The sequence below is a fragment of the Sinorhizobium sp. 6-70 genome, assembly GCF_030124375.1.
Taxonomy (GTDB): domain Bacteria; phylum Pseudomonadota; class Alphaproteobacteria; order Rhizobiales; family Rhizobiaceae; genus Sinorhizobium.
Map to the genome: position 1 here is coordinate 57,672 of NZ_JASKLS010000009.1, position 40,970 is coordinate 98,641.

Here is a 40,970-nt window from a genome sequence, read left to right on the forward strand (position 1 = left end):
TCACAAAGACGAGTCCGGCGATGCAGGCGGCGGCCGCGATCAGTCCTGTTCTGTGCATGAAAAATCCCTTGCCCTTAAAGCTGTGCCGTCCAGTCGAAATCCCGGACATAAAGACCGATCGGATTGAGGCGGATCGTCGCCTCGTCCTGCGGCGCCGTCAGCGTGACTGTTGCGATACCCCGAAATCGGCGCGTGCCGGTTTCCTTGCCCTTGCGGTCGCGCTCGTATTCAGTCCAGTCGATCTGATAGGTCTGCTTGGAGAGTGCCACGATATTGTTGACCTCTATGGCTACCGTCGAGGTTTTCGCCTTCTCGAACGGCGAGTTGCCGCGGAACCAAGCGTTGATCTTCTCCGTGGACGGGTCAGACGTGCGCAGCAGCGCGTAGGTCCGGTCGATATACTGCTTTTGCACCACGGCATCCGGCGTGGTCGAGCGGAAGCTACTAACGAAGTTTCCAAGTGTGGCGCGCACCACGCGGGCGTCGGCATATTCGATCTGCTCCGGGAAACCGGCTGCCACCGACGTTCCGAGTTTGTCGACCTCGATGATGTAGGGCACGAGCTTGACCTGCGTGGTGAGGTACATGGCGTAACTGAAGCCAATTACGGCCATGGATAGGCCGAGAACCCCGACAAGACGCCAGGCTGCCGCGGCTTTGACGTAGGAGCCGTATCGCTCCGACCATTCCTGACGGGCGGCAAGATACGGATTCTCGGGCGCGCTGTTCGCTGCCATCGATCCATGCCTTTCTTTATGCTGTTAGTCGTTGCGTTCAGGAGATCGCTTTGGAGCACTGTGCCCGCTGCGGCCCTCGTCGAGCTTGGCGTTCGCGAGTCCGAGGAGCGAGCCGGCATAGGCGCCGGGAGAGCCGATGGCCTTCTCCTTCGCCGCGGATCCGGCGGCTTTGCCGGCTGAGCCGAGACCGGCGCCGACGCCAATGAAGGCAGATCCCATGACCGAGGCGCCGGCGGCTCGGGCGGCTTGCCCCGTCGCAAACCCCGCCCCAGCGGCACTCGCTGCGAGGAACCCGCCGCCAGCGGCAAAGGAGGCCGCTTGACCGCCATGGCGGACTGCTTCCATTCCTCCGGAGACCGACGCGCCTTGCACCACGCCCTGCATTATGTTCGGCACGTAGACCGCGATAATGAATACGGCGACGGCAATGCCGGCGATGGCAAGGGCGGTCTGAAACTGGTTGCCGATATCAGGTTGGTTCGCGAGTCCGATCAGGACCTCCGACCCGATCCGCGAGATCATGACAAGCGCCATGAGCTTCATACCGACCGAGAACGCGTAGACTAGGTAGCGGATGGCGAAGTCCTTGGTGTAGGACGAGCCGCCAAGCCCGAGCATGATCATCCCAGCAAGCAGTCCGATATACATCTCGACCATCACGCTCACGAAAATCGCTGCGACGAGCGAGAACGAGATGACCACGACCACCATGGCGAACGCAGCCGAGATCGCGAGCGCGTTGTCCTCGAAGAGGCCAAACTGGATCTTTTCCGACATTTTGGTTGCCACTGCGAGGCCCGCGTTGAAGACATCGGCAGGCGATGCTGTCCCACCTCCGGCGCTAATCTGGAAGAGGCTGTCGACGACTCCCTTGGCAAAGGTCGGGCCTTGCGCCAGTACGAAGGCAAAGAAGCCGACGAACATGATCCGCCTGACCAATTCTGCAAACCAGCTGTCGAGAGAAGCAGCCTGGAGCGCAAGCCAGACGCCGGCGATGCCGATCTCGATTGTAGCAAGAACCCAGAACAACGATTTTGCGGCATCCATGACGGTGGTTTCCCATCCCTTGGCAGCCATCGTGATCTGGTTCTGAAGCGAGGTCAGCACCGAGCCCTCCTGGGCAAGTGCGGGCTGCGCCGTGAATGCCGCGAAAGCAGTAATAATCAGTGCCATCCGGAGCGGAGGAAGTTCGTTTGGCCTCATAGGGTTCACCACTCGACTTTCATCCTTTCGCCACCGGACGTGGAAGGAGCCGTCGCGCTGAAGAACTTTTCCCGGCGCGCCTGCGCGAGGTCCTTGTCTGTCTGCTCGGTCTGAAGCCAGGTCCCCATCATGGTCATCTGCTGTGAAACGAGACCGCGCAATTTCTGCATCTGCGCGACTTGCTGTGCAGCGATTTCATGACCAACCTGAAGCGCCTTCATCTGGCCGTCGGCGGTCTCGGACATCGACCGCAGCGAGGACATCGTGCTTTCCTCGCTGTCGAATTGATCAGCCGTAAGACTTGCGGCCTTCAATGTGCCGGCGATCGTGTGGCGATTGGTGTCCGACCAGGTTTGGTACGTGGATGAGAAGCTCGCTGCGTTCGGCAGGTTGGTCTTGAGATTGGCATAGCTCTGGAAGCGTTGCTGTAAGACATCGTCGGCATTCCCCATCGAAAAGGAAATGCTTTGCCCCTCGTCAACGATGCTGCGAAGCCGATTGAGATCGCTTTCGACCTGCCCCCACATGTGAGATGGCAGAGTCGCCGTGTTCTGGAGCAGGTTTTGATACATGTTCAGCTGCGTCTCGATCTGCTGCGCAAGCTGGCTGATCTGCGTCAGTTGGTTCTGGATCTGCTCGCCGGATTGACCGACGAGTGACACCAGTTCGCCGTTATTGAGAACCTGCGTCCATTCGGTTGCCGCGCCGGTGGCGGTGCCAGCCTTCGACGGCGCCACTGTAGCGATCCCAATGGCGACGACCGTCAGGCCCGTAAGCCATCTATTCGAAATTGAGCAGCGATGCGGCATCATGAACTCCTCTCGTGTTCAGCCAGTGGATCGGCCAGTCGCGGCCATGTTCGGATTTAAGCGCCCGAATGCGCTTCAAGTCGTCCTTGCCGGAGGCCCCGACAAAGCTCAGCGCGACGGGACCGAGCGCCATGTCGAACAGGCGCCGGCCCTCTGGTGTAGCAACATAGTATTCGCGTTTCGGGATCGCACCCGCGACGATGTCGATCTGGCGCTCGTTAAAGCCGATGCGCTCATAGAATTCCCGCGTTCCCGGCTCTCGCGCAGCGCCATTTGGAAGGCAGATTTTCGTCGGGCAGGATTCCTTCAGCACATCGATGATCCCGGAGCGCTCCGCGTCCGAGATCGATTGTGTTGCGAGTACGACAGCGCAGTTCGCCTTGCGCAGCACTTTCAGCCATTCGCGGATCTTGGCCCGAAAAACGGGGTGACCTAGCATCAGCCAGGCTTCATCCAGCACAATCAGGCTTGGCGACCCGTCGAGGCGCCTTTCGATGCGGCGGAACAGATAGGTCAGCACAGGCACGAGATTGCGCTCACCCATGTTCATGAGGTGCTCGATCTCGAAGGTCTGCAAGGCTCCGAGCGAAAGGCCATCCTGCTCTGCGTCGAGCAACTCGCCCATCGGTCCGTCGACTGTGTAATGGTGCAGCGCGTCCTTGATCTCGCGCAACTGGACGCCAGACACGAAATCAGAGAGCGATCGGCCTGGAGCGTTTGCCATCAGCCCGAGCTGTCGGGAAATGGCGTTGCGATGATCGGGGGTGATGGTGACTCCTTGCAGCGCGACCAGCATCTCGATCCATTCCGTCGCCCAGGCCCGGTCAGCGTCATTTCCAAGTGCGGAGAGCGGGCAGAAAGCGAGCGCCCTCCTCTCCCCTTCATTGTCTGCGCCAATCTCGTAGTGGTCGCCGCCGCCAGCCAGCGTCAACGGCAGCAGCGAGTTGCCTTTGTCGAACGCGAAGATCTGGGCGTTTTCGTAACGCCGAAACTGCGCGGCGATCAGCGCCAAAAGAGTCGACTTGCCGGAGCCTGTCGGACCGAAAACGAGTGTATGTCCAACGTCGTCGACATGCAGGTTGAGGCGAAACGGCGTCGAGCCGCTCGCCACCTGCATGAGCGGCGGCGAATTCGGCGGAAAGAACGGGCACGGCGCGGACGGGTTCCCGCACCAGACGGCATTGAGAGGGATAAGGTCGGCAAGATTGCTGGTATTGATCAGCGGCTCGCGGATATTGCAGTACCAATTGCCCGGCAGGCTGCCGAGATACGCGTCGGTGGCGTTCAGCGTTTCGATCCGAGCGCCAAAGCCTTCCGCCTGGATCCGTCGGCGGATTGCCTCGGCCTTTTCCTGGAGCGCCTCGCGATCGTCGTCAAAGAGGACGATGACCGGAGTATAGTAGCCGTAGGCGACCAATTGCGACGAGGCCTGTGCAATTGCGTCCTCGGTCTCGGCCACCATGGTAATGGCGTCCTGGTCAACCGACCGGCTCTGCGTCTGGAACAACTGATCGAAGAACGGCCGGACCTTCTGTTGCCACTTCTTGCGTGTGCGCTCGATCTTATGGCGCGCATCTTCGGCATCGAGAAATATGAATCTCGAAGACCACCGATAGGTGAGCGGCATCAGGTCGAGGCTGTTGAGGATCCCAGGCCAGCTTTCGGCTGGCAAACCGTCGATGGCGACGACGCCGAGAGCGCGGTTCTCGATTTTCGGCGTCAGACCATGTTCGAGCTCGGCGGTCGCCATCCAATCGAGATACATGGGGACATCCGGAAGCCGGATCGGATGGTTGTCCCCGGTGATGCAGAAGCGAACGAACTGCAGCAGTTCATCGTACCTTGCAACTCGTGTCCCTTCCCTTTCGCTGACTTCGCGCGTTTTCATGCGACGGATCGAGAGCGAATTCGCCAAATACTGCTCGATCTCACGGACAGCGTTCTTGAACATGAAGAGCACCGTGTCCGCATAGGATTTCTTCCGGCTTTCCTCGTCCGAATAGATGTATTTGCTGAGCGCTGTCCTCTTGGACTCGAGCGGCCGGTAGGTGAGGATCAGCGCGTGCTTGCTCTCGAAATGCCCCTGCTCGCGTTCAAAATGCACGCGACGCTCGGCGTCGATCGCACGTGTGATCGGATCGGGGAAATGGCATCGATCCTCGCTGGGATAATCGATTGTCGGAATACGGATGGCCTCGACCTGAATCATCCAGCCGCTCCCAAACCGCGACAGGATCGCATTGATCTGCCGCGACAGCTCGTTGCGTTCGAGGGCGGTCGCACTTTCGGAGTCCGGGCCGGCAAAGTACCAGCCTGCCATGAGGCTTCCGTCCTTCAAGAGCAGCACCCCATTGTCGACAAGACCGGCGTAAGGGACGAGATCGGCGAAGGACGGGCCTGTGGCCCGAAAGCGTCGCAAAGCTACCACGACCGCCTCCTCAATACCGCCGCCAAGGTGAACTGGTCGCCTTGTAGTATGGCTTATAGGCAATGTGCCTGATATAGACCTGCCGCATCAGCGGGTCGGACTTCGCCATCATCCGAAGCAACCCGATGATAACGATCCAAATGGAGATACCGGAGAGCGCCGAATAGATCGTCAGGACGACGAAGATCAGGATGACGGCGGCAAAGCCGGTGAGCAGCATCAACTCCCGATCCGCCCCCATCAGAAGGTTTGGGCGGGACAAAGCGCGATGAATGCGATTGCACCGCAGGCCGGACAAGGACTCAGACATAGACCCCCTCCCCTTCTCCGTTGGAGCCGATTGAGTGTGTCTGCTCGTCCGTTAGGCCGATCGACGCGCCGGTCGCCCCGAACAGGGCGACGATTTGGGTCGCACCGAGCAGGATGCCGGCGACGAGGACGACATAGACGAGCCGTCGCGCAAAATCGTTGAGTTCTCCGCCGAAGATAAGCATGCCACCGGCAATCGCCATCGCCGCAAGCGCAATGGCGCCCGCCACTGGACCGGTGATCGATTGCTGAATTTGCTGCAGCGGCCCTTCCCAGGGCAGACCTCCACCTCCGGAGCTGGCGAGTGCGGGAGCAAACGACGCGAGCACCATGGGAGCGGCAAGGAGTGCGACAACTGTGACTTTGGCTCTACGCGACACGACGTGCCTCCTGCCCCTCGGTTAGTTGGTCGGACCAGATGTCGTATTGGCCGCCCGCGAACCCCTCGACCTGAATGACGTCGCGAACGCGTCGTCCGCGCGGCGTTCGTTCGATGGATACGATGAGGTCGACCGCTTCGCCGATGACCTCTTGCATCGGCTGCTGGCTTGCCTCTGCAGTTAGTTGCTCGAGGCGTCGGAGCGTCGACATGGCGGTGTTCGAGTGAATGGTCGCCACTCCTCCAGGATGGCCGGTATTCCACGCCTTGAGCAATGTCAGCGCAGCGCCGTCACGAACCTCGCCGACGACGATCCTGTCGGGACGAAGCCGCATCGTGCTCTTCAAGAGCCGCGCCATGTCCATAGTATCGCTGGTGCGCAGAACGACTGCATTGTCGGCCGCACATTGGATTTCCGCCGTATCTTCGAGGATGACCAGACGGTCTTCGGGCGCGGACCTGACGATCTCGCCGATCACTGCGTTCGCAAGCGTCGTTTTGCCCGAAGCAGTCCCGCCGGAAATTACAATGTTCAGGCGCGATGAGATTGCACTGCGGATCGTCGACGCCTGATACTCCGTCATAACTCCGGAGTACACATACTCGCCGAGCGGTATCAGCCGCGATGCGCGGCGGCGAATGGTGAATGCTGGTTTGCCAACGACAGGAGGCAAGAGGCCTTCAAACCGGTGGCCGCCGATCGGCAGCTCGCCGGAAATGATCGGCCGTGCTGTGTCGACCTCCGACTGCAACGCGTGGGCGACCGTTCCGATCACCATTTCTGCGGCTGCGCAAGACATTTCGCCGGCCGGCGCAACGCCATGACCGAGCCGTTCAATGAACAGTTTCCCGTCCGGATTGAGCATGATCTCGATGACATTCGCGTCGTCCAGCGCCACACAGAGCTGATCGCCGAGCGCCTCCTGAAGTTTGCGAACAAGTCTGGGGTGAGAGAGAAGCTGGCTCACGGATTTCTCCTTACGCTGCCTGGCCGAGAGGGGTGAGTTCAGAACGGTAATTGGAAGGACGCAGCTTCTGAAATATGCTTGCATCGGCGGGCAATATGCCCGCTACGGCCATCGTCACGCCTATCTTCCTGGGTTCTGCCAAGCGCTTCAGCGACCATCCAACGCGCGCAAGGATCCGTTCGAATCGTAGATCGGTTACCGTGACAATCTCCGTGTAGCCATTCGCCATGCACCATTCGGTGATGCCCGCGAACATGGTCAGGGTTGCCTCATGGATCGAGCCGGCCCCCCTTCCCTCCGCGAGGGTCGTGTCGACGCAAAAGCGGGAGCTCTCGATTAGGAAAGGGTGTGCGTTCAGTCCGTCGCCCGGGAGAAGCGAGGGAAAGACATCCGTCACCATCGTCGGGCCCAGGGCCGGCAGAAGCCTGGCGCATCCTGCCAACTGGCCGCTCTCCGAAACGGCGAGGATGTAGGTCGGTTGAAGACCATCAAAAGCGTCGCATTCCTGGCCGTCGCGAACGCTGACCTCCCAGCCTAGCCGATCTGAAAAGACTCGCGCACGGAGCCTGTGGTGCTGCGCGAGCAGTTGCTTTTCCCGAAAATCCGGGCGCGCAGAAATCGCTATCACCTGCATGCTTCTCTCCATCGTTAAAATTCGTCGCGGAGTTGAGCACGGATCAGAATCGCTGGGCAGTTGTAGAGTTCGACAAGTTTTGCTTGAGGTGAGTCGGCACCAACTTGCGCGAAGAACCTCCAGGTGCCGTTCCCAGTGCTAGGTTTGGTTTGTAGGATTCACAGGAGAACAATACGGGATCAGGAAGTTCGGATTGTCAGCCTAACCCTTAGAACGGGAAGACAAAAAGCCGAAAAACCCTCACTGGTTCGCTAGGAAACTTCGGCCCCGTTAACCTTTTGTTAACCCTAAACTTCTGGACGCGTTCGGGAGAATCGTGCTCTACCTTTGGCGGGCAAACGCGGGAAAACCGGCGGAAAGCCGCCAAGAGGAAAAGATGGCGATAGCAAACCGAGTGGAATCACTTGTTGGCTCGAAAGAAGATGCTGCCAGCAAGATCATGCGGCATGCGGGGGTTCTATCGGGGCAGTTGCAGCAGCTGAGAACTCGCATGTACCCGCCAAAGTCCGAAAAGAGTCTGCGTTCGTTTTCGACCAACGAAGTGTCGAAGCTGACGTCCATACCCGATTCCACCTTGAAGCTCATGTCCACTGAAGGACGTGGACCGGTTCCCAGCAGGCTAGAGAATAACCATCGCCTCTACACGCTTGCCCAGATCAACGAGCTGCGTGAATTGTTCGCAAAGCAGAAACCTGCAGACGCCTTGCGGTTCCTCCCTCGCCGTCGCGCTGGCGAGCACCTTCAGGTTATTGCAATAGCCAACTTCAAGGGCGGTAGCGCGAAGACTACGACATGCGTCCACCTATCCCACCACTTAGCCCTTCACGGCTATCGCGTCCTCGCTCTGGACTTGGACCCTCAAGCGTCATTGTCCGCTATGTTCGGTTCGCAGCCAGAGTTTGACGTCGGGTCTAATGAAACGATTTATGCCGCTTTGCGTTACGACGAGGCTGAACGGCGTCCGATCCGCGATATTATCCGCAAGACATACTTCGAGGGCATCGACCTAATTCCAGGCAACCTGGAAGTGATGGAATATGAGCACGAAACGCCACGTGTTTTGGCAAACAAGTCGAGCTCGGGCGCTATCTTCTTCGAGCGATTGAAACTGGCCCTTTCGGAAGTCGAGGCAGACTACGACGTAGTGATCCTAGACACCCCACCGTCGCTCGGCTTTTTGACGTTGAGCGCGATATACGCGGCGACCAGCATGATCATAACGGTGCATCCGGCCATGTTGGACGTTGCGTCGATGAGCCAGTTCCTTCTGATGATGGGCGATCTGATCAGCGTTCTGAATGAGAGCGGCGCTCAGCTAGACCAAGACTTCATTCGATATCTGGTCACACGGCACGACCCCAATGACGCGCCGCAATCGCAGGTCGTTGCAATGCTTCGTCATTTGTTCGGTTCTGATGTCCTATTACCGACCGCAATCGAGAGCACTGCCGTGGAGGCGGCGGGCCTCGCGAAGAGCTCAATATACGAGCTCGAAATTGGGCAGATCGGACGCGAGACGCATAAGCGCGCCCGGGAGGCGGTAGATGCCGTGAACGAGGCGATCGTCCGCCTTATCAACGACAGCTGGGGGCGGACATGAGCAAATCCTCTCGTAAGTCGATTGTCGCCAGCTTCGGATTGCTTTCCGCGCAATTGGAAAACAAGCTGGCGAGCGATCAGCAGCCAATGCCTCCGGCTCCGTCCCCGGGCAATCGGGTCGGGGCAGGTGTCATCGGAGCTACGCACAGGGCGATTGACGAGCTCCGATCAGAGCGGGATCAATTGAAGGCTCTCGTAGAGTCTGGCGGAGGTGCGGTTCGCGAGCTGGATCCGTCTCTCATCGACCCCTCCCCTTACCCGGACCGACTGCCGGACGACGACGAGACAAGCTTCGAGGCGTTCAAGCGTTCAATTGAGACCGACGGGCAAAAGGTCCCCGTCCAGGTCCGGAGACACCCCTCGTCGCCTGGTCGCCATCAGATCGTCTACGGTCACCGGCGCTGGCTTGCTGCCAAGCAACTCGGCAGACCCGTTCGGGCCATTGAGGTTGAGATTTCCGACATCGATCTTGTCCTTGCGCAAGGGATCGAGAATGCAAGCCGTCAAGATCTAACCTGGATCGAGCGCGCGCTGTTCGCGTCTCGGATGGATGATGCGGGTATCAAGCCACGCTATATCTACTCAGCGCTCTCCATCGAGGACGCTGAGCTGGCGCGTATGCGGAATGTCTACCGCATAGTCCCGGCGGATATCATTGAAGCCATTGGGCGGGCACCAAAGGTCGGCAGGCCGCGTTGGCTTGACCTAGCTAAGGCAGTTGCAAGCGACCCAGGCACTCTCGATTCTATTCGAGCCGCTTTGGACAGGAAAGGTAACCGTCACGAAACTTCCGACCAAAGATTTCAGCGTGTCCTGAATGTCGTGAAGCCAGCCGCCAAAAAGAGCGTCGAATCAACACCGATTTCCGACGGTAGCGGCACAACGCTCGGCGTCTTGGTGATGTCTCCGAAGGAGGTCCGAATCTCAGCCGAGGGCTCGCTCGGCATCGAGTTCTTGAAGTTTGTTGAGGCGGAGCTGCCAAACCTTGCTGAGCAGTTCGCCCGTCAGCGAGAACAGGAAAAACCCTGACAGTTGTCAGAGTTTCGAACTGATTGAGGAAAGGAATCGCTGCAAAAGAAAAAGGCCCCCAAACGTTGCCGTCGTGGAAGCCTCTCTCTGTGTGTGACAACTAGAGAATCGCATTTCCCCGAATCCCAGTCAAGAGTCTTTGGCACCGTTTTTTGGTGAGCGGATTTCTTTTGCCTCTTAGAAGGTGAAGGAAAATGCAAAGTGAATATGTGACGACGCCTTTTGGGCGGCGGCCGATAACGCTCGCCCTGGTGAAACGGCAGATTGACACGAAACAGATTAAGTCTGGCAAGTCGGCAGACAAGTGGAAAATCTTCCGCGACGTCTCCCAAGCGCGCGAACTGCTCGGCCTCCAAGATCGGAGCTTGGCGATTTTGGATGCTCTTTTGAGCTTCTATCCCGAAAATGAGCTACGTCAGGACGCCCAGCTTGTCGTGTTCCCGTCGAATGCCCAACTGGCACTTCGCGCTCACGGCATCGCCGGTGCCACCCTTCGCCGGCACCTGGCGTTGCTCGTAGAGGCTGGCTTGATCCTTCGCAGGGACAGCGCGAACGGCAAACGCTACGCGCGAAAGAGTAAGACCGGCGAGATCGAGAGCGCATTCGGTTTCGATCTCTCGCCATTACTGATGCGGGCCGAGGAGCTCGTTCAAATGGCGCAGCAGGTTGCTGCAGACCGGAATGCCCTCAGAAGGGCGAAGGAAAATCTTACAATATGCCGGCGCGACGTGCGGAAGCTCATCACAGCTGCGATCGAAGAAGGCGCCGACGGGGATTGGGCGAAAATTGAGGCTCTCTACGTCGACCTAGTCCGCCGGATCCCACGAACCCCAAGCATGTCTGATCTGGACCAACTGCTTGATGAAATCACATTGCTGCAGGACGAGATCCTCAACACATTGGATTTGCAGGAGAATGCGAAAATATTGAGCACCAATGACGCTCACAATGAGCGCCACATACAGAATTCACATACCGAATCCATTAGTGAACTTGAACCTAGCTCTCGAAATGAGCAGGAGGCGAAGTGGAGCCCGGTCAGGGAGATGACGAGCGAGCGGATAAAGACATTTCCTTTGGGAATGGTGTTAAAGGCTTGCCCTCAAATCGCCGATTATGCTCCAGGGGGCGCCGTTGCGAATTGGCGGGACCTGATGTCGGCGGCGATTGTCGTCCGGTCTGTGTTGAAAGTCAGCCCTTCAGCCTATGAAGACGCCTGCCACGTGATGGGACGGGAAAATGCGTCCGTGATCGTGGCCTGCATTCTCGAGCGAGCAGAGCACATAAACTCAGCAGGCGGATATCTGCGAGATCTCACATCGAAGGCGAAACGAGGCGAATTTTCACTGGGGCCGGTGCTCATGGCGCTGCTCAGAGCTAATGGGCAAGGTGGAAAAAAAGCTGGGTGATTGGGAATCGTACTGTGAAAACCCTGCCAGCTGTAAGGATTTCGGATTGTGCCTAGTCAACAAAGATGGAAAGGCTTGGCTTCGCTACAGCAGGGCGGAACGAGGATACGCGGTGATGATCACGGATGGCGATCATGTTGGCACGAGGACACGGACTTGAGCCTCTGTGAAGCAGCACTTGCGGCGTTGGCTATGGTACCGAGACGGATCCTACGGCAGATGGGGCGCAGCCTGGCGGGGAGACCGTCCTGGCGAGGGTAAGATGGACTCGCCCATCGTTTCTACCCATTATCCCTATAGCTTTTAACTGCATCGATGATCTAGGGGCCGGGTTTATGCACAGCGGGGTGTGCCATCGAAGTGTGGGAACGATCTTCTGAAAAATAGCAGCACCCAGTGGACGCAAGCGCCGCCAGTTTTCCCCGCTAATGCTTTTCATAGGATCGAGGCACCTAGGGCGCCGTTTGGATGAGGAGATGAAACCTGCATCGAAGCACGAGACCTTAGCACCGCGGAAGCGCATCCTGGTGAAGAACCTCGCCGGGCGGCTAAACAACATCGCGAAAAGACGTCCTGTTCGCGATAGCTCAACCGCAAACAACAAGTTCAGAGAGACGATCACCGATTTTCTAGCCCGATTCATCGTCTTTAAAGCAACAACCGAAGGGTTGATGCAGCTTTACACGACCGAGCAACACATAAGCCCCGAGAGCTCTTCCGCCCCTTGGTCACATCCTTACTAGGGATAGACCGAAGCCGGAAGCCTTCACCGAGACGCAAGCTGTAAGCCATTATTTTCTCGACGATCTCCAAGAGGCTTCGTCTACGGTGCTACGGCACCTACCCGCCCTGGTGGGGATGTATAGGTATGGCCTAGGCCCTCTATCAGAAGAGTTTGTCGGCACAGGCAGCAGAGAAGGGGCGGCCGAGGCGAAAACCCTGACAGCTGTCAGGGTTTTGTTCGTCCATCGCGAGAGATCACCGGTGCAGGAGGTAAAGGAAAAAGAGGTAAACGCGTTAGTTGTTTAGGCCAGCCTTAGAGAATACCGCGTGTGCCGTCGCTCGCCGGTGCGTCTCAGCACCCCCTTTTCCACTAAGTCATGCAGATCGCGTGTGGCCGTCGCGCGCGACGTGCGGGTGATCGAAATATAGTTCTCGGCACTCAGCCCGCCCTTGAATCCGGCAGGACCTTCCCGGAACATGCGCGCAATGGCTTTCTCTTGTCGTTCGTTAAATTTCCCGCGGAATCGATCGTAGAACTTTGCCTTGTTGAGGTGGAAGGCGACGCGGCGCAAGGTCGTCTGCTGCGCCGCTAGTATGGTCTCGGCAAAGTAGACAAGCCATTCGGTGATATCCAACATGCGCTGGTTTCGCTCGAGTTGGCTGTAGTAGGTCTTTCGAGCCTCCTCGATCGTGAAGGCGAGTGCGACTAGACTTGGTTGTCCGATGTTCTGTGCTAGTGACTTTTCGGCAAGCGCTCGGCCGATCCTGCCATTACCATCCTCGAAGGGATGGATACTCTCGAAATAGAGGTGACCAATGCCGGCGCGCGTCAAAGCGGGCAGAGGAGATTCATCGTGAGGTGCAGATTTGTTGAACCAGTCCACGTAGCTGGCCATCTCCTCAGGCACCCGCGTTGACGGTGGAGCTTCAAAATGGATGGTAGGCTTGTCGTGGCGGCCAGACACGATCTGCATGGCATCCTCGTGTGTCCGATATCCGCCAATCGTGCCAATATGACGACTTCCGGTCATCAACATTCCATGCCAGCGAAACAGCGTTTCATGGTCCAGGCGCTTGGACCAAGTACCATAGACATCGACCATCATTTCTGCGATGCCACGTTCCTGCGGCTTTACTGGACGGCTGTCCGCTTCCAGGCCGAACTGCCTTCGCAACGAGGATTGCACGCTCAAGCGATCGAGCATTTGTCCCTCGATCTCGGAAGTCTTTACTGCCTCCTCGCTTAGCACTTCGATGCGCAGTTGATCGCGTTCATCGTCACTGACATGCCGGATTGCGCCAACGACCTCGCCTGATGACAGAAGGAATTGCTGTTCGAGCGGCTCCAGCCGCACAGGGTCATATGTGAATTCAGGCCAGCCTTGCTGTGTCCAATTCCATTGCATGAGTTATAGAATTCCTTTCTATAACTCTATTTTGCCCGAAAAGTGAGTTATAGCAACTGCGCCTATAGCTCATACGGCCTATGCGGATCCCTTGGCGATCTGGCGCGTGCGTCGACGGCATCCAATCATCCCTGGATTTGTGGGGTCCCGCTCCAGAATTGCTGGGTAACTCAACCTCCCAGAAACTCTACCTCGACTTTGCCATTCCTATCGATCAATGCCGGCAAGAGGAATTCCAAGGAGAAGCGAACGTGGAAATCAGCGCCAGTGACCGCGAGCTCATCTCGGTGATGAGACAGTATTTTGCGGCGACAGCCGATCTGGAGACCTTGAAAGAACATTTGGAGGCGGCACGGCAGGCAGCCGGCGAGGCGATCGGCGTGTTCTACGATCCGCGCCAGAACGCCGGGCACGCCACCGACCTGCAGCGCACCCATCGCTTGCGGGCAGAGATGGTGTCGCTGATGCAGCGTGCTGAAACCTGGGGCAGGGCAGCATTGGCGGCTGACCGGCAAGATGGGTCGGAGGCGGAAGCGGAACCGGAAGAATAGTAGTCCTTTGAGAGGCGAACCGATGCACTCTTCGGCGTGCAGCCAACCCTTAGACGATCAGCCATGCCGCTTGTCCATTCTTGTGGCGCGCAATCCGGTCTCGACCTCCACCGGCATCCCGTGGGTCGGGTCCTCGGCGCGCTTGACCGGATCCCAAAGGTGATGCGCGACGACAGTAGCGCTTCCGGTGCCGGCCAGGGGAGGGGGGCGCCGGTGGCGAGGCGACACCAGGTCTCGAGGTAGCCGAGATCCGACGCGAGCGCCCGCAGCGTGTTCTCGCCCATGCCTTCCCTGGCGAGGTGTTTTAGTGTCGCGATGTCATCGGCGGTCAAGAGTTCGGCAAGCTGGTCGCGCCGGTCGAAAGGCAGGATCGCGTCGAGGGCGCTGCAGATCCTCAAAAGCCAGGCCTGGAAGTCTATGCCGTCGAACAGCGGCAAGAAAAAGCACCGTGTCATCGGTCGCCTGATGAACCGTGCCCTCAGCGGCGAATGAGGCCAAACCGGTGGGCTTCGTCCAGCAGATCTCGGACGGAGGAGGGTTGCCACTTCTTGCCGCCGCGCACAGGCCGTTCTCCCATCTGGTCCAGTTGAGCAGCGATGTCACGAAGCGATAGGTCGGGATCGGCAATGGCGATCGCCGCCACCAGCTTCATCAGATGGTCCTCGGGGGCACGGCGCGGGGACCGGGCCAAGAGTTGTTTTTCCGCGAGCTTTTCGCGGACCAAGCGATGAACGGCGCGACGAAGGCGTTCGACGGTCCAGTCGTGGCCGCGGCGATTGAGCACCCGCGCGACATTGTCCCAACTGTGCTGAGGCCGGAGTTGCCGCACCATCGGCAGCCACGTCTGCGCCGACGCAAGGAGCTCATCGAGATAGAGTTTCTCCCGCGCCTGCGAGACTGTCTTGATCGCCTCCGGTCGTCGTTCTCGCAGGCCCGGGTTCCCAGGAAGCTTGCCGCGCGCCTTCGCCGCCTTGATGCCGGCTTTGGTGCGCTCGGCGATCAGCGCCCGCTCTAGCTGCGCGACCGCGCCGAGGACCTGAAGGGAAAACATGCCCTGCGGGGTCGAGGTATCGATCGGATCGCGGATCGACCGGAAATGCACGCCGCGCTCCTCGAGGTCTTCGATCACGGACAAGAGATGGCTCACGGATCGGGCCAGTCGATCGAGACGCACGACAACGAGGACGTCGCCGGCGCTGAGCTCCCCGAGTAATCGCGTCAACACCGGTCGAGCCCGCGATGCCCCGGAACCGTGCTCCTGATAGATCCGATCGCAGCCGGCGGCACACAGCTCGTCCAGCTGGGCATCGTGGACCTGGTCATCCGTCGACACCCGGGCATAACCGATTAGCCGCTTGGGAGATTGTTGGACGTTAACTGTTTGTCGCTTCGCCATCACGCTTTTAACGGCCTTGTTTCAAGGTGCTTTGTACAGATAAGGAATGCGTGAGAAACTGTTCAGTTGCAAGCGTGTTTTACGCATTGAATAGCGGCCCGCCAGACTCGAAATTCTATTGCAGACGAGCAACGGAGCGTCCGCATGAAGAAACGCGCGTCAGCGGGCTTCTGTGGCGGAAATGGCGGAAAAACAGCGGTTTCGGAGATGGCTGCGAGAGCAGGGGGCCCGCTGAAAGCCGCCGGCGCTCAATTGCCGAAGCGAGGAGGAGCCCTGGACGCCGCCGACGGCCGTTGGCTGCATTGTTGGGGAGTCCGGTCATTCCGGGCGAAATCGCCCTAGAAGCCCGGAAAACCGGCCATTTCCGCTGATCCAGGACGACCGATATACGCCGATTTGCGACTCGAAATCGATCACTATCGATACTTGAAACCTATCGATAGTGATCGGGCGCAGAAAGCAGCGTCCGGCTGACGGAAGCAGAGCGCGATTTAACTTCCGAATGCGAGATTTCAGAAGCCAATTCATATGGTTAATTTTGTCTAAATGATGCCCAGTAGTTGCCGCAACCGGGGCGGGTCGGATGCCCTTGGACGAACTGCGCGGTCGCCCCTACGGGATCGTGTCGGTCGCCCGGGGGCTGGCAACATGGAACGCGGTCTCACAATGTTAAAGCGATCCGGGCTTCGGTTGCGCCAACGCCTGGGCCGGCGGCAGCGCTGTCGGAGTTCGAGGCGATGGTGATGATGGCGATTGCCTATTTTCAGCAGATCACCCGCGGAAACCTGTCGAAAATCTTCGGCGAGGAGGTCAGCCGTGACACAGTAGCCTCGCTCCGCGACGCCGGCTTCCTCGCATCGGGCCGTCGAGGCTCTGGAGGTTGCAGGACTTCTCAGCCGGCAAGGCGGACGGAGAAGCAGCTTTTCCGCACTGTGGCCAGAAACGCTCGGGATCGACCTCGACGCTAGGAACGGCCTCGAAGGCGGGAGATCATTCAACATTTCCTTCCAGTGGCGATTGAACCGCGGCGGCCTTCATCAAATTCGAGGGCCCACTTTCGTCCAAAGCAAGCTAGGTCGCGATCCCCTGCCTGCGTTTCGAGATATGCTTAAAAAACAGGATTAGATCAATAGAGGCGGAAACTTTAATCGGAGGGAGACCCACCTCAAGCGAAATTGTGATCGCGCTGGATTCGAGCAAAGACCGCCAGAGAATGGAAAGCCACGGCGGTTTGCCTGATTTTTTTGACTCGGCGAGCCGCTCTTCGAGTATCCCTTTGACGTCCTGCCGCGGCTCTTCGCTCTCGCCGATGATAATCAGTGTCTCGTCGATTTTGACGATCGTGGGAACCGCTGCGTCTTGAATGGCGGTGACGGCTTCCTTAATAACGTGGTCGCGTTGGGGATTTTTTGCGAGTTGCTTCAGTGCCGCCGCGACGAGTTCTTCTTCTTCCATGCGCCGCTTTTCGCGTTCATGGCGAAGGCGAACCGCTGCCCATTCGCTCTCGGAATACATTGAGGAAGGTTTGCCAGTCGGCGGAGGCGCGGGCTCCCCCCTCGCCACAGCTTTCTTTATGTCATGCCAATCAAGTTGGCTCACGTCATCGAATGGATGAAAAATGCCCTTCATGAGGTTTCTCCCATTTCCGTAGAGAAAGACATTATCATGGACATGGAAGGGCGCGGCGCACTTCCACTTGGGACCGGCAGAAAACCCCATATATGGACGAGGCGAACTCGTTTCGATGGCCACTATGCTGGAAACAGCATTCGGCGTCGCCCCGCGCGGTTCTATGGAAAAGCGCTGAGCGCTTTTTCAACGTCGCTGATAGGCGCTTCTTGCAAACAGATAATCGGGAAGGGAGCGAACGCTCTCAATTAGGCGTTGATCATTGACGGGTGCGTGATACGTCTGCGCGGCCTGATTGCGAGGCGATAGCTGCCGAGTATCGATAAGAATGGATTTCGAGTCCTGGAGCGGGTAACGTCGCGGCAAATCACGTTTCGCCGGCGCTGCCCTGGCCGGGCGCCGGCAACGTGGCTCCCGAAATTCCTCGCTCATCACTGGGAGCCGGTGATGACGCGCGTTGCCTATCACGATCTCGTTGACGAGGAGCCCGTGCGCGCTAACCCGGCTGACAAAAACTCTCCGCTTCTGCCTTGCCTGTCGATTCGGCTCGGCCGTACCAAGACAAACACCAGGGATGCGCATGTGCTGTTGATCGGTCGGCCAAGTCACTGCCTTGAAACGCGTCTGGCCAACCGCGGCATACATGCCCGAGGCCATGCAGCACTCGCTGCACAAGTCGGTGACCCAGGCCACCAGCTACTATAACGACGCCGAGCGCAAGCGGGCAGGGCGGCACGGTTGGTCATTTGAACCGACAAGTGAGAGCTTTCTTCACCTCGATTGCTCTTCAATCATGCTTAGAAGAACTGTACGATGATAATCGTTCAGGCCGTCGAGCCAGTCGATATCTGCGTGATCAGTTCATCTACAAACTTTCAGCCGAAGATGTCGAACAGGTCAAAAAGATCGCGGCCCTCGCAATCGTTGAAATACCCGCCTCGCTGAAATGCCTGGCCAATCGTGTCCCACAGTCAGCTCTTGGTCTTGGCTTCGTCCGCCAGCGGACGACTTCGAAAACCCAACGGTTTGAGCTGGCCCATCACGAACTGGGAAAGCTGATCACATCCTTCAACGACCCGGGCATCAAACTTCGGCTACGGGAGGTGATGTCCGCAGATCCGTTTCAAGCAACCTATATCGGGCAGAAGCTCATCGCGGCCGGCGAGAACGAGCTGGCGAAGGAATTGCTGCCGGACATTCTTGTTGAAGCACTTACGCTTTCTCAGGACTTCTCCATGGGGAACTCCGGCGCGGTCTTCGGAATATTTGTCCAATCCAACATCATCACGTATGCGGAGATAGAACGTATCCTTCTTCCCGACATAGCGACATTCTTTGAGACGAAATCGGACATCGTCACCGGGCTCAGCTCGTTCCTCGGCGTCGCCTCGGAGCACATGGAGAAGGTGTATTGCACGACGCTGGAGAAGCTCGCTGAAGGCCTTGCTAACCGTTCTGAGGAGAGCGTCGATCTCCGCCAAAGCTGACATCCTGAAGATTATGATGCGGCTCGTGTCTGAGGGAAAAATGCGGGCAATATTGCGCAGACTGAGACCCGACACTCTCGCCAAGTTCATGTTTACGATCTGGGATCGGCATGAGGATCTTGTTCCATTCATCTCGACCGCAGATCTTGAAGAGATCACAAGTCGCCGTTTCAGGGCGCGAGCCGCGGAATTTGTTGAAGAGAGAATAGCGTCTATCTACGTCGCAGGAGTTTATTCTCTGGTCGGGCTGGAGATACCGCGGGATGACTGGAGCAGGGTGGAGATCCCAAGCGGGGATTTCAGGGGGAACCGAAACAATCCTGTGTTCTGGATAGGTCTCAAGGCGTTGGAAGCACATGGGATGATCTGTCTTGCTCACCAGGAAGACCTCCCCGCGCCTGTCGAGGCAACGATCACCAATTCGGCGAGGACTACTCGAATAATGGCTGATTTGAAGAATTGGGCGAAGAGCGTCAAACCAGATGTTCCCATTACGGCTTGACGGAATCTCGCTCTAAAAGCTGCGTCTCCTTCGCGCACGAGATGCAACGCAAGACCAAATCCGGATGGAGATGCCAGATCTCATGGTCGACCTGCTCGATGAATTGCGCGATGACCAGCACACATAGCTCCGGTACCACTGTTTGCAGAGGCAATCCGTCACTACGGAACCACAACGCGAATTTTGGAAAGCGTAAATGAAAAAGCTTGTTAAGCTGCTCTGCAGGGACAAACTAGAGGTATGCCTCATCTCCTTCGATCTCAGCCTTAACGGATGCGACACGTTCGATACTTAACGACGCTTCCTTTTCATTAACGGCTAGCCTGACAGGCACGCCCTGAACGTGCCGCTGATCGATGAAGTTGAAGTTTGTCGAAAGACGGCCAGCAATTCGTCCTAAATTGATAGCGATGTTCGCTGGCATTTGGTCGGGTAACAAGAGCGAGAAAGTCGTTCGGGGGTCCGAGCGTTTGATTTTTCTGAGAATGGGGATCGTGCGTTCAATTTCTCGCAGTGTGTCATCATTCCAAAGATGCTCCTCCCCGAACCGAACATTCACTGTTTCCGCATCCGACTTGCTTTGCGCAAGAGCTTCATTCGCCCAGATCCAATATGTGGTGTCCGTTGGTACGCAGTAACGTACAATCATGGCCGGTACTTCGAACGACGTTAGATAGCGCAGACGATCGACCTTGATCTGAACGGATTGGGCGCTCGCCTTCACGTCGGTTGCCTTGGACTGAACATAGAAGACATCTCCCGTGCCGCTGTCACTCTCACCTAATCGCTCCGCTTCCCAATCTACGCCATAATCCTTGTCTTTTGACCGGAGTATCCACGTCGGTTGAACTGCAAGGGTGAACTTCGCTTGAGCGAGATCTTCAATAATGTGGCTTCTGGGACGATTTGGCATGGAAGGTATTCGATCGACAGCGTTTCTGAATGATTGTTGGCGGGGACAGTTAGGTGAGGTCGCCCTCGCCAGGAAAGTCCTGGCAGAGCCCAAGACCTAGCTTTCCCGCGATTGGCGGGTCAACTGCCTCGATCGCTATCGCGGTTCCAATACGCGCGCTTCCCACGACCACCCCCATTCTGTCGCAAGGTGCAGACAAGCTTGATCGCGGCCCTTTTATTGATGCAGACGTTTTACCTCGGAGTTTTTCCTCGAGCTACTTCTAGCTCCGCCGGGCGGATCGGACGTGAACGTGGAGATCTCGGCGTGAAGTTGGAGGCACTCGGAGGAAGTAATGCAATTCCCTCAGCTTCGAGAGCGCATTTTCGGGTTTTGTTCCTCATATGTGCTTTTGGGATCGCATAATGTATCGACTGGAACCCGCGCCACTGCCAGGGCGCTGCATCCGGTATTTGCCGGATCGGACTCGAGGTTTAAAGGGAAAGCCAACTTCTTGCCAATTTTTGCCAAAGCCGTTATGGTCTTTCGCATGAGCACAATGAACATTTCCCTACCAGACCATCTTAAGAGCTTCGTCGATGAGCAAGTCGCCGGACGGGGCTATGGCACGAGTAGTGAGTATATCCGGGAATTGATACGCCGAGATCAGGACCGTCTCGCGTTGCGCAGACTGTTGCTTGAGGGCGCCTCGTCCGCACAGACTGACCCCGTCGACGCGGATTATTTCACCGCTCTGCGCGATCGAGCTCGTGGTCGGCGCAGCAAGTGAACAACAAAGCGATTGTCCCCCGGGAGCTGGCTCGTAGTGATGTCGCGGCGGCCGTCGATTATTATGCACGCGAAGCTGGAACCGAAATCGCTCTCGGCTTTATCGATGCTCTTCAATCGGCTTACGATTTGATCGCAAACCATCCGGAGTCCGGATCGCTGCGGTATGCATACGAATTGGGATTACCTGACCTGCGGAGCGTCTCCCTGAATCGATATCCCTATCTCGTTTTCTATCGCGACCAGACAGATTATGTTGACGTATGGCGCGTGCTTCATGCCAAACGCGACATCCCTCACTGGATGCCGGATAATCACTGACTTTTGGTGAGGCTGGTTATAGGTGGCGATCGGTTCGAATCCGTTCAAGGCGATCGGTTGCTGACCTACCTTTTAGGAGTTTGAACAGCTACCACGGCGTGGTGGCGTGAGCCGCCGCGTACCTCAGAAGCTTTGTTACGCGCGCGACGCGTGTCCCGCTTTACAATTGCTCGGCGAGGAATAGGATGATTGCGACTTTGGTGAGAAGCGGGAGAGCGGTCGATACCAGGGTAACCATAGACAGGTGGGGAGGAGAAGTTGAGGTCTTTGGTATTGAGCGCGGCCATTGCGGCCTTTCTCCTCGGCGCAGGTTACTCATCAGCGCAAGATTCAACCCCTGCGATCTCGGCGCCGTGCATCGAGATCAAGGCATCCGCCAACACAAACATCGAGGACAAGCGCAAGTCGTTGAATGACGAGGCAGGCGATATAAAGGCGCAGATCGCAAACCTACCTGATGGAAAGGAAAAGACTGCTCTTGATCAGCGTCTGAGACGCATTCAGGAAAAATTGCTCGACCTTGTTTTTGAACTGGAATGCGATCGGTCCGATCTGACAATCCAGGTCTTGCGGGGGCCAAATGATCCACCCACGCAATGGATCGAGTTGACAACGTATTTTGCAACGAACCGGAAATCGACGGGCAATTCGGCGCCCGAGGATTTCTTCGGGACGGAGCGTGCCGGCGATAATCAATACGGCAAAACGATTGTCTCGATCCCTACCGCGCGCAAGCTCGGAGACATGAACCTCCCTAGCGTCTGGCGTTTAGAACTAAGCCCGGATCCTACTAAGCACTTCGTCTTCAAGCAAGTCGTTCCCTTGGATGCGACAAATGCTGTTTCTGAAATTTCCAAGGCGATCTCGCAGAGCAAGAAATCATCCCTTCTCATCTTCGTGCATGGCTACAATGTCAGCTTCGAGGGTGCAGCCCTTCGCACCGCTCAGCTCGCGCACGATCTGTCTTTCCCAGGCGCTGCCATGTTTTTCAGTTGGCCTTCGATGGGCACAACGAAGGGATACTGGCGCGACGAAGAGACCGTGCAATTATCCGAGGCAGCGTTCGATGCCTTCCTGGACAAGGTAGCCGGGTTGGGCGCGTCGGAAGTCTATATCGTCGCACACAGCATGGGTAATCGTCTGGTCACGACCGTTCTGAGGGATCGCGCATCGAAGGGGAAGACGATTCCGAACCTGCGGGAGCTCATGCTCGCCGCTCCGGACATCAACGCAGATATCTTCCGGGAGAAAATCCTTCCCGGTCTTGCTGCGCTCGACGTGCATCGCACGATCTATGCATCCAGTTCCGACGTTGCACTGCGAGCATCGAAGGTCGTGCACGATTATCGCCGCGTGGGTGAAACAGATGGTGGTGTCCTGACCTTCAATGGTTTCGAGACGATCGACGCTACCGCAGTGGCGCCCATCATTCGCGCCTTCGGTCATTCCTATGTCGTGGACAGCGCGAAGGTGCTCGGAGACATAGCGGACACCCTGTATTTGCACTTCAACGCTGATCAACGAAGCCTTCCTAAAGACGGAACGCCGCCTGCACAATGGTGGGTCCTCAAGTGAGCTAGCGGGGACGACAATGTCCAACGTTCGATGCATGTTTGTTGCATCTGTATTCGCGCTTCTCGCATTGCCGGGAGCAGCCCAGGAGACTGATGATCCTGCCATACAACAGGCACGCGAATTCACCAATCAAGGGGCGTATAGGGGATCGCTGTCGATTCTGGATCGAGCCACAACAGTGCGACCGGTAGATCGACGGGCGGTTGCCGCAATTCGAGCAGAAAATTTGCTTGGGCAGGGCCGTTTCGAAGAAGCGTCCGCTTCCGCGCAGGCTGCGCTCGAAGCATCAACAGATCTCTCCAAGGAAGAGCTCGCAGATACGCTTTTGCTCATTGCGCGGATCGCTGTCACGCGCGAGCCTCCTCAGACCGAGGCGCTGGAACGAGCTTTGGTAGCAGCTCTCACGGCCGACGGGCCGGACGGTCTTCGTACCCTAAGGGTTAAGGACCGGATGGCGCTTGCACTCTCAACCGCTCGGGCCGACGAGGCAGAACGCATCGAACGCGATGTCATTGCCAAGGCAGGCTTACTGGGCGGTAAGTCCAAACGCGACTTGCTTCGATTCCAAAACACGCTCGGTGTAATCCTTCTTCGCCAGTCGAAGTTTGCGCCTGCGAGAGACATGCTCAAGGTAGCCTATGAAGGTCGTCGGGGCCTGCTCTCGGAAACACATCCCGAGACTCTGGAAAGTGAGCACAATCTTGGTTTCGCGCTGCGGCGTCTCGGCGAGACCCAACAAGCGGACACGATCCTGGAGGAAGTCCGCCGGCTGCGAATCCAGGTGCTGGGAGCAGACCATCCCGACACGCTCGTAACGCGCTCGCTGATCGTGCGCCAAATGATAGACAAATCGCAATTTGAACCTGCGTTGTCCGAGATGGGCGACATTACAGCCGCACTTACGGCCAGGTTTGGCGCCAAGAACATGCGCACGATCGAGGCAATGTCGGACATGGCAAGTGTTCTCTTCCGCGTCGGACGCGCATCCGAAGCGATCGACATGGGGAACCGCGCCTATTCGCTGGCTGTGGAGGTCGCTGGCGAAAAAATGCCGGCCACAATGAACATTGGACACGAATATGCGGGACTGCTCTATCAGACGGGACGATACGGGGATGCCCTGGCGGTATATCAGCGAATCCTGCGAGCCACTCGAGCGCTGTTCGATGATGAAAATATCGATACGATCGCGACATTGCACAACATTGCGGCCGTCCTTTCTGATCTCGGCAGAAATGACGAAGCAATCGTGGCCTACCGACATATCGACGCGGTTCTCGCGAAGAAACTTCCGGAATCTCATCCCAGCCGGCTTAGCGTACTGAACAATCTAGCTCAGGCGTTGAGGAATGCGGATCGGTACGACGAAGCCTTGGAAATCATCACCCAGGTGGTCGGTCGTCGAACTGCAGTACTTGGCGCGGAGAACCAACTGACGTTGTTGTCACGCAGCAACCAAGCTGCGGTGCTTGACGCGCTGGGCCGGTACTCGGAGGCGATCACTGCTCATCGCGACGTTTACGCCATCAGGGCACGCAAGTTTGGCGAGACGCATCCTGATACATTGAAGAGCCTGCACAATCTTGCCTCGACGCTGGCTGATGCCGGCCAATGGGCAGAAGCCCGGAAGCTTTTCGAGCAGGTGATCGCCCTACGCACCCAGCGCCTGGGCGCCCGCAATATCGATACCGTAGTGTCTATGCGGGGGCTCGCTGGTCTTCTTGCCGCGAATGGAAACCTGGACGAGGCAAGAACGCTTTACCGGAGCATCGTCGACGCCGCTGAGGGGTTACGCAGCGATGGGGGACTACCAGATACATTGCGCAGGAGCTTCTTCTCCACCATCACGCCGGCCTACAAGTCGCTTGCCGTTCTGGAGGCAAGCCATGGAGACTTCGACGCAGCCCTGAGAGCTGCGGAACTCTCCAAAGCACGCACACTCATTGAAACCTCTTCTGTCCGTGGGACGGCGCGCAATGCACTGCCGCAAACCGATCAAGCGGCCCTGTCCGATCTCGAGTTCAGGATCTCGCAGCTCGACGGACGCATTCCGCTCGTCACGGATCTGGTTTTACGTGCCGATCTCGAGGCCGAACGAAATGAGCTGGCGGCCAGCTTTTCGGCGCTCGAAGCAAGCTACCGATTGAAATATCCGCTTTATCGCGAGGCAGCCGATTTCCGGCTTACAGATGCGGACGCCGCTGCTGCGCTGCTTTCCGAAGAAGGAGTGATTCTCGATTTCGTCCAAGCGAGCTCCGATCTGCTCTTAATATGGATCGATGGCAAAGGGCGGAGAGGGGCGCTGGTTCTGCCACCTTACCCAAATTTGCCGGCAACGCTCGAGGCGTATCGCGCAGCGCTGGCCATAGCGGATGGCGTTAGCGGACTTCGCTACCCGCCGCCAGGCATGCCGAGGAAGCTGATCTGGAAGCTTCGGGATGGTTCATACCTGTTGCAATTGGTAGAGGAGGGCGCCGTCGATGGTGCGACACTTGTTAGTGACATCGAGGAAATCAGGAAGGATTTGTCCTCCTGGTTCCTTAGCGCACTCCCCGCAGAAGTGAGAGAAGCGCGCCGTTGGTATGTGAGTCCCGACGGCCCGCTGGCGTCAATTCCGCTCGATACGCTACGCTCCAACGGCGCGTTTCTGATCGAAACCCACGACATTTCTTCCATTCAATCCATCTCTTTGATGGCTCTATCGCGCGATCGGCTCAGGCGATACGCCGGTCTTGACCGATCGCAAATGCTGGCGATTGGAAATCCGCAATACTCCGTGGGGTCTTCTCCAGGTGTAGCAGTGACCGGTATCGATGCTATGACGGCTGCGTCCACTCTGCCGACCGGGCAGGTGTCATGGCCAGACTTGCCAGGTTCAGCGAAGGAATTGCAGGGGCTGGCGTCGTTGTTCGTCTTGAAGCCTGGTCATGACTTGTTTTCCGGGCAAGGCGCGTCCGAGACGAACATCAGGCGGTTGCAGGGAGAGGGCGCCCTACAGCGTTTTCGATATGTGATTTTCTCGACGCATGGATATCTCGACCAGCGCAATCCGGAATTGAGTGGGATCGTGTTGTCGCAGGCAAATCTAGCCGATGGTCAGGATGGCTATCTCAGAGCATCGGAACTTGCGGCCTTCGATTTTCGGAGTGATTTGGTATTCATATCGGGATGTGAGACTGGCGTCGGCAAATGGGTCTCGGGGGAAGGTCTCCTTGGACTTCCCTACTCCCTGTTCGCGGCGGGCAATGCGAGCACCATCCTTACCTTGTGGCCCATTCAAGACGATAGCACAGCTGAATTTGTCGAGCATTTTTTTCGAAAGCTGAAAGACGGAAAAACGCCGGGTATCGCTCTATCGGAGACAAAACGCGAGTTTATACTAGGCGACATCGAGAGCAGGCGCACAGCTATCGTCTGGGCGCCTTTCGTCTACTATGGCGAGTGATTATTTCCGCTCAATATAGTTCTACGTTGCCGACCGCCGTCTATGAAATTGCAGAGACGCGTCGATCTTCACGCATCTGTGTGATCAGACCTAAGCACTTCTCTCAGTGCAACTGTGGTGCAACTGAAGAAATGCAGGGCGCAACACGATTCTACTGGAAGAAATATATATTTCAAGTAGTATCAATCTTGCGGTCGTGCCGCAAGATTGAACGGGAGATCCTGCCTTGCCAAATACGAAACAACCGCCTGCTGCTGGTCCCAAGGTACATCTGATCGAGACAGATGATACTGAGCCGACGGTGAAACTCAAGCCCGGCATGAAGTTCGAGGTTATGGCAACCACCATCACTGACCCCGAACTGAAGCCCGTCAAGAAAGTAGCGGCTCGCCTCTGTGGGGGCACCAATACGTGCTTGGCCCTCATAGAACTTTAGGTTGCTGCGTCGTCGCTGATTTGTTACGGAGGACACGCAGATGGTGTTCGTGCCGTCGCGTTACAATTTCGTTGTCCAAGGCGATGGACCGAGCGCTGCGCTTTTCAACGCTTTCAGCGGTGGCCTCATGATATTGGAGGGCCGAGATGCCGGTGAACTTGGTGCAGTTCTCCTCCAGCCCGGATTGAAGTTTGCAGGGGATGAGTTTTCCCCCGATCTCTTGGCTCGCCTTAGAGCCGGGGGGTACCTGGTGCCTGAATCCCGCGACGAGGTTGCAGAGATTCGCGAGCGCTTCTGGCGTGCCCGAGGAGAGGCTCCGGTCGTGATCACCGTAACGACCACCATGGACTGTAACCTAGCCTGCTACTATTGCTATGAGGAGCGTAGCGCCTCCCGCCTGAAAACGGGTGAGATCGATAAACTGGTCACCCTCGCTCTCGAAAGCGTTGCTGCGAGCCGGCGACCAGCCCTGCACATCGATTGGTACGGAGGCGAGCCTCTACTCAATCTTGAATTTATCGAAAAGGCCTCAATGGCATTGCAGGCAGCGTGTGCGTCGAAGGGGATCGCCTTCGTGTCCTCGATCATCAGTAACGGAAGCTTGTGGCCCGATGATGTCGAAAGTTTTATTGCTCGTCACCGCGTGCGTCAGGTCCAGATTTCATTCGACGGCTTGAAAGCTCACCACGATAAGCGCCGCCGCTATCGGAGGCTGCATCGTCCGACGGGCGGCAGCGCGCAGCCAAGTTCGTTCGACCGCGCCGTTGCGCTTGTCGATCGCCTCGTTACATGCGTTCGTGTTGATCTTCGCTTTAACGTCGACCGCGAGAACTTGGAGGATTTGCTGCCATTCCTCGACTTCGCACGCAGTCGCCACTGGTTTGACGCAGACTTCCCTGCGGTTTTCCAACCGGCCAGACTCGCAGCGTACTCGCAATCCTCAAGCTTCATGCGCCCACTCGAACTCACGATTGCTGAGTTCGATGACGCACGCGCCCAAGTGCGCAAAAACACCGGTGGCATTGCTGCGGTCGAAGAGTCGGAGGTGCCAGACGGCTTCCCGTATCCGAAGACAACGGTATGTGCGGCTTTGGCCGATCACTCAGCGGTGCTCGGCGCCGATGGTTCGATTTATCGGTGCGGACTACAGGTTGGCGAGCAAGGTCGCGCTGTTGGAAATTTGCACGACAACTCACCATCGAGGCGGAAAGGCGCGAGCGTTTTGAACAGCAAGGATGGGGAATGGTGGCAAAGCTTCGACCCTACCCAACAACCAACGTGCTCATCCTGCTCATTTCTGCCAATATGCTGGGGCGGCTGTCCAAAGAAGCACCTCGAGCAGGACCAGCACTCGCTACGTGAACAGGGACGGTATTGGCGAAGCAACTTGCCGCGCCTTATCGCACAGGCGGCCGGGTTCGCATCAGGGCCTCGAGACACTGAGTTCAGTGAAGCTGTACAATTCAGAATCTCGACCGACAGCGTTGATGAACCTCGCTGCTGAGATAGTAGCTCTGCTTAGAGAGCACTATATCGACTCTCAGGCGCTGGACGCTTGGATTCAGGCAGTTGAGCCCACCGATGTCTGCAAGCGACTTCCGGAAATCGGCATTTCGCACACCCACCATCTCAGGCCTGACGAGATAGACTATTTTCATCTTCTGGTCGCCTATTGCGGACTTCCCGGCTTCGCCAAAATAGTTAGGCGCACCTTTCCAGGAGGTGTCCATTATCCGGGCATCGGTATCCTCCCTCGCAAGGGGTCTGAAAACCGCTGGTTCGCATCTGCCATCATGCCCGGTGGCCCGGCCGCACGCGTTGGCTTGCGCGTCGGTGATGAATTGATTGCTGTCAACGGTGCGCCCTATGCGCCGATCACGCCCTTCATTGGCCTTGAGGGCTGCGATTGCGAACTGGTGGCTCGCCGCACGCTCTATGGCGCGAAGCGCCAATTCACGGTCAAGGTGAAACAGACCTCCCCCCGGCGGGCTCTCCCCCGTGCGACACGCGGCAGTATACAGAGGTTTCGCGCGCATGATGGGTCGGCTATTGGCTACATTCGACCCTGGAGCCTCGCAGGCGACCGGCATTGGCGACTCGTCACCCATGCAGCGACCAACGACCTTGCCGATTGCAAACGGCTGATCCTAGATCTGCGCGGTGGAATTGCGGGCTCGTCTCCGGACTTCGCCGAGTTTTTTATTGGGGGGTCGCCAGAGCTCAAGCTTTATCCACGCAGCGGGGCAGCCGTCAGCATCAACAGCCATTGGCGCAAGCCTGTCATTCTGCTTGTCGATGCGACGACCCGCAGTGGCAATGAGGTGCTGGCATTCGCGCTGCAGCGGCATGGCGCGACGATAGTTGGAACCAGAACTGCGGGCGCCGTGGCCGCAGCGCGCCCATTCCTACTCACAGATCGATCGATATTACTGATCGCCACCCACCGGGTCGAAGTAGACGGGACGGACCTGGAGGGTGTGGGTGTCGCCCCAGACATCGCAGTTGAGCCCAAGCTCGAGTATTCGGCTGGCGAAGATCCTATCTTAGAAACCGCACTTGCCCTCGATGCCTAGGGAGGGTGTGGGCAGGAACTGATCGACATTGTCGATCGGTCGGGTAGCTGTGCAGATGACGAAGGGCGGCATGCTGCTATTTTCGAGCACACGGCAACCGTTGGTCGGGGCGGTGGCGATCGAGCAGCAAAGCCGCACAAGCGAGTGAACGGCATTGAAAGTACCACGGCACAATTGCTCTTTCACTGCTTCGACTGCGCCTGCGGAAGAGGCTCCTAACATTGTCATCGGTCTGAGCGCCACGACCGACTCGTTGATTTCGGCGATGGTGGTCTCTTCCCGGGCAGATATGGCAGCAAAGAGCGGCAGCGGTTCGTCGCGCAGCGCCTTGATGGCCCAGAGCGCCCAAATCCATCGACCTCACAACCGTGCGGGATGCCTGGGCCTGGAACATTATGTCATGCAGCTACCGGTTGCTCTGGCCCGCGCAACCGATCGTCTCCGAAACTGTCTTCGGTATGATCGCGGCTTGTCGTGCATGCTTGCTGGCCAACCTCGATCTCAACGCCCGGCAAGTCCTTTGAGCGCCTGCTCGGCGAAACAAGGCGACGTCAGGACAAGTCTTTCGATTAATTCGCTTGTGGTCAGCTCTGGTCGCCGGTAGGCGGCCGCTTGCATCGTGAGCGCCTCCAACACCGCGCTTGGATGTCTCGCGAAGATCTCCGAGAGAAATTCGTCAGGGGTCAAGGCAATGATGCCTTCGGGGATATTGCCGAAATCGCAGATGTTCGATGTGACAATGATCGTCGCTTCGACCGCCACGGCTGCCGCGACGACGTGGCGATCCTTCGGATCATTACGCATCTCCGGCTCTATCTCTTCCCATCCTTCGACACTCGCCTCAGGGAACGCCTCCTCCATGACAGCGCGCAAGGCTTCGGCTCTGGATGGGTCCATGCCGTAGTCGCTGACAAGATTGCGGGTCATTTCTTCAAGAATACGGGTCGACCAGTGAGCCTGAAAACAACCTGCCGCCGCGACCCGCAGCAGCGTATCGCGCAGCAACATGGGAAAGATAGTGTTGGCATGGCCGTATCACATCGCACATCGTCAAACAAAAATCCCACCAAAACCTCGACTGCAGTTCCGGCACTCGAGCGGTCGGCTGCTGCCCGGTTGCGTCGCTTTTGCAGGCGAGTTCCGAGAAGCAAAAAGGGATAGTTCAGGTCGTTGACGCCGATGGAGAGCGCTTCGAACTGCCGCTTGCCTTGGCGGAAGTCATGTATCACGCGGCCGCGCTTCTCGCTGAGGGGCGCCCGGTGACGGTGCTGCCGGACGAGGAGATGCTGTCAACGCAGGCTGCGGCGGATATTCTCAACGTTTCCAGGCAGTATCTGGTGCGTTTGGTCGATAATGGCGAACTCCCAGCAGAAAAGGTTGGCAGTCACCGGCGCTTGAGAGCAACTGATGTTGCGGCTTTCAAGGCAGCTCGAGACGCCAAAAGGTCGTCGGCATTGGATCGGCTGACATCGTTGAGCGAGGATGTCGGCGGCTATGAACTCGAAAGCAAGCGTCGCTGACAGTGAGGCCTGAAGACCCTCATCTCGTTTGGCAGTTAAACGTAAGAATGCGGCCGTTTCTTTCTTTGTTGGCATTTGATTTGAGATTCCGTCGGCTGAGAATCTCAAATTAAGTGCAACTGCGAAGACCTCCGCGACTGGCGCCCGCAGTCCACCACCTCTTCTATAACGTTGCCGAAGCGGGCTTTATTCTCACCCATCATATGGCCACGCAGCATATAAAGCATCTCCGGCCCAGCTCGCTGGACGATGGCCACGCCCGCTAAAAGAGCTGGCCGCAAGTGCAACTGCAAAATCGGGCTTGCTGGGGTCGGAAGTTCCCTAGTTTCCGTCTTTAGGACGTGATCGAGATCAGGAATGACGACGCCGAGCACTCTGTAGCTTGACGGTTCGTAGCGATCGGGGAACGACTTTGGGAACGCGTCGCATCAGTATGAGGCGGGCAATTTCACTTGGCGATACCCAGTTTTGGATACCGTGCTCGGCCTCGTCGTTAAGCATTCCTTCTCCTATCAGCGCAGCATGGTGATAGCCGCTGAAAGGAGAGGGGCGGTCACGCTCGCCAATGGTTTGAAGGCGACCGCCGCAAAGCGGGTGATCCGCCAGCCGGCAAGTTCGCCTCGAAGAACGATGTGCGACCCGTCGACAATTAGGAGACAGCTGCTGCATGATTGCCGAGGCTCGCCGGCAATCAGCCGTCGTGACGATAGCGGCACATTCGTGAAAGTCATGCGGCGGACCGTGGCCGGATCGACCGAGAACATAGAGGCTATGCGGTCGACCTGATCTTCGGTGAGATCTAAATCGGCCGTGCGCAATGACCGCACCTCGGGAAGGCAATGCCGAAGCATGGCTAATGGAGAGATGGCGTAAAACGCGGCGTGCCGGATGATCCACGACGACAGAAGTTCATCCCTGGAGGGAGGGAACCTTACCGGCAATTGCCGTGCGTATATCCCCGTCATGCGAACGCTGCTTCGGCGTCAAATTCCGGTTCCCACTTTTCAATGGCTTCATCGGTAATGCGCTCTTTTCCGCTTTCGATTGCCTCGACAGCCAGGGAGTTGATCATGTGAAAGATGTTGGCCGTGATGCCCTCGGTGATCTGTAGGCTGGCCGTCCATGATCATCCCCGGCGATGCTAATCCCCGCAGCGCGGCGGCGAGCCCGAATGGTTTTTTCTTCGAGCGCTAAAATCTCATCGAAATTCCGATTGGTCAGTTGTTCATTCATGGATTGATCGTTGACCATTGTGAACTCCCGATGTTCCGTCGGTGTGGACTGGCACTGCTGTGTCACCGCAACTGGCTAAGACCCAGACAAGTACGATCAGCCTTTGATGACTAACGGCTGCGTAGGAAGTGCCGTTTGTATAGCCTTGACCCACTTCTCGACTTTGCCGAGTACGCCCCAGCCCCCGACTGTCGCGAATATCGGGAACGCAGCCGTCACTAATTCGCGTCCGATTCCGCCGTCGGTCTGCGTTGCTGCCCCGGCGGTAGCCGCGGCGTTCGTCACCCCGTCTATCAATGGACCAGCCACTGCCGTTATGGGTGCCAACTGCGGAAAGAAAATCGGCAAGATGGTCGTTGCGAGCATGCCGATGACGCCGATCGCAGTCTTGCGGCCGTCAAGTGCGCGTCCGATTGACTTGCCTAATGCGCCATTGACGGGCGTTAGGTCGGGATCGCTCCTCGAAGTGAGCGGATCGTTCATTGCCTTGGGCTCCGACACGGCCGGGTTGACCAATTTTGGCTCGCCAGGGAGCACCGTCCGTATCGCATCACGTAGAAAGATCATGTCCGCTTCGTTGGTGTTGCTGCCCTGCCGAAGAAGCTCTCCGAGTGCCAGAATTTGCTGGAGTGCCTGCGCGCGGTTGATCTCGGTCGGCACCGGCGAGGCCTGCGGAATAACCGCCATGGTCGTTTCCTCCTGTGGAACATCCGTCTGATCGACAAGCAAATAGTAGAAGGTTTCCTGGCTGTGCTTTTTCAGCAGGCCATCGACTAGCGTCTTGAATTCATTCCATTGGTGCGGCGGGACTGTTTGGCAGCCAAGGCTGGAGGTGGTTGTGATGCCGCCGCGGTGGAGATTGATCCAGAAGCGGCGGCCAGGCGAATCTGTATCCTCCCCTGTCTCATCGCGGATAACAGTACAGTTGCTGTCCTGTCGAAAGGCGGGATAAGGCCCATTCTTGCGCGAAAATCCGTGTGGGCCAGGGCGGTATCGGATAGCTTGGCGTGACTTTAATTTGGCAATACCACGACCGAAGCGGCCAGGATCGGTATTGCCGTTGAAGTTGTGCACGCCCTCCGGCTCGACGACGATGATAGCGTCGTCATATACGCCGCGATCGTTGGCACCCTCCTTGCCCATTGTATTCAGGTAATAGCCACGAACGGCTACCACTGCCACTGAGTCGTCGCGCCCGTCCTCGGGGATGAGGTCGTGAAACTTCTGGAGAACGACCCGCGTGACGGCAGCCCCCTGTTTGGGACGCTGAAGCGGAAGAAGCTGCGAGATCGGGTTGGCCAGCAGTTCTTCGGTGGACTGCTCGTCCTCCGAGGCCACCACACCACCGATTAGCGCCTCGACCTGGTCGGCAGTGAAGATCTCCTCGGGGCCGCCCTTGCTCTCCAGGACACGGATTTTCGGATCGCCGTAGTCACCCCTCAAGAACATTGCCGTCTCGCGCTCGCGGCGAGCGACCAGGCCCTCGAGCACCTTGCCTTTACTCTTGTTCCAGCGCGCAAACTCAGTTGCCGCGCCGGCAACATCTCCTGTATTGAGTTTTCGCGTTAATGTGGCGCTCGAAACAGCTCCCGTGTTGAAGTGCCAGGATACGAGTGCATCAAACTGGTGCTGGGAGAGCGTGGCTCTCACTGCGGTCTCGACCTGGTCCTCTGTCTTGGAGAGGTCATTTCTAAATATGTTTATCGCCTCAGTGAGCGAAATGGTCATACCCGAGCGGGGTGACGGCGGACCCGCGGCCGCGGTATGGCCGGCGCCCATTGTCATGGTGCCGGTACCATCGTTATAAGCCGCCAAAACTATCGCCTCTTCGGCAAGCATCGCGCAAATGCCGCGTAGACTTGTCTTCACTTTAGCCTCCCCTCAGTTGAACTGTCCTTTCAACAAATTAAAAGCTGCGCCTCTACCTTTGGACCAGGCCTTCCGCCACCGTCCGCCCGGAAGAGAAGCTGCCATCTGCTTTGCCGACCTGCGCTATCATCCTGGCGCTCGGAATGTTCCCGGCGCCTGGAAAGATCACACTCAACTCGGCTCCTCCGTCCAGATCGTCGACCAGTATCGGGGTTTGCCGAAGCAGCTCGAGGCGCTTTTGTTTCAGGAGCGGTTTTGGCCTGTTTTTGTCATCTTTGGTCGCGTTCGGAATCAATGTCATCGCAGGGATCGTTGGCCCTGCGAACAGTTTCTCCGCGCAGCGTCCATCGGTTCCGATCTTGAGGGTGGCCAAGCCTAGTCCGTAACCTCCGTCTTCGTCCTTCGCGTCGACGATTCGCGAAAAGAGGACAACGGCTTCGTCTCCGACGGCGACCACGATTGGCGGTCTGGCCAGCCACGTACCTTCTAAATTCGGTTTGCATGCCTCAGCGTCCGCTTTGATCAAGGGCGTCTCGCCCGTGTCGTCGCCCCGTAGCTCCGGCAAGCGCCATTGCTTGATTTGCACGTGTCCAGCGCCTGCATCATCTGACTTCCGGATGGCCACTAGCGCCTGGCGCTCGCCTTTCCTGCCCAAGGCGAAAAGGGGTTCGTCATTTTCCTCTATATCGGCGAGCCACACGGAACCGCGCGACCGGCCCGTATCACTCTGCGGCCGTGCAGTCTTGCGCGCGATGCCGATGCGCCGTACGAACGCCTTCGATTCAAAGTCCTTATCCCGGCGTGACCAGGCGAGCAGGGGATCGCGTTCCAGAGGCGACTGGAACACCAAGGGCGCGGCGACATAGTTGCGATAGACGTCGGTCTCTTCTTGTTTGTGTCCGGGAGCTGCTTTCGCAAGCTGATCGGTCACCCGCAACGGTTCCTGCGGCTGATGTTTGCGGCGTAGCGCCGTGCCGATTAGAATGTCACGAAAACAAGGGGCATTAGCTCCGCTTCTGTGACAACTGTTCGTCTGCAGAGCCATCAGGTGAAGCGTATCTGGAGCAGGCTGCCTATCGTGTGCAGGGATCACCTGAGAAAAGCCCCCGTCGTCCGGGCGGGCGGCCGTTCCTACCTCCACGATTGCAATTGAATCTCGATCTCGGCATGTATCCTCGTCGCCGAGCATAGTATCTGTCATGCCGGCCAAGTACAGGCAGTTCCAATCCTCTGTCGCCGCCCGCCCCGGAGCAATTGCCAGAATGCGCCCGCCAGTCTCGCTTAGGCCACGTCTCTGCCACCAGACGAACCAATCTTCCTTTTTGGTGTGGTGCGTCGTGGCGACGACAAGGGGAGCGTTGACGATGTAGGACGGATCGCCCGGCAGCTTCACCAAGAGCGATAGCGGCCCAGCCTCCCCATCCTTGCCTATGACAGCTAGCGAGACAAACATGCCAGACGGCCGCATCGAGAATTTATAGAGAGCCTTGACCCCGTGGAGCTTGCCCTCGGGATCCGATGCGTCCGCAATACGATAGACCGCATAGGAAAGAGATCGAACGGGATACGGGTCAAACTCGAAATATGTCGAAGCCCTGCCGTCGAGCCCCACCTTGTTTTCGAGACCTTGCGACAGTGCATCAACGCGCGGATTCAGCGGGCGAAATGAATCGCTCCCGCCGGCGCGCACGCCGAGCGTCACGAGACGAGCATCGCGGATGCACTTGCTCTGCTTGGCTTCCAGATCACTACCCGGTTCTCGCCTCTCAATATAGTAGCAAAGGCGGAACGCATGCTCCTGGAGCAGAAAGTCGCAATCGGCCTGGGTATAACCGTAGGTGGCAGCTCCATGTCTGTAACAATAGTCATGCGTGGCACATGCCTGCCGCATCTGAAGGCTGATCGCTTCCCGCCCTTCTTCATGGGGAAACGCGAGTTCGGCCAAAAGTTTTGGCAGGCTGCAGCTTAGTCCTTCCCCGCGACCGCCGATGATTTGAACGTCCGTTGAGGAAAAGGAGATCTGGCCAGAGGTTGGGGGCATCTCCTGTTCGGTTGGCATAGCAGCGTTTGCAAGTACCCTGTCGGCGAGCAGGCGCCCAAAAAAGTCCATACGGACGACGACCGCCGCAACGGAAAGACAGACAAGAACACCGATGGTGGCCATGAGCAGATATACGCGGCGCATTGACCCGTACCCCCTCAATTATCCTCACTAGCATGGCTCGGTCGGGTGCGCTGTTTCATCGGGAACAAACCCCGCCGTTCAAGCGACCCCCAATGTGAACTCCTGCCGATCGGTCGTCGCTCAGTAGCCGCTGACATTCTCGACAATCACCTGCGCGGCGCCGCGGTTGTTCCGGTAAAACAGGTCGTAAAGACCGGGTATCCCGAGTGCGGCGTCATTCAGATAAAGATAAAGCCGTCCCGTCTCGCGCGGCGTGAACAGGAATGCTGCGCGCGAAATATTCTCGGGTGCCTCATCCGGTAGCCTGATCGGCGTGACGGCTTGCTCATCGGAGCCGTGGCTCCCGATGCGAGCGACCAATTGAAAGTAAGGCTGGCCCCACCATCTCCTGAGCGGCACGCCAGCGGCCTGGGCAATGGAACTGATCTTCATTCCGGCTGCTCCGGACCGGAGACTGTCGTCCTTCAATGAAGAACCGGGCGGAATATCGAGCGTGATTCTGTAGCGTTCCCCTTTGAGGAGGATCAGATGGGTGTCCCAGCATATAGAGGTCGGGTCGAAACTGTCTGGCGCCGCGCCGATCACTTCTGCTCTCTCTCCAGGGGGGTTATCTTGCGCGCAGAATGCGCCGGCCGCGCTTGCCACGTCGAAGAACGCCTTGTTGATCAGAAAGAGGGCGGCAAGACCAGTTGCGGTGAGCGACAGAGCCGGGAAAATATGTTCACGAAGAGAGTTGTAAATGGCGACCAACTTCGGGTTTGTTCGAACAAACCGGGCAAACCTCAGGAAAGGCGAACTCGTGAATCTTCGGCGCCTGCTAGTGACGCCGAACATGCCGAGGAAGCACAAAAGGGTCGTCACTGCAAAGAACGCTGCCGCAGGCAGAGTGCCGGTGATCAGGGCGGCAGCCGCAGCGATGAGCGAGATCAGGGCCCCGGACGCAGCGAGGCGCTTGTGGCTTTCAGCCCGCTCTTGCGCGAACAGGGTTTGGTCACGCCGCCATCTGCCGCTGCACCAGGCAATTCGGGCGCGATCGGCTATGCGCGTCCGAAGAAAGGCGCTGAACCACATCGTGCCTAGGAGGAAGGCAGCAAGAATAGCCGCCGAGGCCGGGTTGCGTGCGACCGCGTTCAGCCACGGCATGGCAAATCCGGGAGTGAAAAACTCGATGATCCCGGTTAGACGGCCGACGATTGGCCCGGCCCCCTCATCGAGCCTGTCCAGCGGGCCAGATGTTAGATACTCACCGAAAAGCGGATAGAAGGCGGCCACCAGGACCAGGAACAGCAGCGCATAGTAGACGGCGCGGCGCCACCAGATCGTATCATGCATTACAGCGAAGCGCTCGAGCTGATCCTCCTGGCCTCCCAGTTGGCGCTGCCGCAGCTCGGTGAGCGCCGTTTCGGCACGCGCCTGGAGCGGGGTGCTGACTCGTGAAGATGGATCCAGCGCCTGCGACGTTAGGAAGGGCACTACCGTGCCGTCTGGCAATCGAACCCGAAAATCCGACGGCAGCGATACGGGTGCGTAGCCGTCGGGGCCGTCTGCCATGCGAAGCAGAACACTCCAATCGACCAGTGGGACGAAGTGCCCCAGCAGGGTTTTGCTGTCGCGCGGGTGATAGCGGTAAAAGAAGCCAAGATTGGCCCGGCTATCGTAGATGCGGCCGTTTTCCGATGCGAAATCGGTGTATCTCGATACTGTATCGGGCTTGAATTTCAGCCCGGCATCTTGAGCTTCCTCGATCATCCAGCACAGGGGGACATGGGCCAAGCGGTCGTCCGGATAGCCGCCGCCAATATTTGAGTGCACCCCGGCGAACCATACCTGGCAAAGTCGGTCCGGACCAATTTCGTTGCCGTCTGTGTCCGTCGAGCTCCACGGAATAGGGAAAAATGTCCGGCGCTCGTCATCGAGGCTGAGTGCTTGACGGGCCCGCTCGACGCACGGCAGCAGATGAGGTTTCTCGAACGTCATCGGCCAGATCCACCGATTAACTGCTTTGGTCAATTCATCAATCGGGAGGCCGTATGCGGCCACCGTATCCCAAACTCCAACAAAGGCGATCTTCATCTTTTCAGGCGAGCGGGGACCGGTGCGAGGGCGCACATCGTCGTACGAACGGCTGCCTGTAAGCCAATTCCAGCCTCTGATTGAGGCATCTCGCAAGCGTCGCCCGTAGAGCGTCCAAGGCAACCTTGAGGGAAACGCTTTCTCGCGAAACGCCCGATATGCGGCCAAGGCATTCCTATTGAGTTCCTCGTGCGACTGGAAATCCACCAGTCCCTCGCGAGCAACCAGTCCGACTAGTAGACGGATCGTGAACGCGCCACGGCTGAAGCCGAAAACAAAGATTCGGTCGCCCGGTTGATAGTTCAAGCAGAGGAACTTGTAGAGGCCGATGACGCGCCGCTTCACCCCAAAACCGAGCGCAAGGCCGATCACCTCGAATGGCTTGAACGACGAAGTTCCCACCCCGTCGCTGAAGCTGGCAACCTGAACCTGCTCATTGAGATCAAGCGCTTCGTAAAGGCGCCATACATTCGTCTTGAAGAGTTTCGACGCGCTGTTGCCAGTCCCGTCTGCGAGGAGCACGATGTTCTTACGCACGGCATGACGTCCCCACAAAATAACCGATACGATGGTGTCCTACCGGCTGCGCGGGATGGTCGGGCCAACTGTCATTGAGCTTTGACGCGCCACTTTATCTGCGAGGCGAGGCGATTTGTCACGACAAAGCCCCGCCGTTTCGCGTCAGCATCAGCTGCGCGTCTCGGCATTGCTTTCCTCGCATGCGCCTGCGGTGTTGAGGTTGCGCCTTAAACTACGCTGGTACGACGACACGAACGCGGTAGATTGCATCGCGTCAGATGATTAATTTCAGTATATAATAAACTACCAATATATACGCTTCAGATTGCTGTTGTGCAAGGGCCCAACTTTGAAGGGTGCAGCGGCGGGTACAGAGGCAACCAAGGTCCCGGCGGCGGCACCGATGCGGTTGCCACCGTGCACATATTGCCGAGCGCGCCCGATCTCATGCCGCAAAGCGTTAGGTGCTGGGATCCTTACTTCTTGCTCTGGGAGGCATCTTTTGGCCAACCGGTCGCTGAGCCGTACCTCAGCGAATCGCTGGTGAGCCGATGATGCCGGGCGGCATCTTACGTCCAGGGAGCAGATGCCAAGTTCACAGCGTTAGCGATCGTTGCGTGCTGGACCCGTTGCGTTACGGTCCCGTCGTCGTCGTGAGACCATTAGATGATCCGCTAAATTATGCGCTTCGCTGCGTAAGAACCTTAAAAATTTATGGGTGCAAATTGAGGCGCGGGACTTTGTCGTGATCGCCGAAATCTTAATGATACATAACTCCACTTGACGTGTCATAAGTCGAAGAAGTAACGTCAAGTCATACCTTGATCGGGCGCACCAACCACAGCGAAGAAGTGTCTCTTTTTTTGAGAGGGACAGTCAGATGCGGTTTGAGGATCGTCAGCTTGTCCAACTCGCGTCCGAGTCGACGCGCGCGGCTTTTTTTGACAGTGCGGCCCTCGAACGAATTGCGCTCGCCTCTTATGTGATCGATGCAGGCACGCTCGATGCACCCTGGTCAGCCGCCTTTGATGAGCTGGCATTCACGACTACCTTGCCGTCCCGCCAATCCGCTCGGATCGAAACCCGCTGGGATGCATCATCCATGCGTGCCGAAGGGATGTTGGACCTTGAGTCCCAGGATCGCGGTCTTTCAGGGGTCTCGGCTGTATGGCGTGGTGCCGTCATTGGCCGCGGCATGGTCGGAGGTGGCAGGGTCGACGATATCGCCGGCGGATTCCCAAGCCTTGCGGAGGTCGATGCGGCGATCGACTCAGGCGCTGCACCACCGCCAGCCAGCGGGCCGGCGAGGGACGCCGCACGCCGCGATGAGGTCGCGCTGCGGCTCGCAAACGCGATCGGTCGCCCCAATACCGTCAGCGGCGCGGATGTCGCCACACTCGTCGCCGATGAGGGCGCCGCCGATATCGCTTCGTTTCTAGATACTGGCCACGCGGCTCGCAAGCTGGGTGCGCTCTCGGTTCGCTTCGCGTCGGACGCACCGGCGGCGCCGGTCCCGGTCCGACTGGAATTGACCGCAGCAATTCTCATTTTCGACCCTGGCGCTTCGGGCTTCCTGCTCGCTGATACGCTTCGTGCAACCCAACGGGCACAGGACCTGCTCTCTGGCGAAGCCAGCAGCCGAAATGGAACGGCAGGCTTGCGCCGTCGGATCGAGATCTCAGCAATCTGGATCGTGCCTGCGGCCTGGTTCAATGACGCTGACTGGCCCGGCGCCACGGCCGCTGCCCGGTTGGCAGAGGCATCGACCTGGCTGCGAGCCTACGGAATCGCTGTGGTTAGCCGAGCGTAGACATCTACACCCCCGTGCTCCCGGTCGACACGGCAGGCAATCCAGACCGGAGTAAAGGTGCCGCGCGGCGCCATTCATTGGAGGAATAGCATGACAATTGCGTTTCCCTTCATCGACGTAACGATCGACACTAAAGGTCTGCAGCCTGTCGCACAACGCGCGCCCGGCGTCCTGGCCGTAGTCGGCGCATCCGACAAGGGCACTGCCGCGGCCAACGTTCCGACGGTTGTCGGCTCAGTCAGTGAGGCGGCCGCAGCGTTCGCCGAGGTCGACGCGAACGGTGCCGTCACAGGATCCACGGACATCTATGTGGGGCTGCGAGCCGCTCTGCTCCAGTCGCCGCGGCCGACGAAGATCTATGGTGTGAAGGTCGACGGTACCGACTACGCAACCGCGCTCGCCGCACTCGGCGCGACCGACGATGTCACCTTCGTGGCGGTAGCCGGGAAGCCGGCGCAAAAGCCCGCCGGTAACCAGACCGCGATCCTGGGACTCAAGGTCCAACATCCCTTCGGCACGCATGGATGATGCA

The 40,970-nt window shown here is 57.9% G+C and carries 34 protein-coding genes and 5 pseudogenes (1 of these 39 only partly in view); 19 read left to right on the plus strand and 20 right to left on the minus strand.

The window, feature by feature from the left end:
• The 9 genes in view from trbG to QN222_RS18165 are tightly spaced (at most 35 nt apart) and all read right to left on the minus strand, a layout consistent with a single transcriptional unit that may run on beyond the window.
• Positions 1–58: the beginning of a P-type conjugative transfer protein TrbG gene (gene trbG / locus QN222_RS18125; RefSeq protein WP_283963107.1), read on the minus strand. Its footprint begins 755 nt before the window's first position; only the first 58 of its 813 coding nucleotides appear in the window; its start codon is at positions 56–58; its stop codon lies off the left edge, out of view.
• A 16-nt stretch (positions 59–74) separates the two neighbouring features.
• Complete coding sequence (locus QN222_RS18130) at positions 75–737, minus strand: conjugal transfer protein TrbF (protein WP_283963108.1); 663 nt, start codon at positions 735–737, stop codon at positions 75–77.
• Between the two features lie 24 nt (positions 738–761).
• Entirely contained in the window at positions 762–1,910 is a 1,149-nt protein-coding gene (gene trbL / locus QN222_RS18135) for a P-type conjugative transfer protein TrbL (RefSeq protein ID WP_283963109.1), read from the minus strand.
• A 35-nt stretch (positions 1,911–1,945) separates the two neighbouring features.
• A complete protein-coding gene (trbJ, locus tag QN222_RS18140) occupies positions 1,946–2,749 on the minus strand; it encodes a P-type conjugative transfer protein TrbJ (protein WP_283963110.1) in 804 nt (267 codons plus the stop codon).
• Positions 2,721–5,177 carry a conjugal transfer protein TrbE gene (locus QN222_RS18145; RefSeq protein ID WP_283963111.1) on the minus strand — a complete coding sequence of 819 codons (2,457 nt, stop codon included), beginning with the start codon at positions 5,175–5,177 and terminating at the stop codon, positions 2,721–2,723. Before QN222_RS18145 ends, trbJ begins: the two co-directional genes overlap by 29 nt.
• Before the next feature lie 10 nt (positions 5,178–5,187).
• Positions 5,188–5,487 carry a conjugal transfer protein TrbD gene (locus QN222_RS18150; protein WP_283963112.1) on the minus strand — a complete coding sequence of 100 codons (300 nt, stop codon included), beginning with the start codon at positions 5,485–5,487 and terminating at the stop codon, positions 5,188–5,190.
• Positions 5,480–5,866 (minus strand): TrbC/VirB2 family protein, encoded by a 387-nt coding sequence (locus QN222_RS18155; RefSeq protein ID WP_283963113.1) that lies wholly within the window; start codon positions 5,864–5,866, stop codon positions 5,480–5,482. Before QN222_RS18155 ends, QN222_RS18150 begins: the two co-directional genes overlap by 8 nt.
• Positions 5,856–6,833 (minus strand): P-type conjugative transfer ATPase TrbB, encoded by a 978-nt coding sequence (gene trbB, locus QN222_RS18160; protein ID WP_284005521.1) that lies wholly within the window; start codon positions 6,831–6,833, stop codon positions 5,856–5,858. The genes QN222_RS18155 and trbB overlap by 11 nt, the downstream gene beginning before the upstream one ends.
• Positions 6,834–6,843: 10 nt before the next feature.
• Positions 6,844–7,467 (minus strand): acyl-homoserine-lactone synthase, encoded by a 624-nt coding sequence (locus tag QN222_RS18165; RefSeq protein ID WP_283963115.1) that lies wholly within the window; start codon positions 7,465–7,467, stop codon positions 6,844–6,846.
• 376 nt (positions 7,468–7,843) lie between these two features.
• Here QN222_RS18165 and repA point away from each other — a divergent pair, with 376 nt between their 5' ends.
• The 4 genes from repA to QN222_RS18185 all read left to right on the plus strand — a co-directional run bounded on the left by repA (position 7,844) and on the right by QN222_RS18185 (position 12,247).
• Positions 7,844–9,067 carry a plasmid partitioning protein RepA gene (gene repA / locus QN222_RS18170; protein ID WP_283963116.1) on the plus strand — a complete coding sequence of 408 codons (1,224 nt, stop codon included), beginning with the start codon at positions 7,844–7,846 and terminating at the stop codon, positions 9,065–9,067.
• Positions 9,064–10,095, plus strand: a complete 1,032-nt coding sequence (repB, locus tag QN222_RS18175) for a plasmid partitioning protein RepB (RefSeq protein WP_283963117.1) — start codon at positions 9,064–9,066, stop codon at positions 10,093–10,095. Before repA ends, repB begins: the two co-directional genes overlap by 4 nt.
• A gap of 194 nt (positions 10,096–10,289) precedes the next feature.
• Positions 10,290–11,504 (plus strand): plasmid replication protein RepC, encoded by a 1,215-nt coding sequence (gene repC, locus QN222_RS18180; RefSeq protein WP_283963118.1) that lies wholly within the window; start codon positions 10,290–10,292, stop codon positions 11,502–11,504.
• 476 nt (positions 11,505–11,980) lie between these two features.
• Positions 11,981–12,247 (plus strand): hypothetical protein, encoded by a 267-nt coding sequence (locus QN222_RS18185; protein ID WP_283963119.1) that lies wholly within the window; start codon positions 11,981–11,983, stop codon positions 12,245–12,247.
• 282 nt (positions 12,248–12,529) lie between these two features.
• Here QN222_RS18185 and QN222_RS18190 read toward each other — a convergent pair whose 3' ends face one another.
• Positions 12,530–13,633: a Fic family protein gene (locus QN222_RS18190; protein ID WP_283963120.1), complete on the minus strand. Its 1,104-nt coding sequence runs from the start codon at positions 13,631–13,633 to the stop codon at positions 12,530–12,532.
• Positions 13,634–13,884: 251 nt separating this feature from the next.
• Between QN222_RS18190 and QN222_RS18195 the strand changes: the two genes are divergently transcribed.
• The gene (locus tag QN222_RS18195) at positions 13,885–14,184 is read left to right on the plus strand and encodes a hypothetical protein (protein WP_283963121.1); all 300 of its coding nucleotides are present in this window, start codon (positions 13,885–13,887) and stop codon (positions 14,182–14,184) included.
• Between the two features lie 75 nt (positions 14,185–14,259).
• On the opposite strand, the pseudogene QN222_RS18200 reads toward QN222_RS18195, so the two are convergent.
• Both QN222_RS18200 and QN222_RS18205 read right to left on the minus strand, forming a co-directional pair.
• A pseudogene (locus QN222_RS18200) lies at positions 14,260–14,615 on the minus strand (integrase); the annotation flags it as partial.
• A gap of 47 nt (positions 14,616–14,662) precedes the next feature.
• On the minus strand, positions 14,663–15,580 hold the full coding sequence (locus tag QN222_RS18205; protein ID WP_283963122.1) for a recombinase family protein: 918 nt from the start codon (positions 15,578–15,580) through the stop codon (positions 14,663–14,665).
• A gap of 592 nt (positions 15,581–16,172) precedes the next feature.
• On the opposite strand from QN222_RS18205, the pseudogene QN222_RS18210 reads away from it, so the two are divergent.
• Positions 16,173–16,449, plus strand: a pseudogene (locus QN222_RS18210) (SMC-Scp complex subunit ScpB); the annotation flags it as partial.
• Between the two features lie 202 nt (positions 16,450–16,651).
• Here the strand turns inward: QN222_RS18210 and QN222_RS18215 are convergent.
• Positions 16,652–17,209, minus strand: a complete 558-nt coding sequence (locus QN222_RS18215; RefSeq protein WP_283963123.1) for a hypothetical protein — start codon at positions 17,207–17,209, stop codon at positions 16,652–16,654.
• 468 nt (positions 17,210–17,677) lie between these two features.
• Here QN222_RS18215 and QN222_RS18220 point away from each other — a divergent pair.
• The 3 genes and pseudogenes from QN222_RS18220 to QN222_RS18230 form a co-directional block, all read left to right on the plus strand.
• Positions 17,678–17,959: pseudogene (locus QN222_RS18220) on the plus strand (integrase); the annotation flags it as partial.
• A gap of 8 nt (positions 17,960–17,967) precedes the next feature.
• Positions 17,968–18,696, plus strand: coding sequence for a hypothetical protein (locus QN222_RS18225; protein WP_283963124.1), 729 nt, complete (start codon positions 17,968–17,970; stop codon positions 18,694–18,696).
• A 16-nt stretch (positions 18,697–18,712) separates the two neighbouring features.
• Positions 18,713–19,198 carry a hypothetical protein gene (locus QN222_RS18230; RefSeq protein WP_283963125.1) on the plus strand — a complete coding sequence of 162 codons (486 nt, stop codon included), beginning with the start codon at positions 18,713–18,715 and terminating at the stop codon, positions 19,196–19,198.
• A gap of 232 nt (positions 19,199–19,430) precedes the next feature.
• Here the strand turns inward: QN222_RS18230 and QN222_RS18235 are convergent, their stop codons facing one another.
• Positions 19,431–20,111: a DUF4365 domain-containing protein gene (locus QN222_RS18235; RefSeq protein ID WP_283963126.1), complete on the minus strand. Its 681-nt coding sequence runs from the start codon at positions 20,109–20,111 to the stop codon at positions 19,431–19,433.
• A 493-nt stretch (positions 20,112–20,604) separates the two neighbouring features.
• Between QN222_RS18235 and QN222_RS18240 the strand changes: the two genes are divergently transcribed.
• From QN222_RS18240 to QN222_RS18270, 7 genes and pseudogenes are all read left to right on the plus strand, one after another.
• Positions 20,605–20,880 (plus strand): type II toxin-antitoxin system ParD family antitoxin, encoded by a 276-nt coding sequence (locus tag QN222_RS18240; RefSeq protein ID WP_283963140.1) that lies wholly within the window; start codon positions 20,605–20,607, stop codon positions 20,878–20,880.
• Positions 20,877–21,200: a type II toxin-antitoxin system RelE/ParE family toxin gene (locus tag QN222_RS18245; protein ID WP_283963127.1), complete on the plus strand. Its 324-nt coding sequence runs from the start codon at positions 20,877–20,879 to the stop codon at positions 21,198–21,200. The genes QN222_RS18240 and QN222_RS18245 overlap by 4 nt, the downstream gene beginning before the upstream one ends.
• 258 nt (positions 21,201–21,458) lie before the next feature.
• On the plus strand, positions 21,459–22,775 hold the full coding sequence (locus tag QN222_RS18250; protein WP_283963128.1) for an alpha/beta hydrolase: 1,317 nt from the start codon (positions 21,459–21,461) through the stop codon (positions 22,773–22,775).
• Positions 22,776–22,791: 16 nt separating this feature from the next.
• Positions 22,792–26,220 carry a tetratricopeptide repeat protein gene (locus QN222_RS18255; protein WP_283963129.1) on the plus strand — a complete coding sequence of 1,143 codons (3,429 nt, stop codon included), beginning with the start codon at positions 22,792–22,794 and terminating at the stop codon, positions 26,218–26,220.
• Between the two features lie 476 nt (positions 26,221–26,696).
• A complete protein-coding gene (locus QN222_RS18260; RefSeq protein WP_283963130.1) occupies positions 26,697–28,160 on the plus strand; it encodes an SPASM domain-containing protein in 1,464 nt (487 codons plus the stop codon).
• Positions 28,105–29,229 (plus strand): S41 family peptidase, encoded by a 1,125-nt coding sequence (locus QN222_RS18265; protein ID WP_283963131.1) that lies wholly within the window; start codon positions 28,105–28,107, stop codon positions 29,227–29,229. Before QN222_RS18260 ends, QN222_RS18265 begins: the two co-directional genes overlap by 56 nt.
• A gap of 380 nt (positions 29,230–29,609) precedes the next feature.
• Positions 29,610–29,730, plus strand: a pseudogene (locus tag QN222_RS18270) (EamA/RhaT family transporter); the annotation flags it as partial.
• On the opposite strand, the gene QN222_RS18275 reads toward QN222_RS18270, so the two are convergent.
• Complete coding sequence (locus QN222_RS18275; protein ID WP_283963132.1) at positions 29,731–30,237, minus strand: PIN domain-containing protein; 507 nt, start codon at positions 30,235–30,237, stop codon at positions 29,731–29,733.
• Between the two features lie 212 nt (positions 30,238–30,449).
• Here QN222_RS18275 and QN222_RS18280 point away from each other — a divergent pair, with 212 nt between their 5' ends.
• Positions 30,450–30,749, plus strand: coding sequence for an excisionase family DNA-binding protein (locus tag QN222_RS18280; RefSeq protein WP_284005522.1), 300 nt, complete (start codon positions 30,450–30,452; stop codon positions 30,747–30,749).
• A gap of 512 nt (positions 30,750–31,261) precedes the next feature.
• On the opposite strand, the gene QN222_RS18285 is transcribed toward QN222_RS18280, so the two are convergent.
• The 5 genes and pseudogenes from QN222_RS18285 to QN222_RS18300 all read right to left on the minus strand — a co-directional run bounded on the left by QN222_RS18285 (position 31,262) and on the right by QN222_RS18300 (position 38,646).
• The gene (locus tag QN222_RS18285) at positions 31,262–31,714 is read right to left on the minus strand and encodes a TniQ family protein (RefSeq protein ID WP_283963134.1); all 453 of its coding nucleotides are present in this window, start codon (positions 31,712–31,714) and stop codon (positions 31,262–31,264) included.
• Positions 31,711–31,860: pseudogene (locus tag QN222_RS30330) on the minus strand (NTP-binding protein); the annotation flags it as partial. The gene QN222_RS18285 and the pseudogene QN222_RS30330, both read right to left, overlap by 4 nt.
• A 218-nt stretch (positions 31,861–32,078) precedes the next feature.
• On the minus strand, positions 32,079–33,851 hold the full coding sequence (locus QN222_RS18290) for a lysozyme (protein WP_283963135.1): 1,773 nt from the start codon (positions 33,849–33,851) through the stop codon (positions 32,079–32,081).
• Between the two features lie 52 nt (positions 33,852–33,903).
• Positions 33,904–36,036 (minus strand): hypothetical protein, encoded by a 2,133-nt coding sequence (locus tag QN222_RS18295; protein ID WP_283963136.1) that lies wholly within the window; start codon positions 36,034–36,036, stop codon positions 33,904–33,906.
• A 120-nt stretch (positions 36,037–36,156) separates the two neighbouring features.
• On the minus strand, positions 36,157–38,646 hold the full coding sequence (locus tag QN222_RS18300) for a DUF2235 domain-containing protein (protein WP_283963137.1): 2,490 nt from the start codon (positions 38,644–38,646) through the stop codon (positions 36,157–36,159).
• 862 nt (positions 38,647–39,508) lie between these two features.
• On the opposite strand from QN222_RS18300, the gene QN222_RS18305 reads away from it, so the two are divergent.
• Together QN222_RS18305 and QN222_RS18310 are read left to right on the plus strand one after the other, a co-directional pair.
• Positions 39,509–40,438: a hypothetical protein gene (locus tag QN222_RS18305; RefSeq protein WP_283963138.1), complete on the plus strand. Its 930-nt coding sequence runs from the start codon at positions 39,509–39,511 to the stop codon at positions 40,436–40,438.
• 90 nt (positions 40,439–40,528) lie between these two features.
• Positions 40,529–40,966, plus strand: coding sequence for a hypothetical protein (locus QN222_RS18310; protein ID WP_284005523.1), 438 nt, complete (start codon positions 40,529–40,531; stop codon positions 40,964–40,966).
• Positions 40,967–40,970: the final 4 nt, after the last annotated feature.

Bases quoted from the DNA above. Each gene is read 5' to 3' on its own strand.
- QN222_RS18130 (WP_283963108.1), bottom strand. From the start codon at position 737: ATGGCAGCGAACAGCGCGCCCGAGAATCCGTATCTTGCCGCCCGTCAG.
- trbL (WP_283963109.1), bottom strand. From the start codon at position 1,910: ATGGCACTGATTATTACTGCTTTCGCGGCATTCACGGCGCAGCCCGCA.
- trbJ (WP_283963110.1), bottom strand. From the start codon at position 2,749: ATGCCGCATCGCTGCTCAATTTCGAATAGATGGCTTACGGGCCTGACG.
- QN222_RS18150 (WP_283963112.1), bottom strand. From the start codon at position 5,487: ATGTCTGAGTCCTTGTCCGGCCTGCGGTGCAATCGCATTCATCGCGCT.
- QN222_RS18165 (WP_283963115.1), bottom strand. From the start codon at position 7,467: ATGCAGGTGATAGCGATTTCTGCGCGCCCGGATTTTCGGGAAAAGCAA.
- repA (WP_283963116.1), top strand. From the start codon at position 7,844: ATGGCGATAGCAAACCGAGTGGAATCACTTGTTGGCTCGAAAGAAGAT.
- repB (WP_283963117.1), top strand. From the start codon at position 9,064: ATGAGCAAATCCTCTCGTAAGTCGATTGTCGCCAGCTTCGGATTGCTT.
- repC (WP_283963118.1), top strand. From the start codon at position 10,290: ATGCAAAGTGAATATGTGACGACGCCTTTTGGGCGGCGGCCGATAACG.
- QN222_RS18185 (WP_283963119.1), top strand. From the start codon at position 11,981: ATGAAACCTGCATCGAAGCACGAGACCTTAGCACCGCGGAAGCGCATC.
- QN222_RS18190 (WP_283963120.1), bottom strand. From the start codon at position 13,633: ATGCAATGGAATTGGACACAGCAAGGCTGGCCTGAATTCACATATGAC.
- QN222_RS18205 (WP_283963122.1), bottom strand. From the start codon at position 15,580: ATGGCGAAGCGACAAACAGTTAACGTCCAACAATCTCCCAAGCGGCTA.
- QN222_RS18215 (WP_283963123.1), bottom strand. From the start codon at position 17,209: ATGAAGGGCATTTTTCATCCATTCGATGACGTGAGCCAACTTGATTGG.
- QN222_RS18230 (WP_283963125.1), top strand. From the start codon at position 18,713: ATGCGGCTCGTGTCTGAGGGAAAAATGCGGGCAATATTGCGCAGACTG.
- QN222_RS18235 (WP_283963126.1), bottom strand. From the start codon at position 20,111: ATGCCAAATCGTCCCAGAAGCCACATTATTGAAGATCTCGCTCAAGCG.
- QN222_RS18255 (WP_283963129.1), top strand. From the start codon at position 22,792: ATGTCCAACGTTCGATGCATGTTTGTTGCATCTGTATTCGCGCTTCTC.
- QN222_RS18260 (WP_283963130.1), top strand. From the start codon at position 26,697: ATGGTGTTCGTGCCGTCGCGTTACAATTTCGTTGTCCAAGGCGATGGA.
- QN222_RS18275 (WP_283963132.1), bottom strand. From the start codon at position 30,237: ATGTTGCTGCGCGATACGCTGCTGCGGGTCGCGGCGGCAGGTTGTTTT.
- QN222_RS18280 (WP_284005522.1), top strand. From the start codon at position 30,450: ATGTATCACGCGGCCGCGCTTCTCGCTGAGGGGCGCCCGGTGACGGTG.
- QN222_RS18285 (WP_283963134.1), bottom strand. From the start codon at position 31,714: ATGACGGGGATATACGCACGGCAATTGCCGGTAAGGTTCCCTCCCTCC.
- QN222_RS18295 (WP_283963136.1), bottom strand. From the start codon at position 36,036: ATGCGCCGCGTATATCTGCTCATGGCCACCATCGGTGTTCTTGTCTGT.
- QN222_RS18305 (WP_283963138.1), top strand. From the start codon at position 39,509: ATGCGGTTTGAGGATCGTCAGCTTGTCCAACTCGCGTCCGAGTCGACG.
- QN222_RS18310 (WP_284005523.1), top strand. From the start codon at position 40,529: ATGACAATTGCGTTTCCCTTCATCGACGTAACGATCGACACTAAAGGT.